At 59.3% G+C, this 57,211-nt stretch carries 50 protein-coding genes and 2 pseudogenes (1 of these 52 cut by a window edge); 22 read left to right on the forward strand and 30 right to left on the reverse strand.

Annotated features, from left to right (window positions below; translation table 11 throughout):
• Positions 1 to 2,261 carry the 5' portion of a Ti-type conjugative transfer relaxase TraA gene (gene traA / locus ACQ5BM_RS25255; RefSeq protein WP_429817308.1) on the reverse strand. The gene continues 1,066 nt to the left of window position 1, outside the view, so 2,261 of the gene's 3,327 nt are visible here — the first part of the coding sequence; its start codon is at positions 2,259 to 2,261; its stop codon lies off the left edge, out of view.
• 252 nt (positions 2,262 to 2,513) lie between these two features.
• Between traA and traC the strand changes: the two genes are divergently transcribed.
• From traC to ACQ5BM_RS25280, 5 genes and pseudogenes are all read left to right on the forward strand, one after another.
• Entirely contained in the window at positions 2,514 to 2,810 is a 297-nt protein-coding gene (traC, locus tag ACQ5BM_RS25260; protein WP_065091824.1) for a conjugal transfer protein TraC, read from the forward strand.
• Between the two features lie 4 nt (positions 2,811 to 2,814).
• Complete coding sequence (traD, locus tag ACQ5BM_RS25265) at positions 2,815 to 3,030, forward strand: type IV conjugative transfer system coupling protein TraD (protein WP_065091823.1); 216 nt, start codon at positions 2,815 to 2,817, stop codon at positions 3,028 to 3,030.
• Positions 3,023 to 4,999 carry a Ti-type conjugative transfer system protein TraG gene (gene traG / locus ACQ5BM_RS25270; protein ID WP_429817312.1) on the forward strand — a complete coding sequence of 659 codons (1,977 nt, stop codon included), beginning with the start codon at positions 3,023 to 3,025 and terminating at the stop codon, positions 4,997 to 4,999. The genes traD and traG overlap by 8 nt, the downstream gene beginning before the upstream one ends.
• A gap of 437 nt (positions 5,000 to 5,436) precedes the next feature.
• Positions 5,437 to 5,820 carry a thermonuclease family protein gene (locus ACQ5BM_RS25275; RefSeq protein ID WP_245305024.1) on the forward strand — a complete coding sequence of 128 codons (384 nt, stop codon included), beginning with the start codon at positions 5,437 to 5,439 and terminating at the stop codon, positions 5,818 to 5,820.
• Positions 5,821 to 6,019: 199 nt separating this feature from the next.
• Positions 6,020 to 6,271, forward strand: a pseudogene (locus ACQ5BM_RS25280) (WGR domain-containing protein); the annotation flags it as partial.
• Positions 6,272 to 6,308: 37 nt separating this feature from the next.
• Here ACQ5BM_RS25280 and ACQ5BM_RS25285 read toward each other — a convergent pair.
• From ACQ5BM_RS25285 to ACQ5BM_RS25295, 3 genes are all read right to left on the reverse strand, one after another.
• Positions 6,309 to 6,482, reverse strand: a complete 174-nt coding sequence (locus tag ACQ5BM_RS25285) for a hypothetical protein (protein ID WP_172831075.1) — start codon at positions 6,480 to 6,482, stop codon at positions 6,309 to 6,311.
• A 390-nt stretch (positions 6,483 to 6,872) separates the two neighbouring features.
• Positions 6,873 to 7,037, reverse strand: coding sequence for a hypothetical protein (locus ACQ5BM_RS25290; protein ID WP_172831074.1), 165 nt, complete (start codon positions 7,035 to 7,037; stop codon positions 6,873 to 6,875).
• 289 nt (positions 7,038 to 7,326) lie between these two features.
• Positions 7,327 to 7,638, reverse strand: a complete 312-nt coding sequence (locus ACQ5BM_RS25295) for a DUF736 domain-containing protein (protein ID WP_167528243.1) — start codon at positions 7,636 to 7,638, stop codon at positions 7,327 to 7,329.
• Between the two features lie 275 nt (positions 7,639 to 7,913).
• On the opposite strand from ACQ5BM_RS25295, the gene ACQ5BM_RS25300 reads away from it, so the two are divergent.
• Entirely contained in the window at positions 7,914 to 8,201 is a 288-nt protein-coding gene (locus tag ACQ5BM_RS25300) for a hypothetical protein (protein WP_429817316.1), read from the forward strand.
• Between the two features lie 98 nt (positions 8,202 to 8,299).
• Here ACQ5BM_RS25300 and ACQ5BM_RS25305 read toward each other — a convergent pair whose 3' ends face one another.
• From ACQ5BM_RS25305 to ACQ5BM_RS25340, 8 genes are all read right to left on the reverse strand, one after another.
• Positions 8,300 to 9,226 carry an ArdC family protein gene (locus ACQ5BM_RS25305; protein WP_429817319.1) on the reverse strand — a complete coding sequence of 309 codons (927 nt, stop codon included), beginning with the start codon at positions 9,224 to 9,226 and terminating at the stop codon, positions 8,300 to 8,302.
• 204 nt (positions 9,227 to 9,430) lie between these two features.
• Positions 9,431 to 9,835 (reverse strand): type II toxin-antitoxin system VapC family toxin, encoded by a 405-nt coding sequence (locus tag ACQ5BM_RS25310; RefSeq protein ID WP_142523250.1) that lies wholly within the window; start codon positions 9,833 to 9,835, stop codon positions 9,431 to 9,433.
• Entirely contained in the window at positions 9,835 to 10,080 is a 246-nt protein-coding gene (locus ACQ5BM_RS25315; RefSeq protein WP_221123671.1) for a type II toxin-antitoxin system VapB family antitoxin, read from the reverse strand. The genes ACQ5BM_RS25310 and ACQ5BM_RS25315 overlap by 1 nt, the downstream gene beginning before the upstream one ends.
• Before the next feature lie 126 nt (positions 10,081 to 10,206).
• The gene (locus ACQ5BM_RS25320; RefSeq protein ID WP_429817323.1) at positions 10,207 to 10,794 is read right to left on the reverse strand and encodes a hypothetical protein; all 588 of its coding nucleotides are present in this window, start codon (positions 10,792 to 10,794) and stop codon (positions 10,207 to 10,209) included.
• A 410-nt stretch (positions 10,795 to 11,204) separates the two neighbouring features.
• Complete coding sequence (locus ACQ5BM_RS25325) at positions 11,205 to 11,585, reverse strand: hypothetical protein (protein ID WP_429817324.1); 381 nt, start codon at positions 11,583 to 11,585, stop codon at positions 11,205 to 11,207.
• A 419-nt stretch (positions 11,586 to 12,004) separates the two neighbouring features.
• A complete protein-coding gene (locus ACQ5BM_RS25330) occupies positions 12,005 to 12,814 on the reverse strand; it encodes a DUF7007 domain-containing protein (protein WP_429817327.1) in 810 nt (269 codons plus the stop codon).
• Positions 12,811 to 13,287 (reverse strand): hypothetical protein, encoded by a 477-nt coding sequence (locus ACQ5BM_RS25335; RefSeq protein ID WP_429817330.1) that lies wholly within the window; start codon positions 13,285 to 13,287, stop codon positions 12,811 to 12,813. Before ACQ5BM_RS25335 ends, ACQ5BM_RS25330 begins: the two co-directional genes overlap by 4 nt.
• A 95-nt stretch (positions 13,288 to 13,382) precedes the next feature.
• Positions 13,383 to 15,137, reverse strand: coding sequence for a ParB N-terminal domain-containing protein (locus ACQ5BM_RS25340; protein ID WP_429817333.1), 1,755 nt, complete (start codon positions 15,135 to 15,137; stop codon positions 13,383 to 13,385).
• Positions 15,138 to 15,489: 352 nt separating this feature from the next.
• On the opposite strand from ACQ5BM_RS25340, the gene ACQ5BM_RS25345 reads away from it, so the two are divergent.
• The gene (locus tag ACQ5BM_RS25345) at positions 15,490 to 15,765 is read left to right on the forward strand and encodes a hypothetical protein (RefSeq protein WP_429817336.1); all 276 of its coding nucleotides are present in this window, start codon (positions 15,490 to 15,492) and stop codon (positions 15,763 to 15,765) included.
• Between the two features lie 203 nt (positions 15,766 to 15,968).
• Here ACQ5BM_RS25345 and ACQ5BM_RS25350 read toward each other — a convergent pair whose 3' ends face one another.
• The 14 genes from ACQ5BM_RS25350 to ACQ5BM_RS25415 form a co-directional block, all read right to left on the reverse strand.
• A complete protein-coding gene (locus ACQ5BM_RS25350) occupies positions 15,969 to 21,149 on the reverse strand; it encodes a DEAD/DEAH box helicase family protein (RefSeq protein ID WP_429817339.1) in 5,181 nt (1,726 codons plus the stop codon).
• 115 nt (positions 21,150 to 21,264) lie between these two features.
• Positions 21,265 to 21,666 carry a DUF3085 domain-containing protein gene (locus tag ACQ5BM_RS25355; protein WP_429817342.1) on the reverse strand — a complete coding sequence of 134 codons (402 nt, stop codon included), beginning with the start codon at positions 21,664 to 21,666 and terminating at the stop codon, positions 21,265 to 21,267.
• Between the two features lie 13 nt (positions 21,667 to 21,679).
• A complete protein-coding gene (locus ACQ5BM_RS25360) occupies positions 21,680 to 22,285 on the reverse strand; it encodes a DUF1419 domain-containing protein (RefSeq protein ID WP_429817345.1) in 606 nt (201 codons plus the stop codon).
• Between the two features lie 67 nt (positions 22,286 to 22,352).
• On the reverse strand, positions 22,353 to 23,381 hold the full coding sequence (locus tag ACQ5BM_RS25365; protein WP_429817347.1) for a DUF3991 and toprim domain-containing protein: 1,029 nt from the start codon (positions 23,379 to 23,381) through the stop codon (positions 22,353 to 22,355).
• A gap of 189 nt (positions 23,382 to 23,570) precedes the next feature.
• Positions 23,571 to 23,747 (reverse strand): hypothetical protein, encoded by a 177-nt coding sequence (locus ACQ5BM_RS25370; protein WP_429817350.1) that lies wholly within the window; start codon positions 23,745 to 23,747, stop codon positions 23,571 to 23,573.
• 186 nt (positions 23,748 to 23,933) lie between these two features.
• A complete protein-coding gene (locus ACQ5BM_RS25375) occupies positions 23,934 to 24,257 on the reverse strand; it encodes a hypothetical protein (protein WP_429817352.1) in 324 nt (107 codons plus the stop codon).
• Positions 24,258 to 24,523: 266 nt separating this feature from the next.
• On the reverse strand, positions 24,524 to 26,377 hold the full coding sequence (locus ACQ5BM_RS25380; protein ID WP_429817355.1) for a methyl-accepting chemotaxis protein: 1,854 nt from the start codon (positions 26,375 to 26,377) through the stop codon (positions 24,524 to 24,526).
• 357 nt (positions 26,378 to 26,734) lie between these two features.
• The gene (locus ACQ5BM_RS25385) at positions 26,735 to 28,810 is read right to left on the reverse strand and encodes a hydantoinase/oxoprolinase family protein (protein WP_429817358.1); all 2,076 of its coding nucleotides are present in this window, start codon (positions 28,808 to 28,810) and stop codon (positions 26,735 to 26,737) included.
• A 2-nt stretch (positions 28,811 to 28,812) separates the two neighbouring features.
• Entirely contained in the window at positions 28,813 to 30,573 is a 1,761-nt protein-coding gene (locus ACQ5BM_RS25390; protein WP_429817360.1) for a hydantoinase B/oxoprolinase family protein, read from the reverse strand.
• Positions 30,574 to 30,678: 105 nt separating this feature from the next.
• Entirely contained in the window at positions 30,679 to 31,662 is a 984-nt protein-coding gene (locus ACQ5BM_RS25395; protein ID WP_429817362.1) for a sugar ABC transporter substrate-binding protein, read from the reverse strand.
• A 38-nt stretch (positions 31,663 to 31,700) separates the two neighbouring features.
• Positions 31,701 to 32,657, reverse strand: a complete 957-nt coding sequence (locus ACQ5BM_RS25400) for an ABC transporter permease (protein WP_429817645.1) — start codon at positions 32,655 to 32,657, stop codon at positions 31,701 to 31,703.
• Positions 32,657 to 34,171, reverse strand: a complete 1,515-nt coding sequence (locus ACQ5BM_RS25405; RefSeq protein WP_429817364.1) for a sugar ABC transporter ATP-binding protein — start codon at positions 34,169 to 34,171, stop codon at positions 32,657 to 32,659. Before ACQ5BM_RS25405 ends, ACQ5BM_RS25400 begins: the two co-directional genes overlap by 1 nt.
• Complete coding sequence (locus tag ACQ5BM_RS25410; RefSeq protein ID WP_429817646.1) at positions 34,168 to 35,175, reverse strand: ABC transporter permease; 1,008 nt, start codon at positions 35,173 to 35,175, stop codon at positions 34,168 to 34,170. The genes ACQ5BM_RS25405 and ACQ5BM_RS25410 overlap by 4 nt, the downstream gene beginning before the upstream one ends.
• Positions 35,176 to 35,519: 344 nt before the next feature.
• Entirely contained in the window at positions 35,520 to 36,251 is a 732-nt protein-coding gene (locus ACQ5BM_RS25415; RefSeq protein WP_429817367.1) for a GntR family transcriptional regulator, read from the reverse strand.
• A 169-nt stretch (positions 36,252 to 36,420) separates the two neighbouring features.
• Between ACQ5BM_RS25415 and ACQ5BM_RS25420 the strand changes: the two genes are divergently transcribed.
• The 10 genes from ACQ5BM_RS25420 to ACQ5BM_RS25465 all read left to right on the forward strand — a co-directional run bounded on the left by ACQ5BM_RS25420 (position 36,421) and on the right by ACQ5BM_RS25465 (position 45,482).
• The gene (locus ACQ5BM_RS25420) at positions 36,421 to 37,476 is read left to right on the forward strand and encodes a phosphotransferase (protein WP_429817370.1); all 1,056 of its coding nucleotides are present in this window, start codon (positions 36,421 to 36,423) and stop codon (positions 37,474 to 37,476) included.
• A 12-nt stretch (positions 37,477 to 37,488) separates the two neighbouring features.
• Positions 37,489 to 38,826: an aspartate aminotransferase family protein gene (locus tag ACQ5BM_RS25425; RefSeq protein ID WP_429817372.1), complete on the forward strand. Its 1,338-nt coding sequence runs from the start codon at positions 37,489 to 37,491 to the stop codon at positions 38,824 to 38,826.
• A 72-nt stretch (positions 38,827 to 38,898) separates the two neighbouring features.
• On the forward strand, positions 38,899 to 39,660 hold the full coding sequence (locus ACQ5BM_RS25430) for a transporter substrate-binding domain-containing protein (RefSeq protein ID WP_429817375.1): 762 nt from the start codon (positions 38,899 to 38,901) through the stop codon (positions 39,658 to 39,660).
• A gap of 59 nt (positions 39,661 to 39,719) precedes the next feature.
• Positions 39,720 to 40,439 (forward strand): ABC transporter permease, encoded by a 720-nt coding sequence (locus tag ACQ5BM_RS25435; protein WP_429817377.1) that lies wholly within the window; start codon positions 39,720 to 39,722, stop codon positions 40,437 to 40,439.
• Positions 40,436 to 41,158 carry an ABC transporter permease gene (locus ACQ5BM_RS25440; RefSeq protein WP_429817380.1) on the forward strand — a complete coding sequence of 241 codons (723 nt, stop codon included), beginning with the start codon at positions 40,436 to 40,438 and terminating at the stop codon, positions 41,156 to 41,158. The genes ACQ5BM_RS25435 and ACQ5BM_RS25440 overlap by 4 nt, the downstream gene beginning before the upstream one ends.
• A gap of 16 nt (positions 41,159 to 41,174) precedes the next feature.
• On the forward strand, positions 41,175 to 41,924 hold the full coding sequence (locus ACQ5BM_RS25445) for an amino acid ABC transporter ATP-binding protein (protein WP_429817383.1): 750 nt from the start codon (positions 41,175 to 41,177) through the stop codon (positions 41,922 to 41,924).
• 9 nt (positions 41,925 to 41,933) lie between these two features.
• Entirely contained in the window at positions 41,934 to 42,728 is a 795-nt protein-coding gene (locus tag ACQ5BM_RS25450) for an NAD-dependent epimerase/dehydratase family protein (RefSeq protein WP_429817386.1), read from the forward strand.
• 28 nt (positions 42,729 to 42,756) lie between these two features.
• Positions 42,757 to 43,872 carry a mandelate racemase/muconate lactonizing enzyme family protein gene (locus tag ACQ5BM_RS25455; protein ID WP_429817390.1) on the forward strand — a complete coding sequence of 372 codons (1,116 nt, stop codon included), beginning with the start codon at positions 42,757 to 42,759 and terminating at the stop codon, positions 43,870 to 43,872.
• On the forward strand, positions 43,869 to 44,702 hold the full coding sequence (locus tag ACQ5BM_RS25460; protein WP_429817393.1) for an HpcH/HpaI aldolase family protein: 834 nt from the start codon (positions 43,869 to 43,871) through the stop codon (positions 44,700 to 44,702). The genes ACQ5BM_RS25455 and ACQ5BM_RS25460 overlap by 4 nt, the downstream gene beginning before the upstream one ends.
• A gap of 18 nt (positions 44,703 to 44,720) precedes the next feature.
• Positions 44,721 to 45,482 (forward strand): alpha/beta fold hydrolase, encoded by a 762-nt coding sequence (locus ACQ5BM_RS25465; protein ID WP_429817396.1) that lies wholly within the window; start codon positions 44,721 to 44,723, stop codon positions 45,480 to 45,482.
• Between the two features lie 91 nt (positions 45,483 to 45,573).
• Here ACQ5BM_RS25465 and araD read toward each other — a convergent pair whose 3' ends face one another.
• The 4 genes from araD to ACQ5BM_RS25485 all read right to left on the reverse strand — a co-directional run bounded on the left by araD (position 45,574) and on the right by ACQ5BM_RS25485 (position 51,143).
• Positions 45,574 to 47,304, reverse strand: coding sequence for an L-arabinonate dehydratase (araD, locus tag ACQ5BM_RS25470; protein ID WP_429817399.1), 1,731 nt, complete (start codon positions 47,302 to 47,304; stop codon positions 45,574 to 45,576).
• Positions 47,301 to 48,242 (reverse strand): amidohydrolase family protein, encoded by a 942-nt coding sequence (locus ACQ5BM_RS25475; RefSeq protein ID WP_429817402.1) that lies wholly within the window; start codon positions 48,240 to 48,242, stop codon positions 47,301 to 47,303. Before ACQ5BM_RS25475 ends, araD begins: the two co-directional genes overlap by 4 nt.
• Complete coding sequence (locus tag ACQ5BM_RS25480) at positions 48,226 to 49,206, reverse strand: Gfo/Idh/MocA family protein (RefSeq protein WP_429817404.1); 981 nt, start codon at positions 49,204 to 49,206, stop codon at positions 48,226 to 48,228. The genes ACQ5BM_RS25475 and ACQ5BM_RS25480 overlap by 17 nt, the downstream gene beginning before the upstream one ends.
• Positions 49,207 to 49,322: 116 nt before the next feature.
• Entirely contained in the window at positions 49,323 to 51,143 is a 1,821-nt protein-coding gene (locus ACQ5BM_RS25485) for an ABC transporter ATP-binding protein (protein WP_429817407.1), read from the reverse strand.
• Positions 51,144 to 51,273: 130 nt separating this feature from the next.
• Here ACQ5BM_RS25485 and ACQ5BM_RS25490 point away from each other — a divergent pair.
• The 5 genes and pseudogenes from ACQ5BM_RS25490 (at position 51,274) to ACQ5BM_RS25510 (ending at position 57,056) form a co-directional block, all read left to right on the forward strand.
• Positions 51,274 to 52,867: pseudogene (locus ACQ5BM_RS25490) on the forward strand (ABC transporter substrate-binding protein).
• A gap of 33 nt (positions 52,868 to 52,900) precedes the next feature.
• Entirely contained in the window at positions 52,901 to 53,842 is a 942-nt protein-coding gene (locus tag ACQ5BM_RS25495; protein WP_429817410.1) for an ABC transporter permease, read from the forward strand.
• Entirely contained in the window at positions 53,839 to 54,753 is a 915-nt protein-coding gene (locus tag ACQ5BM_RS25500; RefSeq protein ID WP_429817413.1) for an ABC transporter permease, read from the forward strand. The genes ACQ5BM_RS25495 and ACQ5BM_RS25500 overlap by 4 nt, the downstream gene beginning before the upstream one ends.
• Before the next feature lie 34 nt (positions 54,754 to 54,787).
• Positions 54,788 to 56,215, forward strand: coding sequence for an amidase (locus ACQ5BM_RS25505; RefSeq protein ID WP_429817415.1), 1,428 nt, complete (start codon positions 54,788 to 54,790; stop codon positions 56,213 to 56,215).
• A gap of 118 nt (positions 56,216 to 56,333) precedes the next feature.
• Positions 56,334 to 57,056: a GntR family transcriptional regulator gene (locus ACQ5BM_RS25510; protein ID WP_429817418.1), complete on the forward strand. Its 723-nt coding sequence runs from the start codon at positions 56,334 to 56,336 to the stop codon at positions 57,054 to 57,056.
• Positions 57,057 to 57,211 lie beyond the last annotated feature (155 nt).

Raw genomic sequence — 57,211 nt, forward strand, 5'->3', positions numbered from 1 at the left:
ATCAGGCCGCCTGCCTTCGCGAAGGATCGCGCACCATAATAGACGCCGAGATCCTCGCGATGGCGGGTCATCGCCACATAGGTCAGATGCCGATCGAGCGAGAGCGACGCCAGCACCTTCACCCGGTCGACGGTGGCACCCTGGCTCTTGTGGATAGTGGTGGCATAGCCATGATCGAGGTTGTTGTAGAAGCGCTGTTCAACCGTGACCTGGCGGCGATGTTCGCCCTCGCCGATCTCCGCGACGATGCGGCCGTGCGCTGCCTCGACGATTCTTCCCAACATGCCGTTCTTGACGCCGAGCGAACCTTCGTTCTTCAGGAAGACGATCTGGTCGCCGGCGGCGAATTTGCGGATGCCCTCCTCTGTCTTGAAGACCGAACCATCCTCAATGATCCCGCGCTCGATGAGTTTTCCACGCGCCAGTTCGTTGAGCATGCGGACATCACGGCGCAGATGCGCAAGGATCAAAGACGACTTGGCAAGATCGTAGTCGCGGTTCCAGTCGGCGACAAGGTTTGAGAGCGCGTCGGCCTTGAGCTCGGCGCCGATCACCTTCCCGTTCGAGCGATAGGCATCGACTGCCTTGCCGACATTGCCACGGGCAAGATCGAGCGAGGCATCGCGCATCCACTGCTCGCGCTGACGGTAGATGGTTTCGAGCTCGGCATAACCGATCCGATCGGCAATCGCGCGGAAGGCGGCACCCGCTTCGATCGGCTGAAGCTGTTCCGGATCGCCGACAAGAACCAGCTTGGCTCCGGCCTTGGTCACCGTCTCGACCAGGTGCGCCATCTGCCGCGACGACACCATGCCGGCCTCGTCGAGAACGAAGACCGTCTTTGCGTCGAGCTGGTTTCGGCCTCCGTTCCAGCGAAGCTCCCAGGACGAGAGCGTACGCGAGGCGATCCCTGCTTCCTTCTCCAGACCTTCGGCAGCCTTGCCGGCGAGCGCGCCGCCGACAACGCGGTATCCGGCGGCTTCCCAAGCCTCGCGGGCCGCTTTCATCATCGTCGTCTTGCCGGCGCCGGCGCGGCCGATGACGGCCGCGATCCGCTCGGGTCGGGCGACGTGCTCGATCGCCGTCTTCTGCTCCTCCGACAAGCGCGAATGGCGCGCGAACGTCGCCTCGAGCACCGCTTCCCGAACGCCATGCGAAGATCGCCCCGAAAGCCAGATCGCCCGGTTGGCCATCTCCGCTTCGAGCCGGATCAACTCGCGCGTCGTGTACTTGGCCGGCACCCGTGTGCCGGTCGCAAATGCAATCCGCTCACGCTCGAGACGGAGCGCTTCTGGGCTCTGCAGGACACGAACCATCAGGCTTTGGAACAGCGCGGCATCATCGATATAGCGATGCAGAATCTTGGCAACGTCCCGCTCATCGAAAACGCTCTTTTCGCGGGTGATAAGGTCAAGGACGATCTCAGGCCGGCGCTGCATGCGACGTGCGTTCTCACTTCGCCGCGCCTCCTGCAGTTGAATCCGTTCGAGCTTTGGCGACGATGGCGACGATTGGCTTTGCGCCTGCTCCGCCTTCCGGTCGATGGCCGTCGCACCGACACCGACATGGATGGTCGGCTCCACCTCGATGCGCTGTTTTTCGAAGGATCGGCCATCGATGCGGATGTCGAGACCAGCCATCGCGAGATGACGGTTCTGGCAGGCGAACCATCCATCGCGAAACCCGTTGAAATCGTCGATGCCGCCGGCCCAGAGCTCGTAGACGATCTTGCCGGCGTCGTTGCGGATCGGCTTGCCGTCCGGCCCACGAACCGCGACCTTCTTGGCCCCGAACCCGCTCTCTGTGAGCGGCCTCAGCGTCGTCATCAGATGCACATGCGGGTTGCCGGGAGCGTCATGGTAGACCCAGTCCGCCACCATGCCCTTGGCGATGATGTGCCGTTCCACGAAATCTCGGACGAGCGCGATATTCTGCTCGGCCGTCAGTTCGATCGGCAACGCAATCGTGACGTCCTTGGCAAGTTGCGCATCGGAGCGCTTCTCGAACTCCTCGACCTTGTTCCAGAAGGCTTCCGAGGCGCCTGAGACCGAGCAATTGGCAATCATCGCCCGCAGCCACTCGGGTGCGTCTGGCGGGATGACGAACTTCTCGTGCAGGAGGCCCCGCTTGCGGGTGTAGTCGATCGTTCGCGCTTCGCGCTCGTACTCCATCTTGGCGCAGTGGCGATAGGCCGCCGACAGCACGGCGCTGCGGCCGGAGCCGCGGGCGACGATGCTGACGGAGAAATGAGGAACGGCCACGGCGGAATTCTTTCGCGGTTGTGAACGAAATCAACGCGTTCGTCGGAAGCGGCGGCCCCGCCAGTATCTCTGACCAGAACGTCGCGGCAGCGACGTATAATTGCGCCCTTGGAAGCCGCTCCTTCGGAACGGCCGGGATCATTCACCAAAGCATCGCCCTTGGCGACTGTAGGATTCACAGTAGTGCGTTCCGCACTCCGATCGGAAAGACTGGCTTCGCATGACAGTTTTCCACGAACGGAGACACACGGAATGAAAAAGCCATCCTCAAAAATCCGCGACGAAATCGCCAGGCTCCAAGAGCAGCTCAAGGCCGCCGAAACCCGTGAGGCCGAGCGCATCGGCCGGGTCGCGCTCAAGGCCGGTCTCGGCGAGGTCGAGGTTGACGAGGCCGAGTTGCAGGCGGCATTCGAGGACCTGGCCAACCGGTTTCGCGGAGGAAAGGTGGGGTCGACCGGAAAGGACAGGGCAGGAGCGGGAAGTGCTGCGAGCGGCCAAACCGCGGCGGTCCCGCCTGGCGCGGCTCAGAGCAGCGCTGGCGAGGCTTGAGCGGATGGCGCGCACTACCACCTCCGATGCCCGAAAGAAGGACACGCGGGAAAAGATCGAGCTTGGCGGCCTGATCGTCAAAGCCGGTCTTCGCTACGAGAAACGCGCGCTGTTGCTCGGCGCGTTGATCGAGCTCGGCCACCGGATCAAGGGTGACGAGATCGAACGCTCGCGGCTGCTCGCGATCGGCGCGGAGGCCTTCGGGAAAGCCGATGACTAGGATCATGCTCGTCATCGCACCCGCGGTGCTGATGGTCCTGGTCGCCATCGGCGTGACCGGAATCGAGCATTGGCTGTCCGACTTTGGAAAGACCGAGGCCGCACGCCAGATGCTCGGCCGCGCCGGTATCGCTTTGCCTTATCTCTCGGCGGCGCTCATCGGCATCGTCTTCCTGTTCGCGAGTGCCGGATCGATCCGGATCAAGTCGGCAGGATGGGGCACTGTTGTCGGCGGCGTCGGTGTCATCATGATCGCAGCAGTTCGCGAGACGATGCGGCTGTCGGCATTTATCGATCAGGTGCCACAGGGCAAGTCCGTCCTCTCGTATGTCGATCCCGCGACGCTGATCGGAGCGGGGGCGACGGCGATGGCGACCTGCTTTGCGCTCCGCATCACGCTCATCGGCAACGCGGCCCTCGCACGCGCCGAGCCGAGGCGGATCCGCGGCAAGCGGGCGATGCATGGCGAAGCCGACTGGATGAAACTCACCGAGGCCGGAAAGCTGTTTGCGGGGACCGGCGGTATCGTGATCGGTGAGCGCTATCGCGTCGACAAGGACAACGTCGGAAACCTATCGTTTCGCGCCGACAATCCGGAGACTTGGGGTGCTGGCGGCAAGTCGCCGCTCCTCTGCTTTGACGGCTCGTTCGGATCCTCGCACGGCATCGTCTTTGCCGGTTCCGGTGGCTTCAAGACGACATCGGTAACAGTTCCGACCGCATTAAAATGGGATGACTCGCTGGTCGTGCTCGATCCGTCGAACGAGGTGGCGCCAATGGTCTCGGCCCATCGCGCCGGTGCTGACCGAGACGTCTTCGTCCTCGATCCCAAGAAGCCTGAGACCGGCTTCAATGCGCTCGACTGGATTGGGCAGTTCGGCGGAACGAAGGAGGAGGATATCGCCTCGGTCGCATCGTGGATCATGAGCGACAGCGGGGGGCCGCGCGGTGTCCGCGACGACTTCTTCCGCGCATCGGCATTGCAACTGTTGACAGCGCTGATCGCCGACGTCTGCCTGTCCGGACACACCGACCAGGAGAACCAGACCTTGCGTCAGGTGCGTTCCAATCTGGCCGAACCAGAGCCGAAACTGCGCGAGCGGCTGCAATCGATCTACGACAATTCAAACTCGGATTTCGTCAAGGAAAATGTCGCCGCCTTCGTCAACATGACGCCGGAAACCTTCTCCGGCGTCTACGCCAATGCGGTCAAGGAGACCCACTGGCTGTCCTATCCGAACTATGCCGCGCTCGTGTCGAGTTCGACCTTCTCGACCGACGCGCTTGCGGATGGAAAGACCGACGTTTTCATCAATATCGACCTGAAGACATTGGAGACCCATTCCGGTCTTGCGCGGGTGATCATCGGTTCGTTCCTCAACGCCATCTACAATCGCGACGGCGAGGTGAACGGGCGGGCGCTCTTCCTTCTCGATGAGGTCGCGCGGCTCGGCTACATGCGAATTCTGGAGACCGCTCGTGATGCTGGCCGCAAATACGGCATCACGCTCACGATGATCTACCAGTCGATCGGCCAGATGCGCGAAACCTATGGCGGCCGCGACACGGCAAGCAAATGGTTCGAGAGCGCGAGCTGGATTTCGTTCGCCGCGATCAACGATCCAGACACCGCCGACTACATCTCGAAGCGTTGCGGCATGACCACGGTCGAGATCGACCAGATAAGCCGCAGTTCCCAGGCGAGGGGATCGTCGCGCACGCGATCGAAGCAACTGGCGGCGCGCCCGTTGATCCAGCCACACGAAGTTCTGCGTATGCGCGCCGATGAGCAGATCGTGTTTACGGCCGGCAATGCGCCGCTCCGATGCGGCCGAGCGATCTGGTTCCGGCGTGACGACATGAAGGCTTGCGTCGGAACGAACAGGTTTCACCCTAGCGGAAAGGCGTCTGAAGCCCGCGTGATCCAGCCGGCGCGCAGTGCAACGAGCAAGGCGGATCCAGGAGAATGAAGAGTATCGGAGAAATCAGCGTGAGCGCCGCCCGACGGGCGGGATTTCGGGAATTCTCGTCGTGCGAGAGCGGGAATCAGCGCAGCCGCAGGAGCCTCAACATTGTGGCCCGAAGGGGAGGCGGGACCGACTGCGCCCCGGACCTCGCACACTGCATTATCGGCCGTACCAGGTTGTCGGTAAACCCGAACGAACCCATGGCCGTCGTACCGTTCGGCGAAATGCATGGAGACCAAATTGGCGCAAAACAACGTGACGCCATTCCGGAGACTCCGGAAGGCCGCCGGCGGCCGCCGGCAAGAAATACCTGCTAAGCGGAAGCGACCTCGTATCGCTTATCCTCTTCGTCGCGGAAGACAATCGCGATCGTGAGGCTCGCGATCATTGCCGTCGCTGGATTCCTCTCAGCTTACGGCACAAGCAACCCCACGAGCCGCTTGGCTTTCGCCAACCTCTCGACATCGGATTCACTGTCAGCCTCGTTTTCGATCTGCGGCGACAGCCGTCACATCAACTGTGTCGTCGATGGCGATACGTTCTGGTTCGAAGGCGAGAAGATCCGCATTGCCGATATCGACACACCGGAGTTGAGCCCGCCGCGCTGCGAGGCAGAACGGCGAAAAGGGGAGGCGGCGAAGGCGCGCCTCCTGGCTCTGCTCAACGCCGGGACGTTCTCGCTTTCGACCCGCTTGCGAGACGAGGACAAGTATGGGCGCAAGCTCCGTACCGTGACCCGCGCGGGGCGCTCGCTCGGCAGCACACTCGTCCATGAAGGCCTTGCAAGGTCCTGGGACGGTGAGAGACACGGATGGTGTGATTGAGATTCGCGAGTGGATCGTCACCCGCCTGGGCGGAGACCGCGTGCGGGCTCCCGTGAGCAAAGCGAATAGAGCCGTGCGCCGAAGGCGTCTCGCTCAGCCCTTCACCACCTCCAGCAGCATCACCGATATGAATCGATCCCTGCCTATCGATTCATAAGTGTCGTTGGACGCAACCACCGGGATCAGCGATTCTGGTCTCATGATCTCTCAACCCTACCACCTCTATGTCGAACGCTCCGATGCCTCGAGGAATATGGCTCGCTACTATGCGATGTCGATTGAACCAAACCTGTTCGGGGATGTCTGCCTGCTTCGTAAGTGGGGCCGCATTGGAACCAGAGGACAGATGATGGTTCATTATTTCAGGCGGGAAGAGGAAGCGGTCCAACTGTTTCTCGATCTGCTGCGCCAGAAACGAAAACGCGGATATCGTCCGCGTGCGTCCAAGCCTTATACGAAAAGGCCCGCCGAAGCGGGCCTCGGAAAACTCACCGGCGCCGGTTCCAGTCGGTCTCGAAGGACACCTCGATCTCGACGAAAAACGGCACCTTGATAGCGAGCTTCAGGCCGAGCTTTCCCTTGCGGAAGAAGTGACCGATCACTTTGCCAAGGACGCGGAGCGGGCGGCCGGTGGCGGCCAGGAATTGAGCGAGCTGTTGCATGATGGATCTCCGTTCGAATTGCGGTCATCGCGGGGATAGGCGGCTGTCCGGAAAGGAGGGACGCACCGGAACGGCCGCAGCAGAGCGGAGGACCTGCGGTCGACTGAATTTTGTCGCGCGAGGAGCCGCTGCGCGGCGGGGAAAATTCCAGCCGCGGCAGGTTGCGTCCTGACGAACGGGCGGCAACATCCCCGATGCAGATGACAGCCGGGTCGAAAGGAGAGGCGCAACTGATCGCTATAGCAGCGTTCGGCGCCGGAGGGCTTGATCGGAGGATATTGAGCGTCGATCGTCCGCGGCCAGCGGGAGAGCGCCGAGGGGCGAAATCCCTGACAGCTGGGCGGCCGGTCGATCCGGTCGCCCGGCTCCTGGACGCGGCGAGAAGCTCCGTCAGAACGGAGGCTCGGCGTTGAGGCGGCCGTCCTGCTCGGCCAAGATCACCTCGCGTTCGGCCTGGGCGAGTTCAAGTTCGCCCTCGATCTGCCGGCGCTCGTCCACGTCGATGGCGCTCCGCAACTCGGCGCGCAGTTCTTCGATATGCTCTTCGATGATCATCGTCGTCATCTCCTGATGTTTGAGAAAGATGACGACCGCAGGCGTGATGATAGGGCGGGGTCAAGGAGCGCGGAACGCGACCGCACTGCGGCGGGTGGGGGAGCCGAAATGCGCGAGCATTTTGGGGGAACGGCCCGTCCTTGAGGCTGCCCTCTCACCACGGCAAGATGGCTCGATCTGAGCAGACCCTACCTCTCGCTTGGCAGCAGAAAGCCGGAAACCGGCTCGATGCCTGTTTCCGGCTTCAAGGACGAGAAGTTGGCCCCGCCTTGGCGGGGCCGCTGGCTCCTCAGTCCCGGTTCGGGCGGGACCAGATGAGCTGGAAGCCGTCCTCGCCTTCGACTTCCGTCAGCGTCGCGTAGATCGGAGCCGGGAAGCTCGGATCGTCGAGCTTGACCGAGAGGTAGTCGCGGTCGCTCTCGTTGGAGCGCTTCTGCCAGGCGGCGCCCAGTTCGACGGCACCCGCGTAAATGCGGAAGTGCGGGCCCTTGTCGGAGGGATTTTCGATGCGGGCGATGCGAGCCTTGACGTTGAGGGCGAGGGTGCGGATCGAGCCGGTGAAGCCGTTTTCGGTAGAGGTGAAGGTGCCGATGGTAGCCATTGTCATGTTCCTTTCGTTGTTCGGGCCGCGCCCTTCGCGGCCTCGATGGCTGTCGCAAAGACCGGAGACGATCGGACCGCACCTGAAGGCCGGAATGAAATGGAGGGCGGCCGGGAGGAACTTTGTTGTTCCGCGAGGAATGGCGGCGCAGCCGCCAGGGGAAGAAAGTTCCGGAGGGCCGTTGCGGGAAGACGATCGAGGCGAAGCCGCTCTCCGGTCAGACATGCCTCATCGAGCCCGCAGAGGGAGCGCCGGCAACAATGAGGAGTAGGAACATGGCGATGGATACCGCACGCCGTTCGAGCGCGATTGTTCAAAACGGCTCACAGGTGACACCGCGCCGGATGCCAGATGTACTGCCGCGGACACCTCGATATCGAACTCCGCAGACGCCAGTTGCTTTGATCCATATGCGGGATATCGTTGCAGCGCGATTCGTTCTGCCCAAGATCCATGCGCAAACAGACAAAGCCGTTCACAGTCGAAATCAAGCCGTCGCGCAAGCCGAAACCGGGTCCACAGAAAATGTCGATCTGGGGCAAGTTGGACCTGAGAACGGATGAAGACCTGCAGGTGAAGACCGAACCGGTGGTGGAGCCGACCACCGCCGATGGCGGAGGCCAGTCCTGATTATCTCTGAGCGGGAGCGGCGCTCGCTTTTTCAAGCCGCCTGCCGGTCCTGGCCCTCCGTCGGCTGAAGATCGTGAAGATAGGCGAGGGCACGCTGGGCATGCGCCGCCGCGTGGAAGATCGCTCGCTTGTCGCCCGATAGAACGGTGAGCCAGGACTGAAGGTAAGACGCATGATCCGGCCTCGGATCGAGCTCCGGCGCAATGCCGAGATCGGCGCAGAGGAAGCAACTGCCAAGCTCCGCAATAAGTTCCTCGCGGGCACGTTCGCTTCTATCCCTGGAATAGCGGGAAAGATCACGGCCGACACGGCTGGCCGGCGCAGTCCAGTGCGTTGCCTCATGACTGAGCGTCGCATAATAGCTCGCCGCGTCCCTAAAACTCTCGAACGGTGGCATCTGTATCAGGTCAGGGCCGGGCGCGAAGAAGGCCTGGTTTCCGCCATGGCGGATTAGTGCGCCGGTGTTGCGGAAGAAGCGGTCGGCATGCTCGACCCGTTCGACCGGATCGAGAACGGGATCCGGGCGGCGGTGAAAATGGTCGGGAAGTCCGTCGATCTGCTCGACGTTGAACACGGTATACGCCTTGAGAAACGGGATTTCCCGTTCGATCTCGCCGCCGTTGCCGTCCGTCTCGGCCTTGGTGAAGCGGCTTGCGAAGACGACCGTCGCGCCGGTTTCGCCCTTGCGTACCGCCGCCCCCAATTCGAGCGCCTGCTTGAATGTCATCCACATCGGTGAGGAATAGCCGCGGGCCATGCCCTCCGACCAAAGCAACAGAACATTCATGCCGGAATAGGGCTGGCCGTTGTGGCGCAGCGGTCGGCTGATACGGCCGTTCGTGTTCGCCGCGTTCCACGGCTTCATCCAGGGCCGAACGCCGTTCGTCAGATCCTCGATGATCTTGTCGGTAATCCTTGCGTAGATATCGGCCCGCTGGCCTTCGTCCTTCCCGCTCATGTTCAATCCTCCGGTTTGAGGAGGTCGCGCCGATCGCGACCCCGTCACGGCGGTCCGAAGGGCGGAGCGGAAAGGGGTGAGGGCACCGGTGGGCCGGAACGTACGTGGAGGACGGCGAAGCCGTTGCCCGAACACCACGCTCCGGCAGGACCAGAGCCAGACGGGGTAGCGGTGGCCGATCTCGGCGTCACTGCTCATGCGGGTTCAAGGAATGGTTTCGAGGTCGGTCGACCTGAACTCGTCCGCCGTGGCGAGGATCGGCACGCCATGGAATTTGGCGCAGGCATAATGCAGGCAATCGCCGAGGTTCAGGCCATGGCGGCCGCTGCGATAGCGGTGCGCTGCGATAAGGGCGAGCCGCGTCGTCTCGGACGCAGGCGGAAGATCACGAACCTCGATTTCCCGCGCTTCGAGGAATTCCATCACGATCGATTCGACCGCGGGCACCGGAAGATTGAACTTGTCCGGCCGTGCGAGGCCGAGGACGGTTTCGAGAATGGCGACCGGGGATGTGAAGGGATGTCTTGCAGAAGCAACGGCGTCAGAGACGCGCGCCGCCTCCGGCTCATCGGAGAGAAGCGCGATGATCGCGCAGGCATCGACGAACATCAGGCATCATCCCACATTTCGTCGAAAGCTTCACGAGGAAGAGGCATGCGGGCGCCCTCGCTGATCGCAACCCCATGCTTTTCCCGCAAGCGTGCAGCAGTCTGCAATGGCGTCTCTGCGCGATTGCGCCGCTCGATCGCCTCCCGCATGGCGATGACAATAGCGTCGGTGATGCCGACGCCGGCCATTTCGGCGAATTTGCGCGTCAGAGCGTCCGCTTCCGGGTTGTTGACGTTGATCGGCATGAGCCGTCTCCATGTAGATAATTCTCGAAATTAATGTAGATCATTGTGCGACCTTTTCCAAGGCCGTTGGCCCGCTTGCTTCTCGTCAGGGAATAAGGCGGGGCCGGAGCCCCGCTGGGAGAGCGCTCAGTCGAAGGCCGACATCTGTGCTTCGGCCGCCTTGCGATCGAGGGAGTGCCCTGGGATTTCGACGGGCCGATCGAATGGTTTCCAGGTCTCGCCGACGATTTGCTTGTATGCTGCAACGGCGCCCTCCGCGGCCATCCGAAGCGCATGAGCCTGCACGCCCATGTCGGCAGCGAACTCGCGTTTGCGCTGGGCAGCACTGTCGCAGCCGACAGGACCGTCGAGGTCCTCGTCGCGGCTGTCGTTGGCTGCCTTCGCGGTGGCGTCGCGCGCCTCGGTGACGGCGCGGCTATAGAACTGGCCTGCACCGTGGGCGGAACCGACGAAGGCGCCGACGATCCGCTGAAGATGGATCTGCATGGCCTTTTCGCCGAGGCCGTCGCTCAGAGCATCGGCCGTCTCGGAAATGAGCCGCTCATGGAGGTCGCGAATGCCGTCGCTGTCGACGATCGCGGTTCCGAAGCTCTCGGCGATCTTGAGCGCCTGGGCGCTGTCCGGGCATGTGAGTCGGACCATTTCGAGGGTTGCGCCTTTGCGCAGTTGCATGACGCGAGCGGATTGACGAGAGGGGGTTGCGGGCTTTGCCATGTTTTCATCCTTTCCAACCTCGAAGCGGCTCCGGCCCGTGCCGGCTTGCCCTTCGGTGCGGTCGCCCCGAACCGGCGGAAGACGGACGCTTCAAGGTCCGAAGACGACAGGCAGAGCGGAGCCGGTTTGCGGGCAAGCAGGGCATTCTGCCCTCGCGAAGCCCCGCGAGCCTGCTCCGTGAAGGGCGGCGGCTTTCGGCCGCCCCGCGGCGCAGAACGCGGCCTTGAAGCGAACGGCCGCTGGTTCAGACCGCAGCAAAACCGAAGGGCAAACCGGGACGGGTCCGGTCCAACCAGGTGTTGAAAGGAAGATGGCTGTCGGGGACGCTACACGTCGTTACTTCCCGTACTCGCCTCAGGCTCAGCTGGCGCGCTTACCGTCTCGACCGAGGGTTTCGGCTTGCCCAGACGTTATGATTGCAGCCAGGTTGGACCGTGTGTGTTCCGAAGACCGCGGAGGATGCCGCTATCGTCATAGGGGGCGCCGCCCATCCAGGCATTGTTCAGGATGCTCTTCCAGCGACGCCCGTGTCTGACGGCATAGGCCTGGAGCGCGGCTTCCTGTTCAGCGGTCAAAGGAGGTAGTCTTTCGCGCTTCCGAACACCGCGGCGCGTGCTTGGGGAAGCTTCAGCGCGACCCTCCTTCGCGACGATCATCCGTCTGAGCTCCGCCACGCCGGCATCGAGGCACGCCTGGCCATCGAGGTGATGGAACTGCCGCCAGAACGCGGTGCGCTCCACACGCGACGGCCCAATGCCGGCTTTGCGTTCAAGGTCTCCGATAGTTCCCATAGTGCTATACCTCCGCTTGTGGCTTAGCCGCGTCGCGAACGGGTTCGAATCGTTTGCGAAAGGCAGCTATCGCAGCATCCTGCCGGGCTAACTTTCGTGTCAGTGCGTCAACCTCAGGCTGACGCTCAGCCACCAGGACGGCGAGATTGTTGCGGTAGCGTTCGAGGAAGGAACCGGTATCCGGCGCCTTCCCCCGCCGATATCCAGTTTGCCGCCGCGCGAGCTACGGCAGGATCGTTGTTATGCGGCGCGAGACCTGGCGATCGATCAGTTCCAACTGGCGCTACGTCTGCCGCCGCGCTTCTTCAATACGCGACAATTGCGCATGGTTGATTGCCGTTGCAGCCATCACGCAACCCTCCCTCGCCAACCCACAAAACTGTACGGCCCGCCACAGGGACTGTGACGGTCAGGATCGATCACGAAACCGAGACGGTCACGCGCGGCGTATTCCGCGCGGGGCACGAGAAAGCGCATTTCCTCCGCCCCCCATCGCGCCGGCCCCCACGTGTGGCGACCGCCTCCGTCATGTCGACATCGTAGCTCGAATGGATCGCGGAGATCACGATCCAGTCGCAGGCATGCTTGCGCTCGAAAGCTTCCCGGTCCTTTTTCCAGGATTGGTCGGGCGCGAGTTCGTAGCCGTGGATCTCTTCCCAGGCTGACGGCCAACTGTTGCGGATCGTCTCGTCGGCATATTTACGCTCGTAGGCCGTGAACAGGTCCGGGAAGGTGAGGGCGACAATCGCCCATTCCATGTCTTCCTCATACCAGGACGCTGACTTTCGCAGCGTTGGAAGGACGCAGGCATTCCGCTCGGCGGACAGATGAAACCCGCCGTGACCGGCCGTCATGTGGGAGATGATCCCCTCGGCATAGATGGTCGCGAGCTGTGACGGACCCCATGGCGTACTTGCCGCCATGCGGGTCTGGATCCGCCCGAGCGCGGATAGTTCACGCTTGTGCTGCGCAGTCTCGAACACGCGCGCGCGAAACGCTGCCTCATCTCCCAGGCGCCCCTCATGACCGTAGAAGTCGGTGCGCGTCAGCTCTGACAGCGGACGGGCGAGGCGCCAGGCGCTTGCGAGGAAGCTTGTTCCATCGCGCACCGGCACCATAGCCAGAAGGGTATCGGCGATCCTTGCGACCGGAAAGCCATCAGCGCTGACGCCGAATTCCACCGTCGAGTCAGTCGGAACCGTGTCGGATTGAAGATCGGGCGTGCTCATGCGGCAACCCTCCCTTCGACGTGAGCAGCCGCAACCTCATCGGCGGTCACCTCTTCGAGGACAGCGTTTGGGTAGCCATGCTCTTCTAGCCAGGCCGCCGCCGCCTCGCGATTATCGGCGAGATGGACGAGTTCCGCGTTCGGACCGGCGTGATCGAAGACGCGGACCGAGCCAAGTGCTGGGCGCTCGAGAACCTTGAAGGTCAGGTTGGACTCGAGACCAAAGGTTCGGTGAATGCGCATAACGACGGTATTCTTTCCGCCGAAATCCGCCTCATGCAGCGTGAAATATCCCGGCGAGACATAATTGCCGGATTGGCGCGGACCCTCCTTGCGGATCAGCCGGCCGCTGCTGTTACGGGTCTGCCAGGCCGCGAGCTTCTTGTTAAAACGCTCTGGCGGGCGGGGGCGATCCGTCTGACCAGGCGACGATGAGCCGATCGGGGCGAGGTCGTAAATCAGGGACGCAGACATTAGATATCTCCTTGAAATTCTGAGGTTCATGGAAACGAAACCGCCGCCGGCGATGGCCGGCGGCGGGTTTCGATCGGATCGGAAGCGGAGGGCGGCTATTCGGCCGCAATGCCGTAGGCGGTTTCGTCCTCGCCGGGCGCGCCGTCATCGGCCTCCGGATCGGCGCCGTCGAGATCGGCCGCATCGCCGTCCCCGCTGCCGTCCGCGAGCTCGTCGTCAAGACCATTCGACGTTTCTCGGGAGGTGGCCGTGTCCTCCTGTTCCACAATCTCGCCTTGCTTGATCAGGTCGCCAAGGTCGTTGGAATCGGGCGCGAACAGGGCTGCCGGATGGACGAAATGCCCCTCCCTGAAGTGCTCGACCAGGGCGGCGCGTGTCTCCCGGACCCTCGGGCGCGGGAGAACCGAGGTGCCCTTGCACGACGCCTCGAGCGCCTGCCGCGACAGGCAAAGCAGGAAGTCTTCCGTGCCCATGTTCGGGAGATATCCATCCGCGCCGATGGTCAGGCCCGCAATGCGCGACACGATCCCGCTGTTCGACATGCTGCGGCGGCAAGAGAGCACATCGACCAGCACCGAGCGGGCGGCAACCCGCAACGTGTCTATGTCGAACGAGAGCCTGCCGTCGCCGTCGATCAGCCGAACCGCATGGCGAGCAAACCGCTTCGTCCCGAAGACAGTGTCGTTTGCCCCGGAGTCGACCCGGACATTCATGCCGGCAAAGGCCAGCACGAGCAGCGCCATCAGCGTGTCGTCCTCGATCGGCGCGCGGGCGAGCGCTTCGTGCAGCGCGTCGGTCCGGAAGTCGCCGATCATGTCGTGGCCCTTTTGCGTGACATCAGGACGCGGCTTCGGCGCGTCGATCACATCGTCGCCCGCGGTGGCACCACCTTCGACAACCGCTCCCTTGCCCCCAGACTTCTTCTCCTCCGGCATCCGGTAATGGACCGTCTGAACCTTGCCGTTCCGATCCAGATACATGGCGGTGTGGTCGCCCTTGCTTGGCTTGCCGTAGACGCGACTCGCCTTCTGCGGCAGCTTCACGTCGCCCCACTGCGTGACTTCCGCAATCATGCCCTTCTTGGGCAGATTGTTCGTCATCCACTCCTGCTGGGCGCCGAGATAAGCTTCGACGTTGGTGGTGTAGCGGCTGTCCTCATCCGCAGGAGCGAACAGATCCTCGACCCATTCGATGCCGTAGGCTTCCCTGAGATCGTCGCCGAAGCTCGCGTCCTTGGCATACATGCGGGTCTTGCTCAGCGTGTTGGCGATCTGCCACCACGCGGCTGGCTGACCCTTCTTCGGCTTCTGCGCCTTCCAGACTTCCTTCTGCTGATCGAGGCTGGCGGCCGCGACCGTTCGAAGCTGCTGCTCGTTTGGCATGTCGCCAAGCGCCATCTGATCAAGCATTGCCGGCAAGACGTTGGCGAGCAGCCGCAACTTTCGAATCTGCCGGACGGGCAGAGCAAGCGCCACCGCAATTGCGTCCTCGGTCCAGTCGAGTGCGATCAGGCGTTGGATGCCGCGCCACTGGTCGACGGGGTTGAGCGGCTCCCTGGCGATGTTCTCGACCATGGATCGCATGGCGCCATTGTCGTTGGCGGCTTCGACCACGAGAACCTCGATTTCCTCAAGGCCCGCGGCGATCGCCATGCGGGTGCGCCGGTGCCCGGCTTCGATGACGTAGCCGTTCCCGCCATTGGCTTCCGGAAAGATCACGGGCGGTTGGATGATGCCGACGGCATTGATCGTGGCGAGCAACAGGGCGTCGGCCTGTGGGGTAGATTTCGTCTGGCGGGTATTGTCCGGATTGTCCTTCAACGAGCGCGGATCGACCTTCATGATTTGCATGGGATTTTCCTCTTCCGGGATGCGGAACACGGCGCTGTTACCGGTCCTTCGTGCCTTCATTTCATTCGAAGACACCTCCCGGACCGCAGGGCGGGCGGCCCGGCGCAACTGCGGCCGAGCGTCCCTGCTGCGATGTCTGCGCGGGGCTGACAGCCCTGCGCAGGACGAGTGGCCGGGATGCGGAGGCGGCGGTTGAGCGCGAGCGGCGACGGGAAGGCCGATCTGCGACCGGTTTCCTCCCTCCCCTCTTCCTTTTCGTCCTCCCTTTTTAGAAAGACCCACTCACACTTTTGACAGTTCACAGCAGCCAGGAAGGCGAAGTAGGCTCGTTTGCAACTCGAGGAGGTTCAGGATGCATGATACGAAAGAGATATTTGCCTATCAGGTCATTCCAGGAACAGACGAAGTCCTGGCGTTCACGGAGACTTTGGGAAGCGCCCGGCAAGAGGCGTCCCAACATTTCGAAGGCCTGAGAGCAGAGGACGAAAAGGTGGACGCCGGAATTGCGATCTACAAAGTCAGCTTAAAGAATCCGGATCTTTTCGACTTCGTGAATGTCCTGAACCACCCGGAGGATGCGAGGGAGAGGCTTGTCGAAACGATGGAGCGGGTCGAGCTGATTTCCTGAACGCGGGAAAAACCGCGGCGAGGATGCCCGCCGCAGAGGTCGTTTCGACGAACGGAATTCAGGTCAAAAAAAGAGGGCCACGAGAAAGCCCGGGCCCTGTAGGTATGAAGGTAATAAACCTCCAGAGGGGAACAGCTGCTGCAGCGGCACTGGGAGGAAAACCGCCATGTGCATCAGCTGGGTGCGTTATGATCGTTTTTTGATCAGGGGGAAATGATTTTTTGTGCAACGCAGCTATGCGAATGCTGCGTTGCATCTAAAATGTCACCCTGATCAAGCAGCCCTGTATAGGGGGCTTCTGCGCCCTTAACCGCGGCGGCAGCAAGAGCATCGTCGACCTCGCGCAGCTGTCGGCGCTTTTCCGCAAGTTCGTCGGCGAAGGCGAAAATCCCGCCTTCGCGGGAGCGATAGGAGGCAAGCCGCCGGTGCGCTTCATCCCGACGATGGCGATAGCGCTCCCGTTCCTCCTCGAACCCGTCGAGCGCATGCTCAAGACGGGAAATGGCGCCGAGTGGGGTGACGGTGACCGCAAGATCGATCTCGTAGCCGACGCCGGTGCGCTGGAGCGTGGTGGAGTAGCGGTATCCATCGCCCTTTCCGAAGCGCTCGCCCTCATAGACCAGATCGAAGCCGCCGATCGATACGAGGTGAACCTCGCCCTGCTGTTGCAGCTGGAGGAGCGTGAGAATTTCCTTCATCAGCGCGCGACCAGCCTCCTTCCGCTCATGGTGGACCTTGCCCAGCACGGTCATCGCGAAGGCTTCACCGGCGGTCGGAACAAGACGCTCGATGTCTTGGCCGATCTCTGTGATGCGGCGGGTCGAAACCTCGATGTCACGCTCCGCATCGCGCATCTGCCGACGCACCGCATACTGGTCATCGTCATGGGCGGCGCGCAGTCTTTCCAACCGCGCGATATCGGCTTCGAGACCCGCCTTCTGCATCAGCCGCTCGTCGCCGGAGGCGATCGCCTTGGCCATGGCGAACTGGTTGGCCTGTCCTTCACCGAGGTCTTCGAGCCGGCGGATCGAAGTGTCTCCGCTGAGCGCTGCCGCGATGAAGCGGGCCTTGCGCTCGTTGTTTTGCCACATGGAAGCGTCGAGGCTGCCCTCTGTCGCATAGGCGAAGATATCGACAGTATCGTGCTGATTGCCCTGCCGGACGATGCGGCCCTCGCGCTGTTCGATCTGGGATGGCAGCCACGGCACGTCGAGGTGGTGCAGCGCCTTGAGCCGGAGCTGAGCGTTGACGCCGGTTCCCATCGTCTCCGACGAGCCGATCAGGAACCGAACCCGGCCGGCTCGCACGTCGGCAAAAAGCCGCTGCTTGGCCTCGGTCTTCCTGTAATCCTGCATAAATGCGATTTCGCAAGCCGGAACGCCCAGCCGGACGAGTTCGTCGCGGATCCAGCGGTAGGCGGAAAAACCGCGGGTTTTCTCGACATTGATCGTGCCCAAATCGGAGAAGATCATCTGAGCGGCGCCGGGCAGGTCATAGGGTTTGCCATCCGGCCGGAGATAGGCGGTATCACCCGTCTCTTTCCATATCCGGAAGGCATTGCGGACGAGAAGGTTGAGCTTGTTATCGTCCTCATTGTCGTTGGCCGGCATAACAAGGCGCAGATCGATCGCTGCATGGCGGCCGTCGGTGATGACGGAGAGCAGGATATCGTCGCCGGGCTGCGCCGGTCCTTCGCGCATCTCGATTGCCTTGATGCGGCCATCGAGCACCTGCTGATAGGCCTTGAAGGCCGGGGACGGCTTGGCCGTGAGGATCTGCCGCCGCCCGGTGGAGATTTCGGGCACCCTGACGTATGCGCGGAGATCCTCCGGCATGACGACGTCCGCGAAAGCGCGGAACATCGCAATCAGTTCCGGTACATTGACGAAGCTCGCGAAGCGGCTGACCGGCTTGTATTTGCCGGACGGCTGGATCTCCAGCTCGGTCGTCGTATCCCCGAAGCACGACGCCCATGCATCGAATTCGTGCAGCCCGCGTTCGGCGAGAGCCTGATGGCCGAGCAGGCGCTGGATCGAGAACATCTCACCGAGCGTGTTGGTGATCGGCGTGCCGGAAGCAAGCACCAGTGCACGCCCCGAGTTCTTCGTTTCGATGAAGCGGGATTTCACATAGAGGTCCCAGGCGCGCTGGGAACCGTTTGGGTCGATGCCCTTCAGCGTCGACATGTTGGTCGCGAAGGAGAGCTTGCGGAACTCCTGGGCTTCATCGACGATGATCTGGTCGACACCGATCTCGGCGATAGTGAGCAGATCGTCCTTTCTGGTCGCAAGGCCTTCCAGCCGTTCCTGCAGCCTTTCCTTCAGCCGCTCGAGGCGCTTCCGCGAGACGCGATCCTCGCTGTCGACCTTGGTCAACAGATCCTCGTAGAGCTGCAGCTCATCGTGAATCATCTGCTGTTCGAAGGCCGAGGGCACGGCGATGAACCTGAAGGCCGAGTGCGTGATAAGGATCGCATCCCAGGTCGCGGTCGCTGCTCGGCTCAAGAAGCGCGCCCGCTTGTCCTTGCTGAAATTCGTCTCGTCGGCGACGAGGATGCGGGCATTGGGGTAGAGTGCGAGAAACTCACGGGCCGCCTGCGCCAGGCAATGGCCGGGCACCACCAGCATCGCCTTTGCGATCAAGCCGAGCCGACGCTGTTCCATCACGGCTGCGGCCATTGTCATGGTCTTGCCGGCGCCGACCGCGTGGGCGAGATAGGTCGAACCGGAGGAGATGATCCGCCAGATGCCGCGTTTCTGGTGCCCATAAAGAGAAAAAGCGCCTGAGGCGCCGGGCAGTTTCAGATGCGAGCCGTCGAATTTTCGAGGCGCGATGTTGTTGAACCGGTCGTTATAGACCCGCGCCAGGCGATCGGTGCGATCGGGATCGGTCCACACCCAGTTCTGGAAGGCTTGCTTTATCTTCTGCAGCTTGTCGCGCGCCGCCTCGGTATCGACGACGTTCAGGACCCGCTGCTCGCCGCCGGCGTCTTTGAAGACATCGAAAATCTGCGGAACACGGCTGTTCAGCGCATCGGCCAGCAGTTCGCCGGCATCACGGCGGCTGGTGCCCCATTCGGAGGTGCCGGCCGCACTATAGGAAAGCTGCCGTGCCTCCACGGTCCAGCTCCCCAACTCCGGCATATGATGAATCCTGATGTCGGCGCCCATCATCTCCTTCATGAAGGCGACGACGTCGCTTGCCGGAATCCACGGCGCACCGAGACGCGCGGTGATGTCGGAGGGGCGAAGATCGGCGGGCTGTACCGCCTGAAGCGCGCGAACGTTGCGCTCGTAGGCCGGATCGAGCGCCGCGGCTGCTTCGGCGACAGCAAGCTTCGTGCGGACCGCTCCAGACAGGTAGGCATCCGAGGTCTGCCAGGAGCCATTGGCAGGATCCTGGAAGATCGCATCGCCGAGTTCGTCGACGACCGCGTCGACCTCTCTGTGCAGCAGCTCGGCGATATGCTCGACATCAACGCGACCACGCTCGTTGAGGACAACGGCCAACGCATCGGCAGCACTGGTGATCACAGGCGGGGCAGGGGGAGAAATCACACGCTCGGAAAAGATCGGCCCCGGCTTGGCGGTATCGGTGTCGAGGTCGTAGTCTTCGATCGAGGCGATCAACCAGCAGTCGGGGTCGTCGAGGAACGGCTGCAGATTCGGGCGGCGGTGCGTTTCGCGCACCTCGCCGGAGTGTTCGTCCTCGCTGATCGAGACCGTGGTGTGATTGATCGGACCGAAATCGCGCACGAAGCTGGACCAGGCGATCCTCAGCCGCACCTGTGCATCACGCCAGGGCCGATCCAGCTCCTGGGCTTTCAGCACTTCGCGAACGGCATCGCGGATGGGGATCAGCTTCCTGATAATGCCGATATGCTTTTCCGGGATGCCGTCACCGGTACGGCCCTTGCGCACCTGGACTTCGACTGGCGTGCCGTCGAGCATCTGCATGAGACCGCGGCGACTGTCGACAAAGAAACTACCCTCCCGGACCTGCCGGCTTTCAGGGCGAAGATCGACGATCTCGCCGAGCTCATCCTCGAGGTCGATGTCGATCTTGGTCGGCTCGCCGTCATATCGATCTTCCGGAAAGCAGGCGATTGCCGCCTGCAGCGCCGCGTCAAGATCTTCGCCGGCGCGCGGGCGGCAGGTGTAGGTCTCGCCGAAAGGCCCCGAGGTCAGGGCATGTTCGCCAAGCACGAATTCGGGATGCTCTGCGAACCAGCGATTCACACGGATAGCGCCCTCGTCTTGTGTTGCGGGCCGCACCTCCTCGAGGTCGAGCCAGGACCGATCCCCCTCGGCCTCCCCGACCTTGCGCTTGCGGAAGAAGAGAAGGTCGACGACGACATCCGTACCGGCGTCGCGGCGGAAGCTGCCCTCCGGCAGTCGGATCGCCGCGATCAGGTCGGCGGTCCCGGCGATATGCTCGCACGCTGTCGCGTCTGCCTTGTCCATAGTCCCGGAGCTGGTGACAAAGGCGGCGAGTGCTCCGGGCTTCAGGAGGTCGATCGACCGGGCGATGAAGTAGTCGTGCAACCGGAGCCCGAGCGAACGATAGGCCCGGTCAGACCGGACGGTCCGGTCGGAGAAGGGCGGATTGCCGATGGCAAGATCGTAGATCGGCGCCAGATCGGTTCGCGCAAAGTCGCCATTGATGATCCGGGCCTTCGGCTGCAGCAGCTTGACGATGCGGGCAGTCACGGGATCGAGCTCGACGGCGGTGACGAAGCTCCTGTCGCGGAACGCCGCCGGCATCAGGGCTGGAAACAGGCCCGTACCGATACCGGGCTCGAGTACGCGGCCCCCGCGCCATCCCATGCGCTGCAAGCCCGCCCAGACTGCCCGGATGATAAACTCCGGTGTGAAATGGGCATATTGGGTGCAGCGAGCGAGCGACGCGTAGTCGGCGCCCGAAACGGCGGTTTCGAGCGAGCTGGCGAGTTCGCTCCAGCCTTCGCGGAAATCGATTTCCCCGGGACGGCGGAACATCCCGTTCGCCAGCTCCGAGGCGCCGAACCCCGTGAAGCGGATGAGTTGCGCCTGCTCCTTCGTGGTGGCAGGTCGATCCTGCTTCTCGATGTTGTTCGCGATCAGGATCGCGCCAACATTGGCGCGGGCGCGATCCTTCCAGGATCCGGCCAAGCCTCGATCCGCATCGTCGAGGTAGAAATTCGACCGGTTGCCGCGTCGCCGGGGCGCCGGACGTTCTATTGCCGTCGCCGGCAAGGCGGGGGCAGGAGAGGGCGGCGTCGGTTCCGGGTCGTCGTCGTTGGCGGCGGCCGGCTCGAAGCCGCCGAACGCCGTGACACCCGGGCCAAGGCCAGACGAGAGTGCGCTGCTGCCGAACATGTCGAGAGTGAAGGGATCGTTGCTCATGGAACCTCCTCGGGAAATGGCGAGCGCCATCGACCCGCGGGAAACCACCTGCGGGATTGAAGAACACTCTGGTTTTTGGTTGGCGCCCAAACGGGCCGGGCTGATCGCGAAATGGCTAGGACTTCGCGATCAAGGTGAGCTGCATCGAATCTTGGAGAAATGCGATGCGAAGGTGCGTCGCGTCTGGAGCGGCCGCCATCATGGCTTCCAGCTGTTCCGCATCGATGAAATCGACTCCATCATCGCCGCCAAAGGTCCGGCGTTTGACGTCGAACCAGTCATCAGTGGTGCGGGGATCGCATTCCTCGGCATAGACGACCAGTGGTCTGGCACCATCGGGCAGTTTGCCGTTGGACATCAGATAAACGCCGCGATCTCCAACGAGCCACAGACCCGGCTTTTCGTCGGTGCCTGGGCGGAGGCCGTAGTAGGGGTTGCGGAAGCCACCATTGACTTCCGCATCGGCACGACCACGGGCGATCACCTCGCGGACCGATATCAGCGGGAAGGAAAGCATGGTGTCGCCTCCTTCATGCGGCGATCGGGGAGGAGAGATGGCGCAACTGCACCGGCAGCTTGGCTGCGATTTCGTCGTCAGTCAGTTCGTCCAGCAGTTTCAACGTGCTGCCCGTCTGGCCGTCGTAGAGTGTGATCGTGCGCCTGCCGCGCGCGGCTTCGGCCCAGCGATCGCCAGCATAGCCACGATAGTCGTCCGCAGTGGTGCTCCAGATATGCTCCAGGCGTTCGTCGCGCGTCATAGCCCGCACCGGCCGGCTCTCGCGCTCGATGATTGCCACACGCATGCGCTCGATCGCTTGCCCGTCCGAAAGATCGCAATAGCCATGGAAGTGGCGGATGACGCCATCGATACGCAAGGCGAAGAACACTGATGTCACCGAACCGGTGAGGAATTCCCGCATCGCGAACATCGCTCCGCGGATCAAGAGCGGTGGCAGGATTTCGAACATGTAGTCATGCTCGGCCTCCGTGATCTCGAACCATTCGCCGGCATAGAGCGGCGCGGCGTCCCCGTCCCAACGGTTCGGACGCTGGGCGTAGCGGTCGAACATCCGGAACATTTGGTGGCGTGAGGCGACACCCTGGAAGACCTTGCGAATTGCGGGAGAGGGATTCATCTGCGGCTCCTTCGAGATGGTACCGGACCGAAGCGTGAGCACTGTCCTTCCGACCTTGCCATCCTCTTCAGTCCTTCATGACACCTCCCGGGCCGCCGGCATCGCGGCCGGCCGGGTCAAGGGCCGGCTCCGCCGGGCGAAGCTTCCCTTGACGCGGGCGGCGCGAATGCGGCACGCCGCCGCTTCTACCTTCCTTTTTTTCCTTCTCTCTGATTTTCAGGGTCTCGTTCCAGTCCTCCGCGGCCGGCCTGAGCCGCGACCAGCCGCAGCCGGTTTCGTCAGCAAGCGCCCGCAAGCGCTCGGCAAACGTGTCCCCTTGCGGATTGGCGTCTGTCGCGGCGACGAGGAGGCTATCTGCTCGCGAGACCAACTGCCGCAGCGCCGTCTCCGTCGACGGCGACCATCCGCCACCGGTGCTGAGATAGAGTGTTCCATCCCGCATCCCCTCGATGGCGGCAAGGCTCATGGCGTCGATCGCAGCTTCAGTGACCGCCAGGCGCAACGCTGTGGCTGGCCCCAGACGGAAGAGAACCTTCGTGCCTCCGGAGGCAAAGCCCCGATACTCTGGCCCTCGCGCCTCCCAGCCGGTGACAATCCCGGCATTGTCCGTATGCGCCGCCCACATGCTGCTATATGGACCCTCCCGAAGGCGGTCTTGCCGGAGTGCGGCGCGTAGCAAAGTGACCGGCAGGAATCGCTTCCTGTTGAGATAAGCCCATGTCGGCGAGCCGGGCCAAGGACGGCGACGTGCCTGCCAACGCTCGGGGAGAGAAACGTTATGGCCTTGATCGCGCGCCGGCGCCTGCCATTCCGGCTCGGTGATCGCGAAACCGACGAGGTCGGCGACCCTCCCGGCGCTTGCGAGAAATCCGACATGATCGAGATGCTCGACAAGTCCGAACACATCTCCTTTCGCATCGCTAAGCGGGTCGAACCATCCGCGCCCCTCATGGGTGACGATGATGATCTCGCTCGATCGGCGAAACTTCATCGCCCGCCGGGTACTCTCCTTCACATCGATGGCGAAACCCGCTTGCTCAAGAACAGTCGCACAACTCACCCGGTCGCGTAGCGCCTCTATTTCCTTCCTGTTCATTCCTCTTCCTCTTTGCCTTTCTTGCCCGTCGCTTCGCGGGCGCACTTCCCCCAGCCGCGAAGAGCAAAGGCGACAAGGGCGCGGCTGACAATTGTCGGATCATGCAATACCCGGCTGCGGCGCAGCCTCCCTTGCGGCTGCCGCTCGCAAGCGGCAGCCGGCACGGCCCAAAGACCGAAAGAGGGCGGCTCAATGAGCCGCCCAAGGGAAAAACTCATGGACGATCTCAAGATCGTCATCGGCGTCGATCTCGTCAGAAGGAAGGACGCCGTATTCGCCGTCGACCCAGAAAAGAGTGACCGGGACCATCAGGTCGCGGGAGAGCTGGAAGGCGTGGGACTGGGCGAGAGAAAGGTTGTGCGACATGTGAGAGGCTCCATCTGGAGCGGGCCAATTCCCGCTCGATGGCTCCCCAAAAGGCCCGACGACGGGCGCGATCACCGCGAGCGAAGGCGAAGCGGCCGCAGCTTGCTAACGGACCCTTTACGGGTTGATCGTGGAAGATCCGGCGTTAGGCCAGGACGCCATTAAAGAGAGCGGGATTGGCTTGCTTCAGTTGAGACGCAGGTCTGCGCACGGCTTCCACGCTTGTGCCGTTCGTTTCCCGCCGCTCTCGGCAGCAAGGTCGGTTCCGTCTAAAGCCGACGGAAAGAGCGCCTGAAGAAAATCGATCAGCCAATCGGACTCGCTATGGGCCGCTTTCTGGAGCGCTTCCTTTACGGATTTTGCCTTCAGCGCGCCCAACGCACTTTGCAGGCAGCTCTCGATATCAGCGAGGCTTTTGCCCTCAAGCGAAGCGATTTCAGCGACGGTCCTGCTTCGATCAATCCACCGAAGGCAGGTCTTTTCACGTGGCGAAAGCATCCGTTCCTTCATGAAAAAATCCACGTTCAATTGCGCCGTGGTCGGCGGCGGGTGTGGAGCGGAACGCCACCACTGAGATATCGGTGGAAAGCGAGTTGCGATGCCCCGGAGAAAAAGGGCTGCCGCCGGGACCTGGTCGGCGACAGCCAAGTTGCCTGGGGAGGAGCCCGAAATTCGAAATCTCTTCTACGGCATTTCGCATGTTGTGTTATAACATTACCAAAATCAGATAAGAGTTATTATGGAACTGCGTCATCAAGGAGTAGGAGAACTTGGAATTACGCGATCATCCTTTCTTCGAAACTCGCCTGCGATCGAAGGGTGAGGCCGCTGACCGCAACCTTTAGAACCTCGGACCTGAGCAAAATTTCTTGCACGGTTTTGTTCCAATCATCTACCAGATGAGCGTTTTCTCGGGTCATCTTATCAATGTGATCGACGGCTGCATTCACGCCTCGCAAGCCTTCGGCTTGATGATTTGAGCCGACGGAAATTTCGCGGACGATTGACGCGATCTGTTCGAACCGCGAGGCGATCAGTTTCAGAGTCGTTCCAGCTTTCCCGACTAGCTCAACACCATGCGCGACCTGTCCCCCCGAGGTCGAGATGAGGTTGTTGATCTCCTTAGCCGCATTCGCTGAGCTTTGTGCGAGCGAACGAACCTCGGCAGCCACCACTGCGAAGCCCTTTCCGGCCTCTCCCGCCCGCGCTGCTTCAACGCCGGCATTCAGCGCTAGAAGGTTAGTTTGAAAAGAGATTTGATCAATTGTTGCAATAATTCGCGACATTTGCGACGATGATCCTTCGATCTCGCCCATCGCAGCGACCGCGTCTTCGACAACCGCCTCGGACTGTCTCGCTTCCGTCTGGACCGACCGGACGACCTCGTTGGCGTTGGACGCCCCAGACGCAGTTCGCTCCACTGTAGAGGTAATTTCTGACAGTACGGCTGCGGCCTCCTCGACAGAAGCCGCTTGTTGTTCAGTTCGCCTCGCCAGTTCATCAGAGATGGAGGTCATTTGAGCGGCGGTCTGGTTTACGGCGACGACCGTCTCGACCACGGAAGCGACGATTTTTTCCAATGCCTCAACCGCGTCGTTGAAGTTGGTTTTCAGATCCTCGTACTCAGATGAAAGAGTTTGGTCGATCCGGACCGTCAAATCACCCCGGGAAAGATGTACCAGTCCGTCACGAAGTACTGACAGGGCTCGACGCTGCTCGATGCTCGCAGCCTCGAATGCCCGTTCTGTGGAGCGCAAGCGATGATCCGTCTCATCGTGTAACCGCCTCTGTTCATTCTCAAGAATTTGGCGCTCATCCAGAGCTTTACCGAAAAAGGCCAGTGCCTGAGCCATGGAACCGATCTCATCTCGTCGCGTGAGATCGGGAATTGCGATAGATCGATTGCCTGTGGCCAAAGCCTGCATTGCGTTCGTGAGCCGAGTGATCGGGAATGCAACACGCGATTGCATCCACGCGAATGCACCAATGCACACAATGCTCACCACGGCCAAGCCGACCACAAAGAATAAATTAGCCTCTTTGGCTGCTCTCGTGCCTAAGGCAACAGCGGATGATGAGTTCTCTTTCTGGTATCGCTGACCCCTTTTGATCGCATCTCGAATTCCTTTCAGGTAGGGTTGTGATTGACCGAGCAGAAGGCCATGCGCTCCAGCCGTATCGCCCGCTGAAAGCATCCCGGCCAAAGGCGCTGTGAATTTTATGTAAGCGTCGTAAGTAAGGGAGATATTGTCCGAGTTCTTGGTTTCGTCCTCACCGACTGCCAGCGCTCCATACTCCTTGAGGGAGTCAGACATATCAAGCAGGCCGGTTTCGAGTTCGCGTTCGGCCTTTTTACGATCATCCTCACCCGAGAGAAGAAGCTGCAATTGACGGGACCGTACGGTTTCAAAGCGTGCGGCCAGCATCCCCAGACTTTGTGCAGACGGGAGCCATTTGTTGGCTATCAAAGTCGCCGCGGTGTTGACAGCGCTCAATCGATCCAACCCGGCGACCCCCAAACTAATGGTGCTGAGAAGTAGCAACCCCATGGCGATCCCGACTTTCGCACGCATCGAGAACGAGATTGTTGTCGACAGCTCTTTCAAGCAATGCAGCAGATATTCTCTCATCGAGCTCCCCATATTGATATATCGATATACTGTGTATGAGCAGTAAATTTTTATTAAACCGTCGCATGAGGCAACATGGCGGATCGGGAATGCCGATCCGCAGCTCGTGGATGCTCGCGGGACGCGCATCTGGTTCTTCCGGCATTAGTTTTCGAGGAAATGGTGTCGCCGTCGCTTTCTGTCGCAGTCGTCACTGATGTCTCAGAATGCGATCGACCGCTGCCGGCGCGGGCGCCAACGACGCAGTTTCGATTGGAACCCGTTTCCCGTTCGAGAGGGAATCGGGCACCCAGAAAAAGGCGTGGAGCGTTCGCTCAGCTTACTCGTTCAACGGCATCTATCGATGACTCTACTCGCTCAGAGAGTGACAAGGATCCCTCTATCATTGGTGATGACCGCAGTTGCCAGGTCCGGAACGAGTATCGAGGTCAGACGATCTTCGATGAGGGCCGGGCCAGCGAACGTATCGCCGGGCTTAAGATCTTCGTTGGCAATCAGCGAAAGTGTCATCGTTCCCAGCGTCGGATGCGCTGTCTTTCTCTCACGCGTGATCAGGAACTCATTCAAATCCGGTCTCGGGGCAACAGTGGCATCCTCCCGATAGGCACGACCTATCGCTTCGACGTTCCAAGCGACAAAGTTGATGGTATCGCCTGATGCCCTCACCGAGTAACGTCTCTCGTGCTCCCTATGAAACTCCTCCACTAAGGCATCTAGACCATCCTGATCATCGATCGCGGCAGGCAGCTCGACGGAGAGCGACGAGATCTGACCTTGATAATGCGCATCGACCGTAAAGCGCAACACACGGCGATCGGCACTCACGTCCATGCGATTCAGAAAAGCGGTACCTTCAGTTCCAAGTTCAGAGAGCGCATCAGCAACCGCTCTAAAATCGAAAGCCTTGCTGTTGGTGGAGCGACTCACGGAGAAATCGAATTTGACATCGCCGGTCGCAGTTCCGTACGCGCAAAGCACGCTCGCAGCATGCGGGAACAGCACTTCTTTCATGCCAAGCTCCCTGGCGAGACGGGCGGCATGGAGTCCACCAGCACCGCCACCGGAGACAAGGAGGAATTCGCGAGGGTCGAAGCCGCGCTTGATGGCAAGCTCCTCGATTGCGGCGACCATGTCCTGTTCTGCTACGGCAGCTATCAGTGCTGCGGCCTCTTCGATAGATATTCCCAGGGGATCAGCAACATCCTGCTGTATTGCTTTCCGCGCGATTTCGACAGAAAGGGTCATCTGCCCATCGGCAAAAGAATCTGGGTCGAGCAGACCGCGCACAAGATTTGCGTCGGTCAGGGTTGGTCGAGTTCCGCCGCGACCGTAGCAAGCCGGCCCAGGAAACGAACCGGCACTTTCGGGCCCAACCCGTAGCATTCCGCCGGCGTCCACCCACGCAATCGAACCGCCGCCCGAACCGACGGTCGCCACATCGATCGAGGGAACGCCGAAGACATGTCCTGCAATCGAACCTTCGCGATGCATGGCGACACGGCCATTGCGCGCTATGCTCGCATCAAGGCTGGTTCCGCCGATATCGATCGTGATGACATTCCCATGCGGAACACCTGCCCGCTCTGCCAGTCGGCATGCCGCCGCCGGAGCGGTCGATGGGCCTGAAAGGCAGAGATAGACAGGCCTTTCAGTTATTTCCTTGCTGGACGTTCGCCCACCGTTGGAGCAGACGAAGGTCGGCTGGCCTGTAAAGCCGCTTGCCGCCAACCTGTCCTCGAGAGCCTTGATCTGCCGCTTGAGAACAGGTTTCAGCGATGCGTCGATGGCCGCTGCGGACGTCCTTTTGTATTCCCCGATGACCGGATTCACCTGGTGAGAGAGGCTGTAGGGAATGCCGGGGAGAATTTCCTCGATCAGGGCACCGACCGTCCTTTCATGGACGGGATTAATATGCGCCCACAGAAGGGCGACAGCGATTGCTTCGGGCTCGAATCGGGAGCACGCGCTGATTAACTCGCGTGTTTTTTCGACGTCGAGTTGCAGTTCGACATGTCCCTCGGCGTTGAGCCGTTCGGGGATGCCGAAAGTGAGTTCGCGGGGGATGTAAGGCTCGGGAAATGCTTCCTGAATGCTGAAGCCGTGCCGGCCACCGGTGCGGATCGACAGGGTATCCCTGAACCCCTCAGTGCACAGAAGGATTGTGCGCGCAGTCTTGCCCTCAAGAATTGCATTTGTCGCCGCAGTCGTTCCGCAAGCGAAGGAAGAAGAGGATCTCAGCATTTCTTCAAGCGAATGGCCGATTGCTGCCGACATCAATTCGAGTCCATTGAAAATGCCAATTGAAAGATCAACAGGGGTCGTCAATGACTTAAACAGGAACGTCTGATCTCGATCATCGCGCAATACGAGATCGGTAAACGTACCGCCGACATCCGCAGCAATATGGTAGGGAGGGAATGCCTTGTGCGTCATTTTCAGTTTGCCTGTGATTGGATGTCTGAGCGCAGGGCGCGGGTACCAGCCTCGTCGAGGTGGTATCCCAGCGGGGTTTCGCTGAGCGCGACCCGGTAGATGGATCTGGCACGGTCCGCGCTAATAAGCCCGGCTCGGACGGATTTTAGGACTTTTTCCGGATCACGCTTCCAAGGCTCACCATATCCGCCGCCGCCACAGCCTTCAGAGACGAGCTTTTCGCCTGGCGCGACTTCGACGTCGAAGAAGATCGGCAGCTCCACGAGAGAGCCATCTGACAACTGTTTCCATGCAAGGTTCGGAGCTCCGGCAGATCCGCCCGCGGTTCCCGCCGGCGGAAACCTGCGTGCCCCACTGTTGCAGGTGAAGCGGAGCGTATCGGCCCGGGCCCGCATGACGCATGACGCGCCACCTCCCCCCATCCATTCGCCTGGCCCGAAAGAATCCGTTCGAATTTCCAGCTTTTCAATCAGGATGGGCTGCTGGAATTCGGTAACCTCGATACTGGATTGCCACAGCATGCCTTGCGTCGTACCGCTGCCATAGGTCAGCCATCCGTCATATCCACTGGAAGCCGGACCGCCCCAATAGCCAAGCATGATCTGGTTGACGAAGGCGCGATCCTGATACCGCGAGTCAGTGCCAGAGACGACCGGTGCAGACGCTGGATGTCCTATGGTCCCATAGGCGGTTCCCAGACCCGGCCGCAGCTCAGCGAACATCGACTGAATATGTTCGATCAAAATGTGCGCAAGATTTGTTGTCGATGCACAGGTCGCTGCCGGGAACTTCGGCCTGCCAATCGCACTGCCCTCGCGCATAAGAATATTGACGGGCCGCAAAGCGCCGGCGCAGCGTGGCACTTCCGGCCCAAGGATGTTCATGATTGCCGTTGCGCAGCAGGCAAGAACTGTCGCCTCGTTCATATTGATGCCGAGCGGCAGGTTGTCGACGTTGTCGCGCAGGTCGATCTCGATCCTGCCGGCTTCGGCGTCAACCGAAAGCTTGGCACGTACCGGAATCCCATCCGGGTATTCGGGAATGACAGAATCGTGGTGGAATTCCTTGCTGACACTCCCGCTTGGGAGCTTCAGGATCGCTTCCATCGCCATTGTTTCGGCATAGTCCTGATATTGCTTGAGGAACTGCTTGACGATCTCGGCGCCGAATTCGTCGCAAATCTCCAGAACGCGTCGTTCTCCGGTTCGAACGGCTCCCAGTGTTGCAAGGTAATCGCCGTAGAAGATTTCTGGTGCACGAATATTCGCCTTGCAGATGTCGATAACCTCGGGAACGTCTTTGCCAGCCTTCTGGATCCGGACGCAGGGCAACATCAGACCTTCTTGATAATAGTCTCTCGCAAGTGGTGCGTAGGTATCGGGCGTAGGAAAACCCATGTCGCTGAAATGCGCCCGCGCCACCGAATAAAAGACCAGTTCGCCATTATAGTATACCGGGGAGCAGAGCGTGAAATCGGCACAATGGGTATTTCCGTGGTAGCTTGAATTGTTCACGAAGCAATCACCTGGACCAATATCGTCACCGAACTTTTCGACGACAGCCTGAGGGATAAGATGAATTGCTCCGGTGTGGACCGGAAGCCCCTGCCCTGCACTGAGAGACTGGAACTGGCTGTCGGTCACCATGCAGGAAAAATCGAGTGCAGTGTTTAGCACGCCGGATCGGCCGGTCTTGGCAAGCGTATTCGACATCTCACGAACGACCGACTCGAAGCGGCGCCGGAGCACGATCAACGTGAACATTGGAAGTTCGGCTGGAGGGGTGTGGGAGACAGATTTGTTCACGGCAAAATTCCAATAGGTCTGCAGGAAAGGACCGGCGCCCCGTTTCCGGGGCGCCGGATCGGATTAGGACTTACGCGACCAAAGATTGGGAAGACTGTCGATGTTTGTAGGCGTAGCAACACGTCCTGCCGCCAGGCATCCATCGGGTCCGCACTTCGGATCCTCCTTTTTGATCAGCGCAATCGCAACCCGAATGGCCTCCTTGGCATGGTCATAAGCATCGAACGTCGTGCCTACGTCGATGTAACCGCCTTCCATCGCGGCAACGGCTTCGGGAAAAATATCCTGCGAAGCGATATAGACATGCTTCGGGTCACCGGCAGGATGCCATTTATCCATGCTTTCGAGGGCAGAACGGACTGCCGAAATCGCAAAGTCGCTCGCCAGGAACATGCAGTTGGCATCGGAGTTTGCTCGGAACGCGTTCACAGTGCCAGACCGGAAGATCTCCGGATTCCACTCCGTCGGCACCGACTGCACGGTCGTCACGACGCCAGACGTGTCGGTAACCTCATGCCAGGCTTTCGAGCGGTTGACGGCGTTGACGTCTTTCAGCGCACCCTGCAGTTCTATGCACTGCCCTTTGACGCCCTTCTCCTTGAGCACGGCGACAAAAGCCTCAGCGGTCGTCTTGGCCTGATTGTAGCTGTCACCAGACACGTGAGCATCCGGCTTCTGCGAGGTGGAGCCGTGGTCGAATGTGATGAAAGGAATATCGGCACGCTTTGCCGCACGAATCGACGAACCAATCGCGGCAGAATCCTCGCCACGGGCGATAATTAAGTCGACGCCCTGGTTGATCAGGTCTTCGATATTGGCAGCCTGACGTGTAGGATCGTTATCTGCCACATTGATGATGAACTTGAATTCGATGCCAGCTTCCTTTCCCTGCCGGGCAGCTTCGCTCTGGAGATATTCCTCCCATTTGCCGACGATTTCGTTCTCCTTCGAGTTCCAGGAAAGACCGATGGTCTTTTCCTCAGCATGAACTGCGCCGACGGCGACGAAGCTAGCGACGACGCCGCCAAGGACCATTCTCAAATTCATGGTATTCCCCTTTTCTGGCTTGAATTATCGTTCGTCATTCACTGTGACGGGCGTGTCTTCAGTGCGTCCATGTACATCGCGACAAAGATCACGGCGCCCGTAACAAGTTGGTAGATGTAAGGATCAGCGTTGACCTGATTCAGACCATTGGAAATCATCTGAAAGGCGGCGGCGCCAATCAGGACGCCCGGAATGATGCGCCCACGGCCGCCGGCGAGAGAAATTCCTCCGACAACACTAATGGCGATCGCGTTGAACTCGAGCCCCTTGCCCAGAAAGCCGCTGACCGAGCCAACCTGCACGTAGCTGCTGCAGGCGGCGGCGGCGGCGAGCAATCCCGCAAGCGTGAACGTCACAAAGACTGTCCGTTTTGTGTTGAGGCCGACTTTCGCGGCGATGTCTTCGCCATTCCCGACCGCCGTCAGTGTGCGGCCAAAGCTCGTGGAGCGATGTAGGACATGAATTGCGATTACCAGCAGTATGACGACGATCGTTTCGAGGAAAACTGGTCCGACAGTGAGGTTTGCGATGTCTCTCATACTTTCCGGAAGGGGAATGACGCGAGCGTCCGTCAGCATTAACCCCATCCCGCGATACGCCATCATCGTGCCGAGTGTCGCAATCAACGCGTTGATCCTCAGATAGGCGACGAGAAAGCCGTTCATTGCTCCAAGGACTGCGCCCAGCGCCAGGATAAGGGGAAAGGCAACCAGCGGCGACGTGCCTCGCTCCATCAAGAGAGCGCCGATCGAGGCCGACAGAAACGCCGTTGAACCGATCGAAATGTCGATTTTGCCTGTCAGGATGACAAGCGCCATGCCTGCTGCCGCGATCGTCGATGGTCCCATTGCGTGCAGGACAGCAAACAGGTTGTCGGCCGTTGCGAAGCTCGGAGCTGCAATGCTGAAGCCGATCAGCACGGCAAGAAGCACGAACACCAGTCCAAGGCTACGTGAGAGATTGGTGACATGGTTGCGAATAGTTGCCGTTGCCATCACGCTGCTCCCTTTATGTTTTGTTCGCCGGAGACCGCTTGCATGAGCTCTTCATGAGAGGCAGAGCCCGCCAATTCGTGCGTGATACGCCCTCGGTTGACGACAAGGTAGCGGTCGGCGACACGCATGAGCTCCTCAAGCTCTGAAGAGATGAAAAGGATCGATGCGCCCTCCTCCGCCAACCGCACGGTTAGTTTCAGGATTTCGGCTTTGGCGCCGGTATCGAGACCGCGAGTCGGCTCGTCGAGAATGAAGAACTGCGGCTTCGTTGGTAGCCACTTGGCGAAAACCACCTTCTGCTGATTGCCGCCAGAAAGTGTCCCGGCTGTCTGTCTGACGGACGTTGATTTGACACCGAGTTCGGCTGACAGGCGCCCTGCCAGATCCTGTTCTCTCTTGCGATCGATGAAACCGAAGGCGTTACTCAGGCTACCGATGTTCGGCAACGCAATATTTTCTGCAATTGTGAAGGGCAGGACCACGCCTTCCTTGCGCCGGTCTTCGGTGACAAGGCCAGTTCTCCGGCGCAATTCCTCGGGTCGGGTCTCCTTGAGATGGCCCATCGCGTCGATAACCTCAAGGGTGCCAGCTGAGAGCGGGTCGAGACCCATCAGGGCCCGGACCAGTTCGGTTCTTCCCGAGCCCAGCAGTCCCCACAGCCCAACAATCTCACCAGGCCTCATTTCGAGGCTGACATTATCCACGAGCACGCCCGAGGATATGCCGCGTGCTGATAGGCTTGGAGAGGTCATCGCCATAACCGGCAGTCTGACGCGTTCTGAGGCGGCCACACTGCCAAGCATCTGGGTAACTATGGTGTGCATGTCGGTCTCGGTTGTGCGGTATGAACCGACTGTTCTGCCGTTGCGCATAACCGTGATCCGATCGCAGACCCTGAAAACCTCGTCCAGGAAATGGCTGATGAAGACGATAGCCGCACCATCAGCTCGAAGCTTCCCTATGACTGCGAACAACTTCTCTCGTTCCGGACCGGAAAGTGAGGATGTCGGCTCGTCGAAAATGATGATACTCGGTTCGGATCGAACGGCTCTTGCAATCTCCACCAACTGCCGGTCACCGGTGCTCAATCTCTCGACGAGAGTCAGCGGATCAACGTTGCAGCCGACACGCTCAAGAAGCCCTTTGGCATCCGCGATCATTTTCCGGCGATCGATAAACGGCCCCCTCTTCGGAAAGCCGCCTATGAAGATGTTCTCGGCCACGCTGAGGGTCGGCATGGTCGTCAGTTCCTGGTGCACAAAGGCGATGCCGAGAGCGGCTGCACGCTTTGCAGTTCCCAGTTCGACAGATTCACCATCAATAATGATGGTCCCCGAGTCCTTCGCGATCACACCGCCGAGAATGTTCATCATGGTGCTTTTGCCGGCGCCGTTGGCGCCCATCAATGCATGGACTTCGCCGGCGTTGAGAATGAGATTTCCATCGGCAATAGCGGGGGCGCCGCCAAACGCTTTCGTAATCCGCGACATTTCCATCCGTGGGGGCATGGTCATGCGGACCTCCTGAGCAACCTGTCCAGATAGACGAAGAGCACGATGATTTCGCCCTTGATGACCAGGCTCGCGAAATATGAGACGCCAAGCTGGTTCAAGCTGTTGCTGATCAGGGTGACGACGATCGCGCCAAGAGCCGCCTGCAGCGGAGTACCGATGCCGCCGTAGATGCTCACCCTGCCGATGACGCAGGCGCTGATGATATCGAGCAAAAGGCTATCGCTCGCGAGACTGGCTGACGCCGAGCCTAGGCGAGCGACAAGGAGGATGCCTGTGAGGCCGGCAAGAGCACCCGCCACCACGTAAGTAAGAAAAAGGACACGCGGAACCGGCACACGCGATATGGACGCGGCGACTGAATTGAAACCAATGGCTCGGACGAAGCGACCAAACACCGTGCGATCGAGAATAAGGCTCGCCAGAACGGTGCAGGCGCCAAATATCCACACGGAAAGAGGAAGCCCCATAGCCCGGGCCACGAAAAAGTCTTCGAACTCGAGCGGATAGTCGGAGATGCTCTGAGAGCCGGTGATCCACACCGCAGCGCCGCCGGCAACGGTCATTGTTGCGAGCGTTACGACGAAGGGTGCCATTTTCAGATAGGCCACCGCATAGCCATTGAAGGCACCAATCGCGGCCCCGACTGCAAGCATGACGACCGGCCCGATAAGGGCAAGGTCAGTTTCTCGCATGCATATCGCTCCCAGCACGCCAGCGAGCGCCAAAGTGGCCGGCATAGAAAGGTCGATCCCCCCGCCAATGAGGACGAAGGTCAGTCCAAGAGCGAGAATCCCGACGATCGATGCCTGCACCAGCACGTTGATAAGATTATTGACACGAAAGAAGTTCGGCGCTTCCAACCACATGATCATCAGAAGCGTGAGGACGGTACAGCCCAGGATCCCGTAAACCAGCGCGTTCGCAGATATCCGCCGCGACTCCGCTCGCGCACTGCCCGTTACGGACTGCGCACTGAGCTCGGCACGCTTCGTTGCAGACTGCATTTCATTCACGCTACCACCGCCTTCTTTCAATCCGGTCCGCAAGCGGATCCGTTCAGCGACCGCATCGTGCGGGGCTGTTGAAATTCGTCTCGGGGGGCTCCCTTTGGCCGATACGTCGCTCGGCCCTTTCAGAGCGGGCCGCTAAATGGCGACCGCTTTTGTTCCCATTCTTTTTTGTTGGGGAGAATTGAACCTCAAATTCACCGATATGGCAATACTCCAATATATCGGCAGCGAAAATTTGCTTCGTGCATATCAATCAAGCAAAGGGGAGTGCCTATGGCTCGTCCACCTTCCTACGATCCACCAACACGACACTCACCGGCACGTGGATAAATAATTGACTATCGAATGTCGCTGATCGAAATATCCGCGTCGCCGCTGATCAGGTCCGGTCGTTTCTCTCGCAAGATCTGGATGGACGGAAATGTGCTATCCAATTGCACTTGGAAAACGGCCGCAGCGCCCGCTTCGTCTCGCTTCTTTATCCGCTCGTAGATTTCGCGGTGCTCATCGAAAACCACTGAAAAATGCCCCTCGAGTGGGAACGCCTGCCTGCGCACGCGATCGAGTTGACCCGTCGCATTATGGATTGCGAGCCAGGCATCTGGGAACCCGGCCGATTCGCAGATCAGCTTGTGGAACTCGTTGTCGAGAGCAAAGAATTCATCAACATCCTTCCTCTTTGCGGCGGCCTTCTGCTTGAACAGCGCCAGCTCGAAGTCCTTCTCGTATTCCGGCTTGAAATTTCGGGCAGCCAGTTGCGTCAGGCGCATCTCGATTGTGTCCCGGACTAACTGACCCTGCAACACTTCACGAAGAACGATCTTGTTCACGAATGTTCCATCGCTAGGAGCGATTTTGATGAGGCTTTCTTTCGCCAGCTGCAGAATCGCCTCCCGCAACGGTGTTCGCGAGATATCTAACTGAGCGCAAATATCCTTTTCGACCACTGCGCTGTCCGGCGGCATCTTCAGCGATATGATCGCATTTCGCAGGAGTTCGTACACCTGCGCGGATTTCGATGTCCGGCGATCCAATTGGTCGGGAGAAAACAACGGCACGATTTGATCCACGGCACCCTCTGGGATAACGTTCGAACCGCCCGGGAGCGGTGATTTACCTGACAATATACCAATACATCGGAACTCTCCAAAACTTTCGTTGGAGAGGCTCCAAGATTCTCGCTTGCCAACGGGATATTTGTATACCAATATATTGGTAACAAGGGCAAGGAACCCATGAATGCTCCAATCAAAGCCAAATCCAGTTACCCCGGCCCTCACCGCGAAGTCCACTCTACTAACTTCTGACGAGGCGGCGGATATCGCGCTGGAGCATTACGGCCTCAAAGTTCGAGCGCATCGTCTCTCCGGAGAGAAGGACAGCAACTTCCGTATCTCCACCGAAGATGGGGACGAGTATCTGCTGAAAATTATCAATCCCGGGGAAGACCCGGCGGTCACGAACATGCACACGATGGCGCTACGCCATGTCGAGGAACGGGACCCGGGGATGCCGGTACAGCGGGTAGTGCCTGATCGTGATGGCCGCTTCGACTTCGAGATCGATTATGGCTCCAATGACCGTCGCACGGTTCGACTTGTTACATTCACCAAGGGCGAACTGCAGCGCAAAACTTTGCAAACCCCTCAACAGCGCCGAAATATCGGTACGAGTCTGGCGCGTCTGCAAGAGGCGCTCGAGGATTTCCGTCACCCAGCTGAAGATCACTTCTCGACCTGGGACCTCAAGAACACGTTGTCGCTGAAGCCGATGATTGATGAGATCAAGGATGCTTCCAAGGCGGCGGAACTCCTAAGTTGGGTGGATCGCTTCGGGGCAGAAGTCGCTCCGAAAGTTCCTTCCCTGCGCGCCCAGGTGGTCCATAACGATCTCAACAGCGACAACGTCGTCGTCGATCCTCATGAAACCGACCGTGTCGTCGGGATAATCGATTTTGGTGACATGGTGCGCACACCCGTTATCTTCGATGCAGCAGTCGCCGCCGCCTACCAGTTAACCGAGGCCGATGACCCGATGGCTGCGGCTTGCGACTTCCTCGCAGGTTTCCATGGCAGGCGCGCACTGTTGGCTGAGGAAGTCGACGTGCTGTTTACGACCATTGTCGCTCGCACAGTCATGCGCATCGCCATTACCGAGTGGCGGGCTGTCCGTTTCCCAGAAAACCGTGCCTACATCCTGCGCAACACACCGCGGGCTTGGCTTCAGTTCCATCGTCTCGCCGAAATCCCCCATTCCCGGGCAGCAGACATGCTTGCTCGCGCATTGTCTTTTTAGGAGTACGTTCGAATGTCCTCATCCGCTTCCGCCTACATGATCAACGGCTTCGATCCCAGCACGGTTGATCAGCTATCCGCCGATGAACAGGCGCTCATTGCGCGCCGCAGAAAACTTCTGGGCCCCTCCTACAAGCTCTTCTACGAGCACCCGGTGCATGTCGTGCGCGGCGAAGGCGTTTGGCTCTATGACCCAGAGGGCAACGCTTACCTCGACGTCTACAACAATGTTCCCTCCGTCGGCCACTGCCATCCTCGTGTGGTTGACGCGGTCGCTAGACAGTCCGCGATCCTGAACACCCATACCCGCTACCTGCACGATTCGATCCTCAAGTATTCCGAGGACCTGCTCGCGACGTACCCCGACGAAATCGCCAATGTCATGTACACATGCACCGGTAGCGAAGCGGTCGATCTGGCACTGCGCATCTCTCGCTATTACACCGGCGGTACGGGCGTTATCGTCACGGCAAACGCCTATCACGGGCTGACGACCGCCGTCGCCGAGATCTCCCCCTCCATGGGGCCGAATGTGCCGATTGGCCAACACGTTTTCGTGGTAGATGCTCCCGATGAATATCGCACTGAGGGCGAGGACGTTGGTGAAGTATTTGCCCAGCGCGTCCATGACGCCATCAAGCAGATGCAGCGCCATGGTATTAAGTTCGCAGCCTTCATTGCAGACGGCATCTTCTCCACCGATGGCATTTTGACAGAGCCAGCAGGTTTCCTGAAGAAGACGGTCGAGGTGGTACACGCGGCGGGCGGCCTCTACATCGCTGACGAAGTCCAGCCCGGGTTCGGCCGCACCGGTACGCATTGGTGGGGTTTCCAACGGCACCGCATCGTTCCCGATCTCGTTGTCATGGGCAAGCCGATGGGCAACGGCATGCCGATTGCCGGCGTCGCAGCCAAGCCGGAAGTTTTGGAGCGCTTCGGCAACGATATCCGCTACTTCAACACTTTCGGCGCCAATACGGTTTCCATCGCTGCGGCGCAGGCTGTTCTCGATGTCATCAAGGACGAGAAGCTGATGGAGAATTCCGTCAAGATCGGTGACTATATGGTCGCCGGCATGAGGAAACTCCAGGAGAAATACGAGACAATCGGCGCCGTCCGCGGTGCCGGCCTCTTCATGGGCATGGAATTCGTCACTGACCGCAAGTCGAAGACGCCGAACGGCAAACTCTCGCTCGGCGTCGTCAACGGACTTCGCGAAAAGCGCATGCTGATCAGCGCTTCCAGCTCATCCGGCCATGTCCTGAAGATCCGTCCTCCGTTGCCGTTCAAAGCCGAAAACGCCGACCTTTTCCTGTCCGCTTTGGACGAGGTGCTCGCCGAACTCTCGTAGGCCTCCGAGCCTGCGCAAGAACAAAAGACGGGACAACCCGCGCCAACCTTAACCTTCCTAAAGGGGAACGACATGAAACTCTCGCTTATCGCTACCGCCAGCGCGCTGGCGCTCACACTGTTTACTGCCGCGCACGCGGAAGACACTATTAAGATTGCCACCGAGGGCGTCTACCCTCCGTTCAACTATGTCGAAGGCGGGAAGCTCACCGGTTTCGATGTCGACATAGCCAACGCACTTTGCGAAAAGGCGAAGCTCAAGTGCGAGATTGTCACTCAGGAGTGGGACGGCATGATCCCCGCTCTCGTCGCGCACAAGTTCGACGCGATCGTGGCTTCGATGAACATCACCGAAGAGCGCAAGAAGAAGATCGACTTCACCGCGAAATACTACGATACGCCCGCGAAGTTCATGGCTCCGAAGGATGCTAAAATCACCGATATATCGCCAGCCGCTCTCGCCGGTAAGACGATCGGGGTCCAGGGTTCGACGACACAGCAGAATTTCCTTGAAGCCAAGTACAAGGATTCCACGATCAAGACCTATACAACCGTCGATGATGCCAGCGCCGACCTGGCCGCTGGTCGCCTTGATGTTGTCCTGTCCGACAAGATCCTGCTCGACGAATGGCTCAAGAAGTCGTCGGATGGGTCCTGCTGCGAACTGGTTGGCGACGATTTGCGCGATCCTTTGTTCGGCGCCGGCAAGGGCGTTGGCGTCCGCAAGGAAGACACCGCGCTGCGCGACAAGCTCGATGCCGCACTGAAGGACATTCTCGCAGATGGTACCTACAAGACCATCAACGCGAAGTATTTCCCCTTCTCGATCTACTGAGGTCAATCATCCTGACGCCCGGCCAGCAATGGTCGGGCATTTGATCTTTGCGGGAGACGATGGTGGATCTTCTTCATTTACTTTCACTTAGCCCTGAAGGTTGGGGTGGCCCGCTGCTCGAAGGGCTGTCGCTGACAATCAGGCTTGCGCTCGCCACGTTACCGTTCGGACTGCTGCTCGGGCTGGGTCTCGCGCTGTTGATCAACGGCAAGCGGGCATGGCTTGCCGGAGTAGCGACCGTTTTTGCAACGACTTTCCGCGCGCTCCCAGAACTGTTGACGCTGTTCATCATCTACTATGGCGGCGGAATGATCCTCCAGCGTGTTTCGCAGCTGTTGTTCGGTGTCCCTTTCGGGGAGTTCAGCGGATTTGTCGCTGGCATGATCGCTCTCGGTATCGTTTTCGCTTCCTTCGCTTCGGAGACCTTTGTGGCGGCACTGCGCTCTATTCCGCGTGGTCAGCACGAGGCTGCCGCAGCACTCGGACTGTCGCCATGGCGGACTTTCACAAGCGTGATCGGGCCGCAGCTCTGGCGGCTGGCCCTTCCTGGGCTCGGCAATCTTTGGTTTGTGCTTCTAAAAGACACCTCGCTTGTCTCGATCATCTCGTTGGCGGATCTGATGCGTCAAACGAACCTTGCCGTTGCCAATACCAAGGAACCGCTATTTTTCTATGCCGTTGCCTGCCTGATCTACCTCGTCGTGTCGATGATTTCGTCGAGCGTGGTCGGCCTGCTTGAAGCGCGATCCAATCGCGGGATCCTAGGAGGCCGTTCGTGAATTTCGAGCTCATGTCTAACTACGGTCCGAAGATCCTCTGGGGCCTCGTTGTCACGCTGCAACTTGTCTTGACCTCGGCGCTTATCGGCGCCGTCCTCGCTCTTCCGCTCGCCATTGTGCGCAACAGCAGCTATGCGATCCCTCGCTACCTTGCGAAGGCGTATATCGTTTTCTTCCGAGGAACCCCGCTGCTCGGACAGATCTTCCTGATTTATTATGGTGCGGGACAGATCCGTTCCGAACTGACCAGCCTTGGTGTCTGGTGGTTCTTCCGCGATGCTTACTTCTGCGCATTGTTCGCGTTCACCTTGAACACCATCGCCTATCAGGCTGAAATCCTCCGCGGCGCACTCAGTTCGCTGCCCCGCGGCCAGCTGGAAGCCGCAAATTCGCTTGGTCTGAGCCAAGCAACGACGTTCTTCCAGATCCTTCTTCCGCAAGCAATGATCATCGCGTTGCGCCCGCTCGGAAACGAGTTGATCCTCTCACTGAAGGCGTCTGCGCTTGCGAGCGTTATCACTGTTCCCGAGCTTATGCAGGCTACGAAATTGGCATTCTCACGCTCGTTCGATTTCCAGGTCTATATCTGGGCCGCAGTTCTCTACCTGATAATGGTTGAAACAATCCGGCGCCTCTGGGGTGTCCTTGAACTTTATCTCACTCGACATCTCCGCCATCGCGTCACGCCGGGCAAGCCGCCGGTTGTCGTGCAGGCGTGACCAAATGGAGCTTTCAATGGCCGAAAAATCTGGCAATCGCGCGGTCGAGTTCGACAACGTCTCCAAGTGGTATGGCAACCACCAGGTCCTGACGGACATCAGCCTTCAGGTGAAGGAAGGAGAGAGGATTGTCATTGCAGGCCCTTCCGGGTCGGGCAAATCGACAATGATCCGCTGTATCAATCATCTCGAGGAGCATCAAAAAGGAAGGATCTTGGTCGAGGGCGTCGAGCTGACCAGCGAACGAAAGCAGATAGAGGCGGTTCGCCGCGAGGTTGGAATGGTTTTTCAGCACTTCAACCTCTTCCCTCACAAAACCATTCTTGAGAACTGCACTCTGGCGCTCAGGTCAGTACGTGGCATGTCGCGGGCGGAGGCAAACGATATTGCAATGAGCTTTCTGGAAAAGGTGAGGATCCCCGAGCAGGCTCACAAATATCCCGGCCAGCTCTCAGGTGGCCAGCAGCAGCGCGTGGCGATTGCTCGTTCGCTCGCAATGAAGCCTCGCATCATGTTATTCGATGAACCGACCTCGGCGCTCGATCCGGAAATGATCCGCGAAGTTCTCGATGTCATGGTCAATCTCGCCGAAAGCGGAATGACGATGCTTTGCGTCACCCATGAGATGGGCTTTGCGCGGCAGGTCGCGGATCGTGTGATATTCATGGCCGACGGGAAGATCGTCGAGACCGCACCTCCAGCCGAATTTTTTGACAATCCTAGGGAGTCGCGTACGCGCGCCTTCCTCCGTCAGCTCTTGCACTAGGCCAACGCCATGAAAACGATCCTGATTACCGGAGCCGCTGGAAACGTCGGGCGGCTGATCCGTCCCCTGATGAGAGACACCTATAAGCTTAGGGTAGCGGGGCGAAGTGATTTTACCACCGTAGACGGAGAGGAAAAAATCATCGGAGACCTCACATCCGAAGCATTTTGCCGGGAGGTGGTGCAAGGTGTGGATGGCGTTGTGCATCTCGCCGGCCTCGTCGGTCCCGACTTCGACTTCGAGGAAACACTCGACCCTAACTATCGCGCTGTTCTGTATCTTCTCGAAGCTTGCCGGAAATCAGAAGTGGGCCGGTTCGTTTTTGCCAGCAGTCATCACATCGTTGGTCAGTACCCCTCCGATCGGATGTACGACCATTCTGTCACGCCGGCGCCCGATGGCTATTATGGTCTGAGCAAAGCCTTTGGCGAAGCAGCCAGCGCAATGTATGCCCATCGCTACGGCATCAAGACCATGCTGCTACGCATTGGCAATGCGGATCCCAAAGTGGTGGACGGCAGGCGCGAACGGATCTGGACGAGTGGACGGGACATGGTCCAACTCATCGATATTGGCCTGTCGCATCCGGAAATCGACTGCGACGTTGTCTATTCTGTGTCGAATTGTCCGAACCCTGTATTCGATAATAGCCGCGCTGAACAACTCGGCTATAGGCCGCAAGATTTTGCCAGTGAGCACAGAGCGCAGGAATTTCAATCGCTACTAGAGTTACCTGCCCAAGCGGCAACGAAAGTGGGAGGTTTTTTCGCAGTCAATCCGCTGCCTGTGTCTGCGCAAGAATAGGCCAAAAGACAACCGCGGGGAGGAATTTATGAAAATTACGTCAGCAGAAGTCATCCTTGTTGAAATTCCCTTTGCGCTGCGCGGAACGGGTGTTGGCATCATGCCGACGGCATGGAAGACGCTGGAATTTGCCTTGGTCCGGTTGGAAGACGAGCTTGGCAATGTCGGATGGGGTGAAGGCTTTGGATATTCTCTGATCGACGCCACCAAATCCGTGATCGATCGCTTGATATTGCCCCTGCTGGTTGGGGCGGAAATCGACGACGTTCGGGCATGGAACGCCAAAACGCAGCGGCAGTTGCACATGTTCGGACGTTACGGTGTGACGATCTTTGCGATTTCCGGCGTCGACATCGCCCTCTGGGACCTCGCCGCGAAACGTGCCGGAAAGCCGCTTTATCAATTGTTGGCAGGCAAAGGTGAGCTCCGCCATGAAATTCCTTTCTACGCCAGCCTTGTTCGGTACGCCGAACATGATCTAGTCGTCGATGCCTCGAAGCAGGTAAGGGATGCGGGTTTCAACCGTATCAAGCTCCACGAAATCACCTTGCCAGCCATCACTGCTTGCAGGAAAACGGTTGGGAGCCACACTGATATATGCGTCGACGTCAATTGCGCATGGTCACACGAATTCATCGAAAACAATCTGGCGGAATTGAAGGCGCTCGCACTCACATGGCTGGAAGAGCCGATCTACCCGCCGGAGGATTTCGCTGGGCTGGCCGCTCTTCGCGGCAAAGGACTGAATATCGCCGCCGGTGAGAACTGGTGTACGAGCTTTCAGATCGAGCAAGCTTTGAACGCGGGCGCTGTCGATTACCTGCAGCCCAGCATGACGAAAGTCGGTGGCATTTCCGAGTATCTGAGGATTGTGGATCTGGCGGATGCAGCCAATACGACGCTGATGCCGCATTCCCCCTACTTCGGCCCCGGCTTTTATGCCTCGCTACAGGTTGCGGCTGCACGTCCATCGATCACCGCGCTTGAGTACAATTTTGTTCAACCGGACGCCTGGCTTGCCGACGTCGAGGGTATTCGTAACGGCGACATGATCCGTGTCTCGGACAAACCCGGCATCGGCTTTGAGCCCGATCTGGATGTCGTCAAGAAATACGGCCGAGTATTAGGGAGTCGTAATCAATGAAGGCCAACAACATCAAAAAGATCTGGGCGGATGGCGGCTGTGTCCTCAACGGATGGCTGTCGATCGCCAACGCGTTCTCGGCCGAAATCATGGCCGAGCAAGGCTATGACAGTATCGGCATCGATTTGCAGCACGGTATCGTCGACTATCAGGCAGCGGTTTCCATGTTGCAGGGGATGCGGGCAAGCGGCGTCGTGCCTCTTATTCGTGTTCCCTGGCTCGACCCCGCCCAGATCATGAAAGCTCTCGACGCTGGCGCCTACGGCGTTGTTTGCCCGATGATCAATTCGCGTGCCGAGGCTGAAGCACTCGTATCTTACGTCCGGTATCCACCAAAAGGGATCCGCAGTTTTGGACCTTCCCGTGCTGCTATTTCGGCGGGATCCAACTACGGCCAGGAAGCGGATGAACAAGTGCTTTGCTTCGCAATGATTGAAACAGCGGAAGCGATGCGAAATCTCAACGAGATCGTCACGACGCCAGGCCTTGACGGTGTCTACATCGGGCCTGCCGATCTTACGATCGGACTTACGGGCATGAAGTATCCCACCGGTTTCGATCGCGAAGAACCAGAACTGGTTGAGAACATTAAGCGGATCTTGAGTGCGGCACATGGCGCCGGGATCAAGGCGGCACTTCATTGCGGAACGCCAAACTATGCGGCGAGAGCCGCAGAATGGGGGTTCGACATGGTCACGGTCTCAAATGATGTCAGGTTGCTGGCTGGCGCGGCGGCTGCAAGTGTCAAAACATTCCGTGATCTGAGGAGCGCAAAGTCAGATGGATCACCGGCGTCGACGAAACAATCGGGCGGCAAAAACGCATATTGAAGTGGGAGAAGATCAACAATGACAGCAAACGTCTCGCCGGCACAGGTTGTTGGGACTGGCCCGACACGAATAATAGCGGTGACCGGATGGATGGGCGATCACCGCTTGTTCGAACCGTTCCTGCCGCTCATCGCCAAGGAACGCTACAGCTTCGCGCTTCTGGATGCGCGCGGATATGGCAGCCGCATTCAGGAAGACGGCCCTTACACAGTAGAGCAGATTGCTGCGGATATCGTCGCTTGCGCCAATCAACTCGAGTGGGAGCGCTTTCACGTTATCGGACACTCAATGGCCGGGATGTCGGCGCAACGGCTAGCTATTGATATCCCGCACAGGCTTCTTTCGGCGATCCTGTTGGCACCTGTCCCAGCTTCGGGGGCTAAGATCGATGACCAGCGCCGGGAGCTTTTGCTGGCGGCGGTTCGCGAGCCTGAGGCAAGAAAGAAACTCATCAATGCAAATACAGGCGGCATCCGCCCTGATGATTGGCTTGAAAGGTTGCGCGACACCAGCCTGGCTGGCACCCGCCCCGACGTGCTGGAAGCCTATATGGCATCGTGGACCGGCAAAGGATTTGCCGACGAAATCCAAAATGCTCGCGTGCCGGTGCGTGTGATCGTCGGCGAGAAGGATCCGGGTGCGGTGCCGGAACGGCTGCGCGAGACGATCGGTTCCTGGTTCCCTGATTTCGAACTACGCGTGCTGAAGGGATGCGGCCACTATCCTATGTGGGAGGAGCCTGCGATCTTCTCTGAGGCGTTGTTCGAAACGATTGCGTGAGCCGGCCGGTTAATCAACAATCTTTCAGTTCCGGCGCTCGATGCGCCGGGACTTTTCCCGTTGCGACAGCTGAAGCCGATTGGAACCGCAATCAGAATATCGCGGGCTCATCGGTGGGACCGCCGTAAGCCGATTCCAGGAAGTCAAAGTCGCAGCCTTTGTCAGCTTGCTGAATGTGCTTCGAGAACATTGCTCCGTACCCTCGGGTAAAACGTGGCGGGAGCGGTTGATATGTGGCGCGGCGGCGAGCGATCTCGTCATCGTCTAGCTCCAGTTTGATCGTCCGGTTGGGGACGTCGATCGAGATCATATCGCCAGTCCTGACAAGGGCCAACGTGCCGCCGATGTATGCTTCCGGCGCCACGTGAAGGATGCATGCTCCATAACTGGTCCCGCTCATCCGTGCATCGGAAATGCGCACCATGTCACGGACACCCTGCTTCACAAGCTTTTTCGGTATTGGAAGCATGCCCCACTCAGGCATGCCCGGCCCGCCTTGAGGTCCCGCATTGCGCAAGATCAGCACGTGATCTGCGGTCACATCGAGATCATCAGAATCGATGACGGCCTTCATGGCAGGAAAATCATCGAAGACGAGAGCTGGACCGGTGTGCTTGAGATATTGCGGGGAGCAGGCGCTCGGCTTGATGACCGCGCCGTCCTCGGCAAGATTTCCCTTGAGAACCGCCAGCGCGCCCTCGGCGTAGATCGGATTGTCCAGCGGCCGGATGACATCGTCATTGTAGACCTCGGCGCCGGCAATATTCTCGCCGATGGTTTTGCCGTTGACGGTGCGTTCTTCAAGAAACAGACTGCCATCCAGACGCTTCATAAGCGCGGGCAGCCCGCCGGCGTAATAGAAGTCCTCCATCAGGTAGGTATCTCCGCTCGGCCGGACATTGGCGATGACGGGGATGATGCGGCTTGCCCGGTCAAAGTCGTTGAGGGTCACATCGTGTCCTGCGCGACGTGCCATGGCGACCAGATGAATCACCGCATTGGTCGAACAGCCCATGGCCATCGAGACCAAAACGGCATTGTCGAAGGCGTTGCGGGACAGAATTTTGGATGGCGTCAGATCTTCCCAGACCATATCGACGATGCGGCGCCCGGCTTCGGCACACATGCGGATGTGGTTCACGTCCGCGGCGGGGATGGAGGATGCGCCGGGCAGCGTCATGCCGATCGCTTCAGCAATGGCCGTCATCGTTGACGCCGTGCCCATGGTCATGCAGTGGCCATGGCTTCTTGCGATGCCACCTTCGATGTCCTGCCAGTCTTTGTCGGTAATGTTGCCGGCACGGCGTTCATCCCAGAACTTCCAGGCATCTGAACCGGAGCCTAGCGTCTTGCCTTTCCAGTTGCCGCGCAGCATCGGCCCCGCAGGAACGTAGATCGCCGGAACGCCCGCGCTGATCGCTCCCATGATCAATCCGGGCGTGGTCTTGTCGCAGCCGCCCATGAGCACCGCGCCGTCGACGGGATGGGAGCGAATGAGCTCTTCAGTCTCCATAGCGAGCATGTTTCGATACAACATGGTCGTGGGCTTCACAAAATTTTCCGAAAGCGACAATGCTGGCAGCTCTATCGGAAAGCCGCCGGCCTGAAACACCCCGCGCTTGACGTCATCGATTCTTGTCTTGAAGTGGGCGTGGCAGGGGTTGATATCCGACCAGGTATTGATGATCGCGATGACAGGCCGGCCGGCCCAGTCTTCCGCGCCGTAGCCCATCTGCATGATGCGCGATCGGTGTCCAAATCCTTTGAGATCATCAGGGGCAAACCATCTGGCGCTTCTCAGCGTTTCGGGAGCCTTTTTCATGGGATCAATCCGTCCTTGTCCGAAAAGCCAAACAGCTTTGCCGGATTGTCTACGAGAATGCGTTTGAAGACCGCAGGGTCGTTCAGTTGCGATGCGAATGTGTCGACGGCTGCCCCGTCATCGATCGGGCGCAAAGGAACGATGCCGTCGGCAGGGATACCGGTACCTGCGCCTGGATGTGGCCAGTTCGATCCCCAGAGAAGCCTGGAGCTGTTGGCGCGAACCAATGCTCGCATCAGCGGCACAACATCGTCTTGCGTTGGAGATGACGACACGAGGTAGGGCGCGGACAGTTTCACATAGACATGCCCCGCTGCGACAAGATCGAGCAAGACGTCGAAGCCGGGCTGCTTAGTACCTTCACCAGCGTGCGCGCGGCCAAAGTGATCGATCACCAAAGGCGTCGGTGCCTGTCTGAAATCGTTCTCCAACGCAGCCACGATCTTGAGCTCGGTGAAGATCTGGACATGCCACCCAAGAGGTTCCGCGATTTCAATCGCTTGATAGAGTTGCTTTCGAATCCTGTCGAGATCTGCGGCCGCGGCGGCCGCCAGATTGAGCCTGATGCCGACAACGCCGCCATGTGCCAGGTCTTGAAGGTCGCGCCGAGTTGTCTCGTTATCCACCACTGCGATTGCTCGCGCACCGCAGCCGATCTGCGCAACTGCGTCGAGCGCGCACCGATTGTCGGTGCCATAGATGCTCGGCTGGACAATGACAACGCGATCGAAGCGCAAGGCGCGTTGATGAGCTGCCAGAGCTTCGACGGGCGCCGGCGGCGGCGTGTAGGAACGGCCCTTCCACATTGGAAACTCGGCGTCATTCGCAAAGACGTGGACGTGACAGTCGCAAGCACCTTGGGGAATATTGCTAATAATCTCGCTATGGGCGACGCCGAGAACCGGATCTTTCGTCATCGGATCAATTTCCTTGCGCATGATTGGCCCACCATTGCGACTGTTGATCCTCGATGTCCTGTAGAAGACGCATAGCCGGAAGCACAGATCGACCGGTGACGCGAGGGGCTCTCCCCTCTCGAACTGCGTTGATAAAATCCCGACTGACCTGAGCATTGTTGTCCTGTTCGGACAGAACGGAATGCTCCTGACCGCCAACTGACATAAATCCCTTCAAGATATCCAGACGGTAGGAATCCCTATCAGTCACCGCGAAAACATCAAAGATGCTCTCGCGTGAGTAATAGGATCCCGTGCACACGATCGATTGATGCTCATCCGTTTCGACGATTGCAGCCAGTTCCATCGGAATACCCGTTTGAGGAAGCGGTGGTGGCATTATCGAGAACGACCGCGAAATCCGGCTAGCGGCGGCTTCGGGATCGCCGCCACCGCAAAGCCAGAGACCGACATCGACCAGATGAGCGCCGTGATGCCAAAGGAGGTTGTCTGTCCAGGTTCTTCGAAGACCGGTTGAGCCGATGTTTTCAAGGCGGTGGAGAAACAGCCGCGAGTGAACGTGGCGGATTCTTTCGGTGCCCTCAGCAACCCTTCTGCAGAGTTCAATATGCTCGCTTCGAAAACGCATGGGGTGCACGACGCCGAGTGCCAGTCCTTTTTGTTCAGCCTTGGCAACAACCGCTTCGGCGTCTTTGTAGTTCAAGGCGAGCGGGATCTCCACGAGCACGTGTTTTCCCGCATCGAGCGCCTCAATAGCCATTGCGGCATGTGTCGCACTCGGCCCGGCAATAATGACCACATCGATATCAGACGCGAGCGCTTCAGCGTAATTCACGGTCCACTGTTGATAACCGAACTTCTGCGCAAATTCCGCAGTGTGGTCGGGTTGGCGCCCGACCAACGTCTGAAGGACGCAATCCTCGTCCTTTAGGCTGCCGGAGTGCCACGTGCCCATCATGCCGTGGCCAACCATGCAAACCTTCATGAACACTCCCCCATGTTACTAGGCCGTAGCAATATATTGGAATATTGCAATATCGCCTACAGATAAGTCAAGCGGCCAGGCACCGCGAATTTTTCGACAAGGCTGAAACACGCTCCTCAATCGACAATCACGAGATGATCTTGACCGATACTCCGATACTGACGCTTCGGTGCAGAATAGTCGGGCAAGCGAATTGGATTTTTGAGTTCCTCAGTCGAAAGATTGCGCCTTTGCCGACGTCGGGTGGGATCGGGAACCGGAACCGCGGACATCAACGTCCTTGTATATTCATGTTGAGGATTTTCGAAGACGGCCTGCCTTGTTCCGATCTCCATGATCTCACCCAGGCGCATGACCGCGACCCGGTGGCTCATCCGTTCCACAACGGCCATATCGTGAGAGATGAACAGAAACGCCAAATTGTAGCTCTGTTGCAGTTCGAGCAGCAGATTGCAGACTTGCGCCTTGATGGACACGTCAAGTGCCGAAACGCACTCGTCCGCCACGATCAGCTTGGGGTCTACCATCAAGGCTCGCGCGATTGATATGCGTTGCCGTTGGCCGCCGGAGAACTCATGTGGATAGCGTCTGAGCATATCGGGAGAAAGCCCCACGCGTTCCATCAGCGTCGCCGCTTTCTCCCGGGCTTGGTTTTTTGTTCCCAACGCGTGCTCGAGGAATGGTTCGCACACGGCCGTTTCAATTCTCAGCCGCGGGTTAAACGAGGCGAAGGGATCCTGGAATATCATCTGTGCGCTTCTGCGCATTGTCCGGGTTTTATGTCTTTCGAGACGGAGGACATCATACCCGTCAAGGGTAACTGCGCCCGCGGTCGGTTCAACCATGCGAAGAATAGAGCGCCCCGTGGTCGATTTCCCGCACCCGGACTCTCCGACCAGCGAGAGTGTTTCCCCTTCGTGAATGTCGAAGGTCACATCTTGGACCGCATGCACTACCCCGGCAACTCGGTTGAAGAAGCCCGACCTGACAGCGAACCTGGTAACGAGATTCTTCACTTCCAAAACCTTGGTTGGCCGAGGCGTGTGATGGTAGGGAGCCACAATATTCGCTGCTTCTGCGTGAAGCAGCGGGAAGTGGGCGGGCGAAGGCTTGCCCGTCATTGCCCCAAGTCGGGGAACCGCCGATAGCAATGCCCTCGAATAGCGATGCCGTGGCCTGGCGAACAACTCGGACGAAGGGCCCTCCTCTACGATCTGACCTTTGTACATCACGAGCGTCTTGTCGGCGATTTCCGCGACCACACCCATGTCGTGTGTGATGAACAGAATTGAGGTCCCGCTCTCCTCCTGAAGTATCCGCATCAGGTCGAGGATCTGGCCCTGGACGGTAACGTCAAGCGCCGTGGTTGGCTCGTCGGCGATCAGCAGTCTCGGTTTCGCAGCAAGTGCCATGGCGATCATCACGCGCTGACGCATCCCGCCCGAAAACTGATGCGGAAATTCGTCGAAGCGGTTCGCCGCGTTGGCGATGCGAACCTTTTCCAGCAGGCGGATCGCCTCTTCTTTCGCAGCCGACGGGGACATGTCGCCGTGGCACAACATCGCTTCGGAAATCTGACGGCCGATTGAAAAAATCGGGTTAAGACTTGTCATCGGCTCCTGGAAAATCATCGCAAGCTTGCGACCCCGCGTACGGCGCATGTCTTCCTCTCCAAGTGAGAGAAGCTCCTTCCCCTCCAATTTCACGGATCCCGCCGTTTTGGATTTCGCCGCATCGAGCAATCGCATGATCGACAACGATGTGACGCTCTTGCCAGATCCTGACTCGCCCACGATTGCAACCGTTTGTCCGCGCGGGACATCGAAGCTGATGCCCTTAACAACGGGGCACCACGCCTCGTTGATGAGAAATGACGTTGTCAGGTTCGTGACTGCGAGAATGGGCGGATTATCGGCGTCGCGGGTTAAAGAGTTCATCGCTTGGTTCCCATTATCATTACCGCCAATTCACATCAAAAATCCCGGTATTGCAATACGCCAATATATCGATATCGTGAAAAACGGGCTTGGTGGGAAAAGCAAGCTCGTAAACAAGGGGAACCCCAAAATGAAGAGACGTGATGTTCTTAAGGGTATCGGCGGCGCGCTATCGCTCGCTGCAACAGGTGCTTCGCTTCCCGCAATCTCGCGTGCTCAGGGCGCCAATGTCCTGAAATTCGTCCCGCAGGCGGATTTGGCTGTCATCGATCCGATCATGTCAGCCGCTTTCGTGACGAGAAACCATGCCGCCATGGTTTTCGACACCCTGTGGAGCGTCGACAGCAGCTTTACTCCCAAACCTCAAATGGCCGCCGGCCATGTCGTCGAGAACGACGGCAAAATCTGGCGGTGACGCTGCGCGACGGTCTCAAGTTTCACGACGATACGCCGGTCCTTGCCCGCGATGCTGTGGCGAGCGTCAAGCGGTGGATGGCAAGAGATTCCTGGGGCAAGGATGTCGCCGCTTTGACCGACGACGTCTCCGCTACGTCCGATAAGGAACTTGTGTTCAAGCTCAAGCGGCCCTATCGCCTGCTCGCAGATGCGCTTGGAAAGCCGGGTGGCAGCATGCCTGCGATCATGCCGGAGCGCCTGGCGGCGACTGATCCCGCCAAGGCCGTCGCTGAAATTGTCGGAAGCGGTCCGTTCAAATATCTCATGTCCGAGCGCGTTGCTGGATCTCGCAATGTCTACGAGAAATTTGCCGGTTATGTGCCGCGCCAGGAAAAGGCGGACTTCACCTCAGGTGGCAAGGTCGCTCACTTTGACCGCGTGGAATGGATCACCATGCCTGATGCTGCAACTGCCGCAGCCGCCCTTCAGAATGGCGAAGTCGACTGGTGGGAACAGCCGACGGCAGACCTGTTGCCGTTATTCAAGGACAATGCTGATTTCGTCACTGACGTTCTTGATCCCGGCGGCCTGGTGATGATGATCCGCATGAACCATCTTCAACCGCCATTCAACAATCCCGCCATCCGACGCGCGATACTCGGCGCCATCAAGCAGAGCGACTACCTTATCGCCGCTATGGGTGTCGATCCAGCGACGTGGATCGACAATGTTGGATTCTTCCAACCTCGCTCCAATCTTGCCAGCGATGTTGGCCTAGATGTTTTTGCCGGAGATCGCAATTTCGAGAAGGTGAAGTCCGATCTTGCGGCCGCTGGGTACAAAGGCGGAAAAGTCGTCCTGCTTGTACCGACGGATTTCCCTGTGCTGAATGCCATGAGCGAAGTCACGGCCGATATGCTGCGCAAGATCGGCATGAACGTCGACTTCCAGGCCATGGATTGGGGCACACAGGTACAGCGCCTCAACTCAAAGGAACCGGTCGAGAACGGCGGTTGGTCCCCTGGTGCAACTACGCTTCGGGTGCTGCGGCGATGACCCCTGCGGCGCATACCTACCTGCGAGCGACGGGCGACGGCTCGATTTGGGGTTGGCCGAAATCGGCGACAATCGAGGATCTGCGCAATGAATGGATTGAATCTTCCGATCTCGCGCAGCAGCAGGAGATTAGCCGCCAACTGCAGAAAGCGGCGTTCGAGGATCTCCCCTATGTTCCCCTAGGCATCGGTCTGCAGTCAACGACCTACTCGAAATCCCTGCAGGACATGCTCAAGGGCTTTCCGATTTTCTACAATGTGCGCCGGGCGTGAGCTCTCGTTCCATTAATATAAGCGGAGAGAGCCATGGCCGCCTTCATCGCGAGTCGCATCATCGGGACGGTCCCGGTGATGCTGTTCGTCGCCTTTCTCGTATTCAGTCTGCTCTATTTGGCACCCGGAGATCCGGCAGCCGTGATCGCGGGCGACGCAGCAACGCCAGCGGATGTTGCCCGCATCCGGCAGACGCTCGGACTTGATCAGCCATTTTTCGTCCAATTCTCCGGGTGGCTTTGGCGGGTCCTTCACGGCGACTTGGGTGTTTCGATTTTCGCCCAGGCGCCGGTGACTCAACTGATTTTTCAGCGTCTGGAGCCAACTTTGTCACTGATGGTCATCACATTGATCATCTCAATTTCGGTTGCTGTTCCGCTTGGTGTTCTGGCGGCCTGGAAAGCCGGTACGCTCATCGATCGGATCATCATGAGCTTTGCCATTTTGGGCTTTTCGGTCCCGGTCTTCGTGATCGGCTACCTGATATCCTACGTCTTTGCCCTCGAACTTCGGTGGTTGCCAGTCCAGGGCTATAAACCGATTGCCAACGGCTTCGGCCCTTGGCTTGCGGGTCTCATTCTGCCAAGCTTGGCGCTCGGGAGCGTCTACATCGCCCTCATTGCCAGAGTGACGCGTGCAGCGACAATCGAGGTCCTATCGCAAGACTATATCCGCACGGCGAAGGCAAAGGGGGTTAAACAGCGAACAATCCTCTTCGCGCACGCCCTGAAAAATGCTGCGGTTCCCGTCATCACTGTTATCGGCATCGGAATGGCTCTCCTGATCGGAGGGGCGGTCGTGGTCGAAAGCGTGTTCGCAATCCCGGGCATCGGCCGGCTTACCGTCGACGCCATTCTTCGACGCGACTACCCGATCATCCAAGGCGTCGTCCTGTTCTTCAGCTTCGTCTACGTCATCGTCAACCTACTTGTGGACCTGGCCTACTGCGTCGCAGATCCGAGGATACGCTATTGACCATCCTGCCTTCTGAAAACGTCGTGTTCGACGACGCCCCGGTCTTACGAACAGGCCGTCTTGCCGTGTTGCGCCGGCGCACGGACTTCATCGGCAAGGCCGCCCGTAATCCGCTGATGTTTCTTGGCAGCACAATTCTCCTTGCGCTGTTGTTTATGGCTTTGCTCGCTCCTTATCTCGGTACTGTGGATCCGAGCGCCATCTCGCCAGTGGAGCGAACGCGAGAACCCTCGGCAGCACACTGGTTCGGCACCGACATGCTGGGCCGTGACCTCTATTCCCGCGTCATCTACGGAGCTCGGATCTCGCTCCTGGTCGGTTTCACGGTGGCGATTGTTGCGTCCGTAATAGGTTTGGCGATCGGACTCGTTTCAGGCTTCATGCGCCGTCTGGACGGTGTCGTCATGCGTGTCATGGATGGCATCATGTCAGTGCCACCGATCCTGCTTGCGATCGCCCTGATGGCGCTCACTCGCGGCAGTGTCTATAACGTCATTGTTGCAATCTCGATTGCGGAGGTGCCGCGCGTTGCCCGGCTCGTCCGCGGCGTCGTTCTATCCTTGAGAGAAACCACGTACGTCGAGGCAGCGCTCGCAGGCGGGTCGCGCACCTCGACCATACTTCTGCGACATATCCTTCCCAATACACTTGCGCCTATGACCGTGCAGGCCACATACATTTGCGCAAGCGCCATGGTGATCGAGTCGATCCTCTCCTTCATTGGCGCCGGCACTCCACCTACCATCCCCTCCTGGGGCAACATCATGGCGGAGGGCCGCGCCCTGTGGCAGGTGAAACCCTACATTGTTCTCTTTCCAGCAGCCTTTCTGTCGTTGACTGTGCTTGCCGTGAACCTTCTGGGGGACGGTCTGCGTGACGCGATCGATCCACGCATGGCAACGAGAACCTGATTTTTTACCTCATTCGACGTTCGGAGCATAAAAGTTGACCAACCTATGCGATCTTACCGCATCCGAATTGCTGCCACTCTACGCGACGCGTCAGGTCTCGCCCGTAGATGTAACCAAAGCAATTCTCAAGCGCGCCCATGAAATTCAGGGCGAACTGAATCCGTTTTGCCATATCGACGACGAAGGTGCGCTGGCCCAGGCCCGCCTCTCCGAAAAGGCGTGGATGATTGGCGACAGCGTCCGAGCCTTGGAGGGCATCCCCGTCTCGATCAAGGATGTCGTACCCGTGAAGGGCTGGCAGCTCGGTCGCGGCTCGCTTCTATCGGATCGCAACCCGCCCGCACGGGCAGACGCCCCGAGTATCGAGCGGTTGCGAAACGCTGGTTCTGTCATCTTTGCCAGCACAACGACATGCGAGGGTGGCTGGAAAGCTGTGACGGATAGCCGCCGAACGGGTGTTACCAGGAACCCCTATGATCCTTCGCTTACGCCGGGAGGGAGCAGCGGCGGGGCTGCGACGGCTGTTGCAAGTGGAGCCGGGCCGCTTGCGCTCGGCACCGATGGCGGCGGCTCCGTTCGCATCCCCGCGAGTTTCACCGGCATTTTCGGATTGAAGCCGCAATATGGTCGCGTGCCGCAGTTTCCGCTCGGTCCTCACTATGGCAACCTTTCTCACCAGGGGCCAATGACCCGCAGCGTGCAAGACGCCGCCTTGATGCTGAAGGTCCTGGACGGTACCCATAGCCTCGATCCTGACACGATCCCTGCCATTGATGGCGGCCGGCATAATGAGATATCGAAACCGATTGCCGGAATGCGCATCGCGGTCACGAGAGATTTCGGCTTTATGCCAACGGATCGCGAGATCGGCCGGCTGGTCGGGCAGACCGCCGAGGTGTTGCGCCAACTTGGCGCCGTCGTAGAGGAATTGCCCGACTTCGAGGACTGGCGTCCTGCTTACCGGAGCATATGGAGCGCTGGCGCATATCAGTCTCTTCGGCGTCTGTCTCAAGACGACCGTGCCCTCGTCGACCAAGGCTTCGTGGCGGTTGCAGACCAGGGCGCAATGGTGCCTTTGGAGGACTATCTCGACGCCCAGATGCACCGGATTGGCCTGCGCACGGCGATGAACCGCGTCTATGAGAATTTTGATGTGATCCTCTCGCCAGCCGTGGCGGTTCTTCCGTTTGCCGCGGGGGTCACTGTCCCGAACGACGGGTTCGCTGATTGGCTCGATTGGGCCGGACTCTCCCTGGCCTTTAACTTGACCGGCCAGCCCGCGGCATCGGTGCCAATCGGTTTTGTTAACGGCTTACCAGTCGGTGGTCAGATCATCGGTCGTGTTTTTGATGACATTTCAGTTTTGAGGGTTGCAGCAGCGATCGAAGCTGCATTGCCGGATACGCGCAATAAACCGACGATGCTTGTGAAGAAGTTCGCGGGCCGACAGGAGGTCGTATAAATGGCCCACGGCCGAAAACCGCTGGTAGCGCCCAGCATTCTTGGAAGATCGCTAATCGGAGAACGCGACGAAAAGCCTACGGGCCAGGCTCTTTACCAAGGAGCCTCCGGGAGCGAAGATGCAAAACATATTCGATAACGCTAAAATGGACGCCCGCCTTCCTAAATCGGATCAGCTTTATGAGCATCTGCGGGCGGCGATCATCTCGATGAAGTTGGTCCCCGGAGAGCCTCTACCGGAAAAAGAACTTTGCGCGCATTTCGGGGTGTCAAAGACCCCATTTCGCGATGCGCTTAAGAAGCTCGTGGACGAAAGTCTCGTGACCGTCGTTCCAAGCGGAGGAACGTTCGTCAACAAGATGGTCTTGCGTGAAGTACTCGAGGGGCAAATGGTGCGCGAGACCCTAGAAGTGAAGATGGTCCGTCTGGCAGCACGCAACTACAATCCGTCGTTTGACAAAAAATTCGAGCTACAGCTTTTCACTCAGGAACTGGCGGCCCGCAATCCGAACGTCGATGAATTTTTCGCGCTGGACAATGAGTTTCACAGGCTGATCTGCCTCTGCGCTGGTTTTCCCAAGATTTGGCAAACCATTCACTACGCGACCGGCCAGCTTGATCGGGTCCGCCGGCATTCTTACACGATGAGGTCCCACTTCGATGATGTGTTGAAAGAGCATCAGGAAATCTATGCCTCCATTAAGGCAGGCGACGAAGCAGCGGCCGCTGCGGCGTTCCAGATTCAACTTGATACAGTCATCCCTGTCTTCGAGCAGCTCCGGCAAGAGGCGTCCGACATTATCGACGATTCCGCCGGAATCCGAGTCGAACAGATTAGATAATCGCTCGCCTGTGGAGGGCGCGCTCGCGGTGCTGAAGGGCAACCTTGCCGCGAACGGTGCATCGTCAAGCCCCTTACCTGGTCCCAGCATTTCCTGAAGCATACCGGCCCAGCGCTCGTCTTCGTCAGCGAAGATCTCGATGTGACCGAGAAACC

This window comes from Ensifer sp. B1-9 (genome assembly GCF_050474445.1).
Classification (GTDB): Bacteria; Pseudomonadota; Alphaproteobacteria; order Rhizobiales; family Rhizobiaceae; genus Ensifer.

Coding starts and splice junctions, on each gene's coding strand:
- ACQ5BM_RS25290 (WP_172831074.1), bottom strand. CDS start 7,037: ATGATCATCGAAGAGCATATCGAAGAACTGCGCGCCGAGTTGCGGAGC.
- ACQ5BM_RS25345 (WP_429817336.1), top strand. CDS start 15,490: ATGCATGATACGAAAGAGATATTTGCCTATCAGGTCATTCCAGGAACA.
- ACQ5BM_RS25350 (WP_429817339.1), bottom strand. CDS start 21,149: ATGAGCAACGATCCCTTCACTCTCGACATGTTCGGCAGCAGCGCACTC.
- ACQ5BM_RS25465 (WP_429817396.1), top strand. CDS start 44,721: ATGACAGCAAACGTCTCGCCGGCACAGGTTGTTGGGACTGGCCCGACA.
- ACQ5BM_RS25460 (WP_429817393.1), top strand. CDS start 43,869: ATGAAGGCCAACAACATCAAAAAGATCTGGGCGGATGGCGGCTGTGTC.
- ACQ5BM_RS25445 (WP_429817383.1), top strand. CDS start 41,175: ATGGCCGAAAAATCTGGCAATCGCGCGGTCGAGTTCGACAACGTCTCC.
- traC (WP_065091824.1), top strand. CDS start 2,514: ATGAAAAAGCCATCCTCAAAAATCCGCGACGAAATCGCCAGGCTCCAA.
- ACQ5BM_RS25320 (WP_429817323.1), bottom strand. CDS start 10,794: ATGGCAAAGCCCGCAACCCCCTCTCGTCAATCCGCTCGCGTCATGCAA.
- ACQ5BM_RS25380 (WP_429817355.1), bottom strand. CDS start 26,377: ATGAGAGAATATCTGCTGCATTGCTTGAAAGAGCTGTCGACAACAATC.
- ACQ5BM_RS25450 (WP_429817386.1), top strand. CDS start 41,934: ATGAAAACGATCCTGATTACCGGAGCCGCTGGAAACGTCGGGCGGCTG.
- ACQ5BM_RS25390 (WP_429817360.1), bottom strand. CDS start 30,573: ATGTTCACGTTGATCGTGCTCCGGCGCCGCTTCGAGTCGGTCGTTCGT.
- ACQ5BM_RS25495 (WP_429817410.1), top strand. CDS start 52,901: ATGGCCGCCTTCATCGCGAGTCGCATCATCGGGACGGTCCCGGTGATG.
- ACQ5BM_RS25300 (WP_429817316.1), top strand. CDS start 7,914: ATGGCGATGGATACCGCACGCCGTTCGAGCGCGATTGTTCAAAACGGC.
- ACQ5BM_RS25335 (WP_429817330.1), bottom strand. CDS start 13,287: ATGTCTGCGTCCCTGATTTACGACCTCGCCCCGATCGGCTCATCGTCG.
- ACQ5BM_RS25475 (WP_429817402.1), bottom strand. CDS start 48,242: ATGCGCAAGGAAATTGATCCGATGACGAAAGATCCGGTTCTCGGCGTC.
- ACQ5BM_RS25315 (WP_221123671.1), bottom strand. CDS start 10,080: ATGCCGATCAACGTCAACAACCCGGAAGCGGACGCTCTGACGCGCAAA.
- ACQ5BM_RS25430 (WP_429817375.1), top strand. CDS start 38,899: ATGAAACTCTCGCTTATCGCTACCGCCAGCGCGCTGGCGCTCACACTG.
- ACQ5BM_RS25400 (WP_429817645.1), bottom strand. CDS start 32,657: ATGGCAACGGCAACTATTCGCAACCATGTCACCAATCTCTCACGTAGC.
- ACQ5BM_RS25305 (WP_429817319.1), bottom strand. CDS start 9,226: ATGAGCGGGAAGGACGAAGGCCAGCGGGCCGATATCTACGCAAGGATT.
- ACQ5BM_RS25365 (WP_429817347.1), bottom strand. CDS start 23,381: ATGAACAGGAAGGAAATAGAGGCGCTACGCGACCGGGTGAGTTGTGCG.
- ACQ5BM_RS25355 (WP_429817342.1), bottom strand. CDS start 21,666: ATGCTTTCCTTCCCGCTGATATCGGTCCGCGAGGTGATCGCCCGTGGT.
- araD (WP_429817399.1), bottom strand. CDS start 47,304: ATGAAAAAGGCTCCCGAAACGCTGAGAAGCGCCAGATGGTTTGCCCCT.
- ACQ5BM_RS25295 (WP_167528243.1), bottom strand. CDS start 7,638: ATGGCTACCATCGGCACCTTCACCTCTACCGAAAACGGCTTCACCGGC.
- ACQ5BM_RS25310 (WP_142523250.1), bottom strand. CDS start 9,835: ATGTTCGTCGATGCCTGCGCGATCATCGCGCTTCTCTCCGATGAGCCG.
- ACQ5BM_RS25410 (WP_429817646.1), bottom strand. CDS start 35,175: ATGCAGTCTGCAACGAAGCGTGCCGAGCTCAGTGCGCAGTCCGTAACG.
- ACQ5BM_RS25330 (WP_429817327.1), bottom strand. CDS start 12,814: ATGAGCACGCCCGATCTTCAATCCGACACGGTTCCGACTGACTCGACG.
- ACQ5BM_RS25340 (WP_429817333.1), bottom strand. CDS start 15,137: ATGCAAATCATGAAGGTCGATCCGCGCTCGTTGAAGGACAATCCGGAC.
- ACQ5BM_RS25370 (WP_429817350.1), bottom strand. CDS start 23,747: ATGTCGCACAACCTTTCTCTCGCCCAGTCCCACGCCTTCCAGCTCTCC.
- ACQ5BM_RS25375 (WP_429817352.1), bottom strand. CDS start 24,257: ATGAAGGAACGGATGCTTTCGCCACGTGAAAAGACCTGCCTTCGGTGG.
- ACQ5BM_RS25395 (WP_429817362.1), bottom strand. CDS start 31,662: ATGAATTTGAGAATGGTCCTTGGCGGCGTCGTCGCTAGCTTCGTCGCC.
- ACQ5BM_RS25285 (WP_172831075.1), bottom strand. CDS start 6,482: ATGCAACAGCTCGCTCAATTCCTGGCCGCCACCGGCCGCCCGCTCCGC.
- ACQ5BM_RS25425 (WP_429817372.1), top strand. CDS start 37,489: ATGTCCTCATCCGCTTCCGCCTACATGATCAACGGCTTCGATCCCAGC.
- ACQ5BM_RS25385 (WP_429817358.1), bottom strand. CDS start 28,810: ATGACGCACAAGGCATTCCCTCCCTACCATATTGCTGCGGATGTCGGC.
- ACQ5BM_RS25435 (WP_429817377.1), top strand. CDS start 39,720: ATGGTGGATCTTCTTCATTTACTTTCACTTAGCCCTGAAGGTTGGGGT.
- ACQ5BM_RS25325 (WP_429817324.1), bottom strand. CDS start 11,585: ATGGGAACTATCGGAGACCTTGAACGCAAAGCCGGCATTGGGCCGTCG.
- ACQ5BM_RS25420 (WP_429817370.1), top strand. CDS start 36,421: ATGCTCCAATCAAAGCCAAATCCAGTTACCCCGGCCCTCACCGCGAAG.
- ACQ5BM_RS25480 (WP_429817404.1), bottom strand. CDS start 49,206: ATGAAGGTTTGCATGGTTGGCCACGGCATGATGGGCACGTGGCACTCC.
- ACQ5BM_RS25405 (WP_429817364.1), bottom strand. CDS start 34,171: ATGACCATGCCCCCACGGATGGAAATGTCGCGGATTACGAAAGCGTTT.
- ACQ5BM_RS25455 (WP_429817390.1), top strand. CDS start 42,757: ATGAAAATTACGTCAGCAGAAGTCATCCTTGTTGAAATTCCCTTTGCG.
- traD (WP_065091823.1), top strand. CDS start 2,815: ATGGCGCGCACTACCACCTCCGATGCCCGAAAGAAGGACACGCGGGAA.
- ACQ5BM_RS25360 (WP_429817345.1), bottom strand. CDS start 22,285: ATGAATCCCTCTCCCGCAATTCGCAAGGTCTTCCAGGGTGTCGCCTCA.
- traG (WP_429817312.1), top strand. CDS start 3,023: ATGACTAGGATCATGCTCGTCATCGCACCCGCGGTGCTGATGGTCCTG.
- ACQ5BM_RS25485 (WP_429817407.1), bottom strand. CDS start 51,143: ATGAACTCTTTAACCCGCGACGCCGATAATCCGCCCATTCTCGCAGTC.
- ACQ5BM_RS25510 (WP_429817418.1), top strand. CDS start 56,334: ATGCAAAACATATTCGATAACGCTAAAATGGACGCCCGCCTTCCTAAA.